This is a genomic window from Mesorhizobium sp. M6A.T.Ce.TU.002.03.1.1, from assembly GCF_003997275.1.
Lineage (GTDB): Bacteria > Pseudomonadota > Alphaproteobacteria > Rhizobiales > Rhizobiaceae > Mesorhizobium > Mesorhizobium mediterraneum.
Map to the genome: position 1 here is coordinate 1 of NZ_RZTI01000003.1, position 56,940 is coordinate 56,940.

The window sequence follows — 56,940 nt, forward strand, 5'->3', positions numbered from 1 at the left end:
GACTTCAGCACCTGGCGATCTGAGCCGATATCGTCACGGGTGCAGTGACCAGGTCCGTCACGACGAGGCTTTGACCCCGAGCTTGCGGGCCTTATCTTCGAAGTCATCTTTGATGTCCTCGATTGTCGGCAGATGCAGGCGCCGCAGCTGAGAGTGCACCTTCTTGGCGGCGTCGGAGCTCAGGTCGCGTTTGAAATTGACGACGACCTGCTGAGCGGAGTCGTAATTGCGATAGCGCTCGATCTCGGCCTTGGTCGCCTGCTGCACGTGCTCCAAGGTTTTGCGATCGGCATCGGATTTTCCACCCGGTTTCGCTCGCATGACCGGATTGAAGGCCTTGCTGATGACGAATTCGGCCAGTTCCTGCTGGGCGTTAGCCATGATCATTTCTCCCTCGAAATTGGCTGTTTGGCCTTAACCCACGCGGAAATTGAAAGTTCCCTCAGGGACGGTTTTGTCGCGGCCGGGCGCTACATTAATCGCAGGCTTGGAAGCGCTTGGTTCAGCCGATATCTGGTGGCTGTTAGTCCGCAGCAGGTTGGATGGAACCAAGCTGCAAATCTGCCGTTGGCCTCATCAACGAAACACGTGCAGAAGGCGAGACGCACTACGCAAGGTTTCGCGCAACCAAAATCGGGGAGCCGGAGTATGACCAACATGCCAGACGAAACAATTGGCGGAGATCGGATAGGCTCAAGCACAGACAATACCGAGCACGCCGATGAGCGCAGTCCCGATGGTCATCAGGGCAGAAAGGACAAGCGACAAGATCAAGCCGCCGAGCGGGACAACAACCGTCCGCAAGAGGATCCGGCAGAAGGTTCGCGCGACACGGTGGAGCACGAACTGGACAGACAGAAACAATCGGAGGCACCTCGCGGCGAGGTGAAGCGCGCGCGTGACGATCTGCAGCAGCAGGTCGAGGAAGAGATCGAGCTGCCTCAACGAGGCTCTGCCTGACGGCGCCGATCTAGATTTGTTCGCCGAGCAGGATTCTCGCATCCTTGGCCGCGACGATGAACGCCTGGCGCGCGACCCTCGGCGGCTTTTCGCCGCGAATAACGGCAAGGCAGGCTTCGATTGCAGCGAGTCGCGTCTTGGAGGCCGGCGCCGGCCAGTCCCTCAGCAGCACTTCAGCCGCGTCGGAGACCGACAAAACAACCCTGTCGCGATCGATCCGGCCAGGTTGAACAACAATCGGCTTTCTGAAACGTCTCGTACGCACGACACTCTCCAAAGTGGCAATATGTTAGCCGCGTCTGATCTTCTTGGCCACCTCAAATGTTGATTGCTGTCGGACTTGCTGCTGCCCTGTCCATGCGAGGCTTTGCGACCTCACCACGCCGCGCAGTTTGGCGTAATACAAGGTCACCCCGCGAAGGTGATCTCCCAGCCATATTGTCGGCTGGATTTGGCTATCAGTTGCCAGCTTAGGAGCAGACCCGACGCTGTGCTTCAAGGGGGCCAGGCAGTGTTATGAAATCATTGACTGCAATTGGGGGCTGCTTGGCTCTGTTCGTGTCGGCATGTACCTCATCCGATGAACAACAACTGGGTATCTCGAGCCCGCCGGTGAAATTGGCGGAGCCGCGGGTCGTGATCGAGGCCGACCCTGCGCCTCCGTTCACATATTGGGCACCGGAAGGCTCCACGATACGCAACCATCCGCGAAATCCCGCGATTTGGGTCGCGCAAGTCGCCGGCCAGCCGCAGCGATACTATTACGGAGATCAGTGTCAGGCGTCCCGTTACCAGCATCTTCTGGGTCGACCGCTCACTGAAATGCCGGATCCGCCGAAGGAAGCTGTCTGGCGCACCCACTGCTCGACATGCGCCCGCACCTCCGACCTCGGCTGGGCCCGGATGAACATCAGCTACGATGAGGACACTCGGATAATTGTCGAGATTGCCTGCGGGTGACCGACGATCTTTAGCTTGCCCATCGTCGCGTCGCGTTGGGGAAGACAGGCTTAAGCCATGAGCTGCTCGATGATCTATTTCACGGCCGACACACATTTCAGCGATCCCCGCATATTGCGTATCGATCGTCGCCCGTTCGGCTCGCTGGCAGAACACGATCGAACGCTGATCTCGCTCTGGAACGAAACCGTCAGCCCGGACGACGAGATCTGGCATCTCGGCGATTTCGCGAAGGGATCGGCCGAATTCGTTTCATCGCTCCTGTCGTCTCTTCATGGCCGGAAGCACTTGATCATAGGCAACAACGATGGCGCAGCGACTATCGGCGCCGCAGGTTGGGCCAGCACACAACATTATAAGGAGCTGACGATAGACGGCAGGTTGCTGATCCTTTGCCACTATCCTTTTCGCACCTGGAATCAGATCGGCAAGAAATCGATCGATCTGCATGGCCATTCCCACGGCAAATTGACCCCGGTTACACGCCAGTACGACGCCGGCGTCGACAGCTGGGATTTTCGACCGGTCACCCTTTCCGTCATCCTTGCCCGCAGGCGTCGGCGAACGGCCCGCCGCGATATTCAACGCAAGTGATCAAAAACGCGGATCATCCGGCTGTTGCTTACATGTTGGTATTCATTGTCCCCGAGTGAGGAATGCTTCCGGCGGCTAGATTTGCTGCGAACTCCGCATGCAGTTCATCTTCGTGTCCGAGATAACGAGGAGAAAAGTGCATCGGCACAGCATGTTCAACACCCGCAAGCCGGGCGATAGTGCCGGCTTCGGCCGCCGTGAGGTGCCGCTTCGCGGCGGCCAGCCGCCGATCTTCCTGCAGGAAGCCCGCTTCGATAAACAGTTGGTTCGCGCCGTGCGCAAGCGCAACGACACGCGCGAGATTTGCCTCGTTGAATGCGAGATCGGTCGCATAGACAATCCTCTGTCCGGGACCGGTTCTCAGGGCTCCGGCACCGAGGAGTTCGCCGACCGAGATATGCCGATCCGCGGTCGGGGCGAGTATCGTTTCGGGATCAGCTCCGCGCCGGACCGCACGCTTGGCTTCGTTCAACCAAGCTCCGACAGGCAAACCCAACGCTTCCAGTTGTGGTTTTTGCACATTGACCTGGATCTTTTCCTGAAACGCGAATGCAAGGCACGGAACGCCGTGGTCGAGCATTGCTGCTTCGACACGGAAATCGGGATCATCGAGCAGGATATTTCCCTCAGCTGGGGTTGAGGCCGTATCCTGCCGTGCGAAGCCCGATCGCGCCCGAAAGAGGCGGGAATGACGAAATCCGGCCGGCGTCCAGTCGCAGGCCGCTATCATGAAGTCGTGGGACTGTTCGTCGAGGAGATTCCACGTGTATGCGTTGAGCTTGGCTTGCACGGCCTCGGTCAACCCAGGCGGGCCGAAGAAATGCACTGTTCTATTCCTGTATAGAAATAACCGCAGGAGCCGATCGAAGCCGGCGAAGTGATCCATGTGCATGTGTGATACGAATACGTGGCTGACGCGCAGGATTTCGCGCGGCGAAAGTGGCGACAGATCACCAATGTCGAAGAGCATCGCCCGGTTGCCGAATCGGAAGTCCAGAAGAAGCCCCGCATCCGAGAAGGGATCGTTGACCAGGCGCGGCTGAACCAGCAACGTCACGGAATTCACCCGATACCGTTTTCGAATTTCGCCACTAGGCGCTCACCTTCAGACACGACCTGAACCTGAGGTCTATCCTCTCTAATCGTGCGCTCTGGGTAGCGGTTCCCATGGATATCGTTCGAAATGATGCAGAAGGCGGCGAGCCGGCCAAATCAGACTGAACGTTTTTGCCACCTTCTGCGTTGTCTCGGTTCGGAGCGAGGAGCAGACCGCAACGCGGGCAACCCGCGGTCACAACGAGGTAGCACCAAGAACGAGCGACATGACCGAGCACAAAGGCACTCAGCCGAGCGAGGCAAAGGGGACGGTGATCGCATTCTCAGCGCCGGGCTGCGAGCCCCTCTACGCTCACGAACGGGAAGCCGTGGCTGCCGTTGCCCGCACGATTGCGACCCTCAAGGGATTTGCCTTCCGGCGGGGCCTAGGCAACAGCATCCGCAATGGCGGCGGGTTGTATTTCGTGCCCGACGACAGCTTGCTTGTCACCGATGCGGCACGGCTGGGTATCGGCGGACCGCAAGACCTCTTCGGCGGCGTGGTGCCTTGGCGTTTCGCAATGACCAAGGCCATAACCCATGAACTGGTGGACGGCTTGGCCGAACGACCGAAAGAATGGTCAACCGGCTTCGGCAGAACTGTCAGCGCAGCAGTATTGCCTGGCTACACGGTGTTTTCGCGGCACGATGCGCTGCGGGCGGCCGAACGTCTGCTGAGGCTCGGGGTTGCCCGGCTTAAGCCGCCGCTTTCCTCGCGAGGCCAAGACCAACACATTGTTCTGACGGTTGCTGACGTCGAGAGGCTGCTTGAGCGGTACCGCTCCTCCGACTTGGACGAGTGCGGTCTGGTGCTCGAAGCGGACCTCCGCGACATCGTCACGCTGAGCGTCGGCAGAACGGAAATCGATGAGATCATTGTCGCCTATTACGGCACTCAAAGGACGACCACCGATAATGCGGGACAATCCGTTTATGGCGGATCCGATCTCATTGTAGTGCGCGGCGGATGGGAAGCGCTCGAAGACCTTCAGCTTCCTCGCGCACTGGCTTTGGCAACGGTGCAGGCGAGGGCCTATGACACGGCGATGGCTGACTATCCCCGATTTTTCGCCTCGCGGCGCAACTACGATATCGGCCAGGGCGTCGATTCGTCGGGCATCTGGCGATCCGGTGTGCTCGAAGCCAGCTGGCGCATTGGCGGCGGCAGTACTGCCGAGCTTGCAGCAATAAAGATCATGAAGCAGGACCCGGACATCCAACTCGTCCGTGCGTCCGCAGTTAAGGAGTTCGGCAACAACAGCCGGCCACCGGTGAACGCGGACGTTCACTTTCACGGAGAAGATCCCGATGAGGGCCCCATCACGCGCTATACTGTCATCACGCAAGCGATCCGGGAGCCGGCCAATTGCGCCGGCTCATGAGTGTCAAATTAGATCGCAAAACGCTTAAATCAGGGAACATCCATGGGCGGCTTGAGTTGTTCGGGATAATCCGTGAAGCCAATTCGAAAGGAGGAAAAAGTGATCGAGGTTATTTCTGCTCCTGAGAACGTCGCCGCATTTCGCGTTGCCGGTACCGTGACCGCGCAGGACTACGACAAAGTCATCCCGGCCATCGAGGAGAAGCTGAGCGAACATGAGGAGATCGGCGTCCTGGCGGACCTTACGGATTTGGAGGACATGACGGGCGACGCTTTGCGCCGCGATCTGCAGTACGGCTTGAGCAAACTTGGCGAATTCCACCGCTTCCAGCGTGCCGCAGTGGTGTCCGAAAAACAGTGGATCAAGGCAGCTACGGAGATGACGGGCGCGCTTTTCCCGCAGATCGAGGCGAGGGTGTTCCCGAAGGACGAAAAGGCCCAGGCTCTGGAGTGGGTAGCAGGTGTCCAATAGCAGCATCTAGCTGATCTTCAGACCGCCTTAGGGAGTCGCCATGCCAACCACCTACAACAAGCGGCAGGATTCGGAAGGCCTGTGGGAAGTCTATGACGGCGAGAGCGAGGAAGCCGTCATAGTTGACGGCATGCCGCTTTCCGGGCTGGATGAAGTTGAAGCCAACGAAGCCATTAGAAGGCTCAAGCGGGGCGAACTGACGTCCGACAATATTCCCCCGACGGCTCAGTCCGGGTGGCCTCCGGCTAAAGACGGCATATAATGGGTTCAGGTGTCTTGATCCCTCCGTCGTCTTCGAACAGAGAGCGGACCGATTCAGTGTTGCAAAATCGCGAACCGCGTAAGCCGTTGTCCAGAACCGCACTGGCAGCAATCGCACTTATCTGCGCGCTAATTCTTGCTGCGTTTTTCATAGGCTTTGAATATTCGGCTCCTAATGCAGGCGCGCTCGTTATTCCCGGAGGATCGCAACAATCGCCGTAATGCCCCCATCGCTGTACGTTGCTTGCCGAGTTCGTCGGGCCAGCACGAGCGAGGTTGCAGGGACCACATTTCCAGTGCATTCTCGCCATCGTCCATGACCAAGCAGTATCTCAACCATCAGTTGGAGTGCCCTTATTGCCTGACAATAAGGCTGAGGATTCCGGCCGACGCCGGTCCTGACGACCGGATCTTTTGCGACGACTGTGGCGAGTTCCTGGGAACCTGGGACGATCTGCTTACCGATTTTGAGAGGCAGGGCGGGCAGGATGGAGTATTCCGTCTCGACAAGGGCCGCATCAGGCGGATCGATTGAGCCGCAAGCGAGGCAACCATCGCCTCGGCGGCCTCTGCTCACCAGCGTAACGCTTGCAGCGCCTGACCATGCGACGCGAGTCGCCGGAAAATTTCCGGCGATGCTGAATTGATGTGGAACTTGTTGCTGGCCGGTGGGGTTATCGGACGCCTTCACGTTTAGGAAGGCTAGCTCCAACCCCAGCGGGAGAAGACCATGGCCACTGCGAAGAAATCCACGAAAGCGACAACCAAGGGTCTTGAGGACCTGTTCCTCGACGGGCTCAAAGATCTTTACTATGCCGAAAAGAAGATATTAAGGGCCCTGCCGAAAATGGCGAAAGGTGCTGAGTCGGAAAAGGTGACTGCCGCCTTCGAAAAACATCGCATGGAAACGGAAGGTCACGTCGACCGCCTCGAGGAAGTGTTCGAGAAATTCGGCAAGGCAGCACGCGGCAAGACCTGCCCGGCGATCGACGGCATCATTGAAGAGGGCTCCGAGATCCTCGAAGACTATGAAGGTGCTCCTGCGCTCGACGCCGGACTGGTCGCAGCGGCGCAAGCCGTCGAGCATTACGAGATCGCCCGGTACGGCACTCTGATCGCCTGGGCAGAACAGATGGGAAAGGCCGACGTTGCCGCCCTTCTCAAAGCGACGCTCAAGGAAGAGGTCGCAACGGACGAAGCGCTGACGGGTCTAGGCGAGGGGGGTGTCAACCAACGCGCTCTTCAAGCGGCCGCATAATTGCTTGTGCCATCGGGTTGCGGAGCCCCGGCAGGGATCGCCAGGGCTCCGCTCCGAAGAGGCGGGTATCGGGCTTGCCATCCGGAATTCTTGAACCGGCCTGACTGACCGTCAGTTGCAGGAAAGGCACTGCGCAGTTGTCAGGCGGAGAGAGCAGGATCATGGATCCCGTGTTGTGGATAGCTTTCCTGGGGACCGTAATCTCGATGCAGGCCCCGCCCGGCCCCGACAGCATGCTTGTGACAGCACGCGGAATTGCTCACGGACGAAGCACGGCGTTTTTCACGGTGCTGGGCATGACCGTCGGAGCGGGGCTTGTTCAATTGCCTCTCCTCGCGTTAGGCGTGTCTTCATTGGTTGGGGCGTCGCCCCTCGCATTCAGTCTGCTCCGATGGTCCGGCGCCGCTTACCTGTGTTGGCTCGGAATGAGCCTATTGCTCTCGTCAGCCACGGAAGTTGCCATCGAAGAGCATAGAAATCTTGGTCCGCTAGCGGCTGCACGAGAAGGAATGATCGCCAACCTCATAAATCCCTGGCCAATGATGTTCATGGTTGCGTTCCTGCCGCAATTCGTTGACCCGGCTCGAGGATCGGTGACGCTGCAATTGCTGTTGCTGGGTGGGACACAGAAAATCACAGGTGTATTGGTGCTGGGCGCGTACGCGCTCGCGTCCGGTGCGGTTGGCGAGTGGATCCTGAAGCAGCCAAAGATACGGCTCTGGCAGCAGCGCATCGCCGGCTGTTTTATCATTGGCCTGGGCATTCGCATGGCCGTGAGTGGCGGAGCGACCCGTTAAACTAGCCGACCCCGCGGCTATCGTATCCCTCTTGCCTTCACAGTCGCTAACCAAAAGGCGGGCGATTGCCCGCCTTCCCATGGTTCAGTTCTTCGACTCGCCGCCGAGCTTTTTGACATTGCTGCAGAATTCAGGGTGGGTGTTGGCGGCGTTGGGGTTTGCCATCTCCTCATCGCAGACTTTTGTCATTGCCATGCGGTCCTCGTCCGTCAGCGCTTTCCACGCCGTCGTGAACGCGTCGTCCGACCGCAGAGTCTTCATGCTGGAGTCCGTGTAGAACGGCTCCATCTTTGCAGGGTCGTCCAAGGCAGACGTGCCTGTGTCGGCGCCTGCCGCGAGAGAAACGCCGCTTACCAAAGAAAGCGCCATCGCGCCTAAACAGATCATCTTGTAGTTCATGGCAAGACCCTTTCCGTTGTTCAAAGGTTGCTAATGCAACCGCCTGCTGGCAAACGGCGTGTTTCAGAAAAGGTTCCTATCCCGCTTGCCGGCAGGCCGCCCGATCGGCGCTTTCTACAGTCCGCGTGGCGTCCTGTGCATCCGGCACTGCCCGCCGCCATTAATGCGGCATGGCCTGCCGACGGAACAAAGCGCCTGCTTGGCTGTTCGATTCCGAACACGAGAGCCGTCCGATGATCGCCTGCTGCAGCTTGTTTCCATAGAGGATGATTAATCCGATGGATGTCTCCATTGGCCTCCACGTCACGCCAGCGGCAGTGCGTGCCCAATGAGCGAACTGGCTCGCAAGGACCCCGGCCGAAAAAAGCCGCGACGGGAGGGTAGCGGCATCGGCCGGGCCCTTGGGCTCGGGCTGATCACCGGCGCGGCCGACGACGACTGCTCGGCCATCGGAACCTACGCCAGCGCCGGGGCCAGGTTCGGTCCCGACCTGCTCTGGACCGCGCCACTTACCCTGCCGATGATGTACACTGTCGTGTATCTCTCATCGAAGCTGGGCCAGGTCTCCGGACGCGGGCTCTTCCAGGTCATTTCCGACTTTTACCCGCGATGGCTCTTGTGGTCGGTGTTGGTGGGCGTGCTGATCGGCAACACCATCGAGGCTGCCGCGGATCTCGGGGCGATGTCTGCGGCTCTCAATCTGTTCGTCCCGCTGCCGGTTCCGTTGATCGTGGTTGGCGTCGCCGCCATTATTTTCGCTCTGCAGGTTTTCGGCTCCTACAAACTGATCCGAAACGCCTTCCGGTGGCTGGCGCTGACGCTGCTTGCCTATGTGGTTTCCGCCGTCCTCGCGAAACCGGACGCATTGTCTGTTCTGTACGGCACTCTGATCCCAAAAATCGAGTTCAGCCGTGAGTACCTGTCCATCCTCGTTGCCATCATCGGCACGACGCTCTCGGCATATCTCTATACCTGGCAGTCCAACCAGGAGGTCGAGGAAGAGATTGCAGAGGGCAGGACGACTCTCAAAGAGCGGAAGGGAGCGACGGAAGGCGAACTTCGCCGGTCTCGCCGCGACATCTTGATCGGTATGACGTTTTCCAATTTGATCATGTATTTCATCATTCTTTCGACGGGATCAACCCTCTATGAGGCAGGTCAGACCCAGATTGAGACAGCCGCCCAGGCAGCCGAAGCGCTGCGGCCGCTTGCCGGTGATGCGGCAGGAATTGTCTTCGCAGCCGGCGTGATCGGCGTCGGCTTTCTGGCCGTTCCAGTCATGACGACCGGCGCCGCCTTTGATCTTGCGCAGGCGATGGGTTGGAAGCACGGCATGAACGACAAACCTCGCCAGGCTCCCAAATTCTACATCGCGACCGGAGTGATCACACTGTTGGCGGTGGGGCTCAATTTCATCGGCTTCAACCCGATGAAAGCCCTGGTCTGGTCCGGTATTGTGCAGGGTTTTTCTACTCCGCCTCTGCTGCTGCTGATCCTCATCATGACCAACAACCGCAAGATCATGGGCGACAAGGTGAACAGCCCCGGCACAAACGTCCTTGGCGGCGTGACGACATTGGCGACCTTTGCTGCGTCAGTCGGGCTAGTGGCGACCTGGTTCATCTAGCAATACGCCGGCATCGCGCGATCTGTTGAAGAAGCGCTCGACCAAGTTTCGCAATCAGCAAACCCAACGGCTGAAGCAGATCGGCTGGGCGCAGCGGAACTCGCGCTGCTCTCGCCCGTTAGCTTTTTTCAGTCGACATCCTTCGCACAGGAGCCCGCCATGCTTATCGAGCACCAGAGCAAGCGGCCGAACATCGATCCAACCGCCTATGTGGCTCCGACAGCGGTGATCTGCGGAGACGTGGCGATCGGTCCACACACGCACGTCTCGTTCGGGGCGGTGATCGAGGCGCATGGCGCGCCGGTACGGATCGGCGCCCAGTGCGTCGTCCGCGAGAACCTCAACATCCGCAGCACGAGTCGGAACGCCGTCGAGATCGGCGATAATGTCCTGATCGGGCCGCTCTGTTCACTCAAGGGCTGTATCGTCGCGGACGAGTGCTTCCTGGCAACGGGCGTCAAAATCTATCAGGGCGCGGTCATTGGGCGACGCACAGAGGTTCGCATCGACGGCGTGGTCCACGTGCGCAACGTCCTGCCGCCGAACTCGCTCGTCCCGATCAAATGGGTGGCGGTCGGCGATCCCGCTGAGATGTTCCCGCCCGACAAGCACGAGAAGATCGACGCCGTCCTCGCCAAGATGAACTTTGCCGAAGAGGTCTACGGGCTGCAGCGACAGTCCGGCATCGGCGTCGACATGGACATGAAGAAGGTCACCCAGCGCGAGGCGAGCGGGCTCGCCGATCATCGCGACGACCGGGAGCTATAGCCAGGAGCAAGGATCACGACGGAGCTTCCGCCGTTCCTTCACCTCGGCTCCGCCGCCCTGCCAGCAACGGCAACAGCCCGGCCAGCGCCGACCCAGACGATCGGAAGAAGGAGTCCGAGTATGCGCCGGGCTTGGATCGCAATAGGCCCCGGCGATAGCCTTCTGGTCGCATCCAACCCGGAAAAACGAGGCGGCTGCGGTCGCTTACCCCCAGCAGCCCTGGTTTTCTGAACGAGAGCGATGCATCCGGCCGGATGAATGGAACATCTGCCGACAATTGCCGTTGATATGCTCATCAGGCGAAAGGGGCGCACATGTCAAAACTTCAGGCGGCAACTCCAGAGGATTTGCAACGGCTCAAGCTCGAAGCGTCGGCTTACTTTGGCCCGAAAATGCTCAAAGAATCACTATTGCGACTTTGCCAGGTGTGCGGAAGCGATAGCCTTGAGCGGTTCGAGAAAAACATGGTCGATCAGATCGAGGCAATGCAAGATGATGATAGGGCCAACTTCGAAACACTGAAGGAATTTGCCATCGAACAGCTTTACGCCTGCGTTCGAGAGGTCAAGTCTTCACCTGACATGAAACAGCCGCTGGAGGAGACAGAAACCCGAAGGACACCTGGTCGGTCGCAAAAGCCGGAAACCTTGGAAGACCAGTTGCAGGCCGGCCTTGAGGATTCCTTCCCCGCGAGCGACCCGCCTGCCGTGGTGTCCACAGCGATTCCCGGCGGGTCGAAAAAGCTGGTCGGGACCGACGAAGTCCTGAAAAAGCAGCGAGAGGAGGCGGCTAAGAATAGCGACCGGTCATAGACGGCCCGGTCAGAGCGAAGGGATGCTTCCGCCCGCTTGATTCTACGGCTCCAGTCAACCATGCGAACAGACGGCCAGCATGCACCGGCGTCAGAGCTTGACGGCCGCCTCCCGCGCCCACAGCCGCAACTTCCGGCAGGCTTGGACGAACTTCTCAGCCGTCTTGTTTGATTCCAGCCTTATCAGCCCTTCATCCGCATCCGCATCGACGCCTGCCTTGGCCAGCAGCGCCTCGGCTCCCGACGTGAAACCGATGAATTTGCAATGAGCGAACGCATCGGAAACGAAGTCCTTTGCGGCGGCTTCCTTGGCCAGCAGTTCGGCGCCCGGCTCCGAGAGCATAAGCACGACCGCGTCGAACAGGACCGACGGACCGCCGTCGATCATGTGTCTCGCTTCGATCTGCGTGCCATCGGCCGCATCTACGCCGCCGACCTTTGCGGCGACGACCTCCATCACCGCGCCTTCCTTTTCGACCGCGGTTCGGAGTTGCTCGAACAGCGCAGCATCCACGCCGTCGCTGACCAGCACGCCGACCTTACGGCCTCCGAAGCTCTCCGGCCCGTTATTGATGATGCTGAGCGCCGGCGAGGGCTCCAGGTCGTCTCGCGGCGGCACCGCAGCGTCCGCCGGACTTGGCATCTTTCGAATGCCAAGCTTGTCGGCAACGGTGGCCGCCAGCGCCTCGTCGATGTTCAGCAGATGGGAAACCATTCGCTCGCGGATTGCCGGTGTCTGGACCTTGCTCAATTCGAATGTCAAAGCCATGACGATGTGGCGTTGTTCCGGAGGCGTCTGGCTGTTGAAGAACAGCCGCGCCTGGCTGTAGTGGTCGGCGAAGCTTTCCGCCCGCAGCCGCACTTTCTGGCCCTGCTCGGCATCGGCAAAGGAACGGTAGCCGCGCTGGGGATCCTCGCGCGGACCCATGCCCCACGAATTTGGCTCATAATTTGCACGGCCTACCGGATTGCGCATAGCCATGTGTCCGTCCTGCTGAAAATGAGCAAACGGGCACTTCGGTGCGTTGATTGGAAGGTGGGTAAAATTCGGGCTGCCGAGCCGCTTCAGCTGGGTGTCGAGATAGGAAAAGTTGCGTCCCTGCAGCAGCGGGTCATTGGAAAAATCAATGCCGGGCGGCACGTTTTGCGTCATGAACGCCACTTGTTCGGTCTCGGCGAAGAAATTGTCGGGCATACGATCCAGGACCAATCGTCCCACCGGGATCGGCTTGAGGATTTCTTCGGGAATGATCTTCGTGGCGTCGAGGACATCGAAATCGAAGCTGTCCGCAAAGTCCTGATCGAAGAGCTGCACGGTAAGTTCCCATTCCGGGAAGTTGCCGGACTGGATCGCCTCCCACAGGTCGCGGCGATGAAAATCCGGATCGGCACCATTGATCTTGACTGCCTCGTTCCATACCACCGACTGCATGCCGAGCTTTGGTTTCCAGATGAATTTGACGAAGGTGGATTCGTCGTCGGCGCTGACGAAGCGGAAGGTGTGGACGCCGAAGCCCTGCATGAAGCGGAAGGAGCGCGGGATCGCACGATCCGACATGATCCACATGATCATGTGCATCGATTCCGGCATCAGGCTGATGAAATCCCAGAAATTGTCATGCGCGGTCTGGGCCTGCGGGAAGTCGCGGTCCGGTTCCTGCTTGGCGGCATGGATCAGATCGGGAAACTTGATCGCGTCCTGGATGAAGAAAACCGGGATGTTGTTGCCGACCAGATCCCAATTGCCTTCCTTGGTGTAAAGCTTGACGGCGAAACCGCGCACGTCGCGGGCCAGGTCGAACGAGCCCTTGTTGCCGGCGACTGTCGAGAAGCGCACGAAAACCGGCGTCTTTTCGCCAGCACGCTGGAAAATGTCGGCGCGCGTGTATTTGGCTAGCGATTCATAGGTTTCGAAATAGCCGTGTGCGCCGTAGCCGCGAGCATGAACGACCCGTTCGGGAATCCGCTCGTGATCGAAATGGAAAATCTTGTCACGAAAGTGGGAATCCTCGATCAGCGACGGGCCACGCTCGCCGATCTTCAGAGTGTTCTGATCGTCAGAGACAGGCGTACCGAGCGCAGTGGTGAGGACAGGCGTCTCGCCTTCCGCCAGTTGGTGAAGCTCACCGCCGTTTCCCCGCTCGACATTCTGGTTGCGACCGCTTGCGGGCCGTCTTTCTGAACGCTGCCGGGACTGCGCCATGATATTGCTCCTCGATGAATGAAGGCCGGAACCACCGGCTCAGGGCGTCGAACTTCCGGCACGCCGCTTTGTTCCAGCAAAAGGACTGGCGCCTTTGCTTGCGGAACAATGGCGAATTGACGTCGCTGTCTGTCAATGGAGCGAACCCCTGGCCGTGTTCCGGGCGGGCGGCACTCACCCGCAACAGGAGTTCAGCCGCGCAGTTTCGCGATGTGCGTCCGCGCAATCCGAGATTTTCTAGCGACTTATTTCGATGTCCGGAACGATCCAAACCTTCATGCATTTAGCTAGGTCTGCGTTCATCAACTCGTTCTTGCTGGGAGCTGGACCATTGTCCTCCAGGGGCTATGCCTTGGCCAACCAGGAAACGGATGAAGTTTCCATCGTTGACCTGATACCTGCCTTGCGAGCCTTCGCCCGCACCTTCTGCCGTGTTCCTGACGATGCCGATGACCTGGTCCAGGAGACGTTGACCAAAGGGCTCGCCAACATCGACAAGTTCGAGCCTGGGACACGCATGAAGTCATGGCTCTTCACCATCATGCGCAACACCCACTACACGCGCGTCAAGGCCGCCGACAGGGAAAAACCCGGCCTGCTCGACTGTGCCTCTCTGATCCCGATTTCGGAAGCTACACAGGAGTGGTCCGTTCAGAGCAAGGAAGTCTATGGCGCGGTCCAGAAACTGCCGGAACATCAGCGCGAGGTCCTGATGCTGATCGGGGTTCTTGGCGTCAGCTATGAAGAAACTGCCGAAATATGCGGTTGCGCGGTGGGGACGGTAAAGAGCCGCCTTAACCGAGCGCGCGCCAGCGCGCTGGAATATCTCGGCGAAAGTTCGTTGCAGACATTGGTAGAAAGACGCAATCACCTGTCCGAGGTACAAGGAAACTTGGCAGTCGACAGGCGTCGATAGCTAGTCCTCTTTCTTTGCTTTGCATCGACGCTTCTCGACAAGCGCGTTCTGCAATTGAACCGCAAGGTTGGTCAACCGCTCGGGGACCTTCTCCTGCTCGATGGCAATCAGCAGAGATGCGATCTTCCGGTCTATTGCCAGCCGGAGTCGCGGGCTGATCGTATCGTCGCTCGAGCGAGACATCATGTTCTCTTAACGAATTGATCCCTTCACCAGTGTGGTGTCAGCAATCAGAGTTTGCAAGGATTCACGCGCCGTTCTCACAGTCAGCGCTGACCCTTGCACAGCATTGTTTCGAAGCCGCTGGTATCGTCGGGAAAGCCTGTGCGTTCCCTTCGATCCTCCCCGGCAATAAGCCCAGGCGCGCTCGACAAATTCGACTCTCGCGACCTCAGCTGGTCGCTGGTCATAATCGCGTCTGCGATTGCAACATTCGGCCTTACGCGAGCCGATCCGCGGCATGATACTGATCGGAGTTGATCCGATTGCCATCGAGCCTGCGTTGCTCGGTGTGCTGCTTCTAGGCTCTGGTGGATGCAACCGCTTTCCTCGGCCTAGTCTTGAGCAAACTGGTCATCGCGCCGTCGCCGGAGCCTTTGTTCTGACGGCCGAGGTGATGTCCCTTGCCGCCGTATGCCACCTAGTCCTCCTTAGGATTGTGGGCACTTACAGGCGCCTTTTCTATGTGACGCCCGAACAGTTATTGAGCCGTAATGTTCCCTCGGATGCAGCAAGAAGAAAGGCATTGCCATCCCACAGCCGGAACGGCTTCTCGCTGTCAACGACGACCTGCATGCCGTGGGCTCCGGCGAGGCGGTGAACATCGGCACGATCCAGCGCCGGCGATCCGCGATAGGAGTAATTCAGAAGTGCTGCCATGCCCGACGTCTTCAGAACACGCGCGATTTCCTTGAAATACCGCTCCGCCAAGCCTGCTAGCGCCAGGTAGGGGAAGCTGTCGACAGCCAGCACGCAATCGAAGCTTGCATTGCCGAAGTCCGCAAGATCGAGACCGGAGGTCGGCCGCACTTCCACATTGCGCAGGCTGGCACATCGCTGACGAGCGATCGAAATCATCTTTGAGGATATGTCGATGCCGACGATCCGGTGCGCCGCGCTGGAAAGCGCGCTTTCGAAACGCCCGATGCCACAACCAATGTCCAATATGTCCCGGTCGGCGCCAGTGAAGCCTTGTGTTTCCAGCCATGCGACGATCTCGTCGGTAGTGGCGGTGAGCTTCTCCTCGTCACCCAACGAAGACAGCTGAACGCTCGCCGCCAGGGAAATCGCCGCCGCGGCATCGAAGCCGGCGGCCAGCCGCCTGACGACAGCGGCATCCGTTTCCCATTCACCGCGTTCGTGGCGAACGGCCGCGCCTGTTTCGCGCAGCATGGCAAAGATGTCAGGCCTGCGACGAAGCAGCTCGGCGATCCGCTCCAGTCTGTCCCCGTTCCGCAGGTCGGCTGAACACATATCCAGCGCCACATCAGCGAGTTCCGCAGCATCGAGCCCGGTTTCAAAGCGAAGCGCCAGTCTGGCAACGACGGCTTCGACGCAGGCGCCGTCGGCCATGCACTCTTCGAACACCATTCTTGCCGTCGACGCCTGTAACGACGGTTTTCGTCCAGTCGTGCTCATTGAGCCATGCTCCGCGTCCAGACCTTTCGCATCGTCCATTGGTCGACGGCACCCCAGCCATATTTGTAGGTCTCCTGGCCGCGCAGGAAATCGAACTCCCGCGCCCCTTCGCGGGCCGCCTCGGAAATCGCGTGACCGATCAGGATTGCGCCGGGACTTTCCTCGGCATAGGCCGGATCAAAACCGCCAAGGTAGGCGTAGGCGCGGTGGCGATGGTGAAATCCATAGTAGGCGCCGACGACCGCGTCATCGATAGCAACAAGCCAGCATCGCACAAGACCCTGTGCGGCAAGCAGGGCAAGCGCCTGCCGATGGAATTCTTCCGCAGCCGGATCGGCCAGCACGCCGTCACCATGCCCGGCCCAACGTGCGCCATGAAGGCGGATCAGGTGCTCGAAGAATGCTTTGGGACTATCTTGCACCGGCATGACGGAGACGCAGCCGCGCCTGCCTGCGGCTCTATGCGCGCGGCGCAGCTGGCGCCTTCGCCGCGCCGGAACGCAGACCGCAAGCGCATCGGCTCCAATGATCGAGAGCACGGGACAAGCGGCGTGATCGACGAGTTGACCCGCCTCCAGCGCAGGGTGCGTAATAGTGAGACCCGCAGCACCCGCCGGCAAATCCGGCAAAATCCATTGCGACCAATTGATCGCGAGAGCCTGGTCGGCGATTTCGGCGGCGACAGTCGCTTCGATGCCGGGGAAACACAGGACATCCAGATAATCGCTCAACGAAATCCCGACCGGAAGCAGTCTCGGCCCGGAAGGTGTGTGTTCCAGATAAAACGGCGCCAATCCCACCAGATCGTCGCCACGCCAGACGGCGATCGTAGCCAGCTCTCCGGGCGCAAACGTGCGCCACCACGGCACGAGCCAGGCGGGGCATTGGAACGGCGTCGCCGTCCGGCTATGCGCCCAGAGTTCCCACCAGCGCGGCGCCAGGGCCTCAAGGGCGGCCGCATCGTCGATGATCTCCGAGCGGAGCATGGATGCACTCACTGCGCCGCCGCGAGGCGCCTGCGGCCGCCACCAAGCCCCGCCAGCGCATGGTAGGCGTCCATGTAAGACGAAATCATGCGGTCGAGCGAAAAGCGCCGCCGCGCCTCGGCCCGGCATGTCTCGGCATCCAGGCCGGATGCTGCGATAATGGCCTCCGCCATCTCGTCGACGTCATTCACCAGAAAGCCCGTCTTGCCGTGCTCGACCACGTCCGGCAGCGCGCCGTTTGGAAAGGCGACAACCGGTGTGCCGCAGGCGAGGGCCTCCATCGCGACAAGCGAGCTGGTCTCCGCGGCAAGGCTGGGAATGACCAGGCAACGGGCGGCGTTGAGAAAGCGCCGTTTGGCGGTGAAGCCGAGCGGACCGAGGAAGCGGCGGTGCTTGTCAAGGCGAGGCTGGACTTCGTGACGAAGGTACAGCGTATGCGTTTCATAGGGGTAGACCTTGCCGCCGATGACCAGCGGCACGCCAGCCTGCTTGGCGGCGTCCAGCGCCAGATGGATGCCCTTTTCCGGGCAGATGCGGCTGAGAACCAATGCAAAGTTGCGCTTGGACTGCGGGCCGCTCAGCGCATCGATATCGACGCCGTTTGGAATGGGTGCAACGAGCTTGGTGCCCGGCGGTGCTGTCTTCTGCTGCGCCACTGAGACGGCGTGGAGCCATAGATCGTTGCGCACCGGGCGCAGAGCATCGGCCGGATACCAATCCAGCGGCAGGTGCAGGCTTACCAGTGTCGGGCCATGGTCAGGCAGATAGGCATGAAAATCGATGCCGTGCAGATGAATCACGTCGATCGACCAACGGGAGCGTGCCGCGTCTATCGCGGCGCGGTGGGAGCGCTGTGCCCGTGTTTTCGCCGCATCGTCGAGCACACCTGGTTCAGCAGGTGTCTCGATGAGGACGCCCGACGCTCTGGAGCCCTGGCAGCCGATCACGATGGAAATGTGCCCCGCGCGCACCAGTGCCTGGTCGAGCATCGATAGCACCTGCTCGGCACCGCCAACCGCATCCAGGCCGACTGGCGCGAGAGGGTAGGCGACGTTCAGGACGGTGAGGGTCATGGCCGGTCGAGCCGAAGCTCCTCATACGCAGCCGCCGCGGCGTGAAGCCAAACCGCCGGCTCGAAGCCGAGCGGCAGCGCCTCGTAATAGAGCTTGCCGTTGTTCGGCAGGGCCAGGAAATCATAGGCGGGCGCCACCCGGAAACGTTCGGCGCGCGCCGTAAACGGCGCCAGCGTCCGTTGCTGTGTCCGGTGGCAGGCCAGCATGCACTGCTTTCGTTCGAAAGCCGCTTCCGTAAGGTGCAGTTCGATGCACTCACTGCCGGGTCGGCTGTTGAAATCCTGAAGGACCACGCCCTCAGGTCCGGCGCAATAGAACGCCATTTCGACGATGGCCGGCGCCTGGCGTCCGTCGCGGCGCAGCAAATGGCAGGCCGCATGGACGGCAAAGGCGGTCGCGTCGTGATCGGGGTGACCGCCTTCATAAGGATGCGTGCAGACGAAGCTGATGTCGCAATCGGCCAGCAGGCAGGTCAGTTCCCGTGCGAGCGAGCTAAGGTTTCCGGCGGCTTGCTTGTCGGGATAACCGAGGCTGATCAATCCGGTCGGCGGAAAACCCGCCGCCGAGAGCGCCGTCTCCAACTCCCTGTGGCGAGCTGCGGCGTAGTCCTGCCAAGTCTCGAAGCCGTACGCCCGCGCGTCGTCAAGATCTCGCGGCGCCCCGTCGGTGACATGAACGATGCGAGACCCGCGCAATCCGGCAAGATGCCCCCCGATGCCGATGCTCTCGTCGTCAGGATGCGCGACGACGATCATGATTTCAGCACCGTCCGATGAGTATGGTGCGGTACCTAGCAACAGGGCCGCGAATTCGGCAAGCGTTCCGGACCCGTCAGGTTGGTGTTGCATGACACACTCATGCTGCCGAAGCTCGCACGGACCTGACCGGCGAGACGGCCATGCCGGGAGCATAGCGACGGATCATCGTCGCACAAAACTCCGCGAACTCCTCCGGCACCAGCGGCGGACTGGTGTGATGCGGCATAACTCCGCGATGCTCTGGAGTGAAGCAGAAGGTGACGGTCACGTCGAAATCGGCCAGTGCTTCCATCTGCCGGTCGTACCAATCCAGCGCATTCGGCCTGAAACTGTCGGCCCAGGAAAGCCCGGTGCGCAGACTGGTGACGCGCAGCCGCTTCATCCAGGCGACGGCGTCGTCCAGCCGGGGATCTTCAAAATGGAACCACTGCGCCAGTCCCATGGCCGGGGCATAACGCAGGAATTCCTCGAGCGCTGGTTTGGGCGTACCGTCTTCGCGCAGCAGGCCCATGTAGAAATGGCGATAGTAGGAGGAGCCTTCCGCTTCGCGGTGACGCGTCGTTGCCCCCCATTCGCGCGGAAGGTCGTAGAGGCTGTACCATTGTATGCGCGGCGCATTGCCGAGCAGCAGTTCGGCGGTCCGGCGCAAGCCCCAGCGCTGCACCTCCTCGGCACCGAAGCTCGACACACCGACTTCGCTGACCCATACGGGCAGATCGGTGACGGTCGAAATCTCGCCGATCTTCTGCGGCCATTCCTGAATCTGCCAAAGGTTCCAGTCGAGCGGGAAACCATGCACGCCGACGGCATCGACGTGATCGAGCACACCATACTGCTTCATGAGCGCCATGAAATCGGCATCGATCGGCGAAATGCCGCCGAGGATCTTGGTCACGGCGGGGTTTTCAGCTGCGATCGCATCGGCGGCCAGTATTGCCATATTGGCGAAGCGGCTCCAGTCGGGGTCGAGTTCGGGATCCCAATGGGACTTGTTGTTTGGCTCGTTCCAGATCATTGCAGCTTCAATCATGAAGTTGTCCTCTCGACGGGTAAACGGCGCCGCCGCCGGCCGGCTCACCGGCGGTGCGGCAGAAATAGACCTCCTGCTCCGGGTGCAGCACGATCTCGAAGCCGGCGCTGCGCAGCATCGCTTCGGTGCAGGCGCGATTGGGAATCCACCAGTTGGTCGGGTCGTCGGCATAGCGATGCTCGACGAAATGCAGCTTCGGAAACTCCGGTCGGTCGAACAGATCGTGGGTCCAGAAAGGATAATTCTCATCGAGTGCAGGCAGGTCGGCGCTGCCGCGCTGCATGGACTGGAAGATCATCAGGTCGCCGGCAACGTGCTCACGGATCAGATCGAGAGCGAGCAGGGGGTGGCGCAGGTGATACAGCACGCCCATGAACAGGACGATGTCGAATTTCTCCCGCAGGACGCCCACCTCGTAGACCGACAGCTGCTGGAATTCGATGTCGCAGTCCGCGATTTCGGCGGCGAAGCGCGCCTGCGCCAGATAGGCTTCATCGAAATCGATGCCGAGGACACGGCGGGCGCCGCGGCGCTTCATCTCGATCGAGTAGAAGCCGGCGTTGCAGCCTATGTCGAGCACGGCCTTGCCGGACAGATCGGCAGGAATGGCGTCGGCGAACTTGCGCCATTTGATCAGCGGGTAGTTGCCGAGGAAATGGTCTGGGGCGGTTTCGACCCCCGCCAACTCCATATTGTGGAACCACGGGCCTAGGGCATCGATGCGGCGGCGGATTTCGGCGTTGGAATGCAGCATGGCTAGCCTCCTTCGCCTGGATGGCTTGGTATTTGCGACTCCCCTGGCAGCACGAATATGAGGTTTTTCGGGTCCTCCGACGTAGCGTCGTTGTTCTCAAGCAGCCGAAGTGCCGTGCGGTAGCCGTTGAACGTGCCGACATCGACATAGGCTGTGCCTGCCTTGACGCCGTAAGCCTCGCCGCCGGCCGCCAGGTAGGCGTTGATTAGCGTGCCGACGTATTCGTCATGGCGATTCCGCTCGCGCCAGAGCGTCGCAAGCTGATGAAAGATGCGGCCGGGCATCTTGAATGCACCCCAAATCCAATTCGATCCGGCGTCTTGTTGCTTGACCTGGATTTCCTTCACCCGGCTGTCGTTGTCGAGAATGACGGCATCGAAAAATTCCGGACGGTCGACGGGGAACAGCAGGAAAGACAGGCAATCGTTCCGCAGGGCGCAGAAACCGTCTTCGGGAAGCCAGATCGTATCGGGCAGGCCGATCAGGACTGTCTCGTCCGGCGCGACGAGCGGCGCAGCGCGGAAGATCGCATCGCAAAGACCGACAGGGGTGGGCTGCACGACAAACAGTGCTGCGGCATCGCCATAGCCGGCGGCATAATATTCGAGGATGTCCGATTTTCCCGATCCGATGACGAAGCAGATCTTGTCGACGCCGTTGCGCACCATGCGACGCACCAGATATTCGCTCACCGCGCAGGGACGCTCGGTTTGGCCGTCGATGCGGCTGCCGACCGGCAGGAGTTCCTTCGAGAAGCCGAGTGGCTGAATGCGGCTGCCGCGGCCGGCAGCAGGCACGATGCCCAACATCAGATTGCTTCCTTCAACGGCTCGCCCGCCGTCTGCAATGAATCTGACAGGAGGCGGTCCAGCTCCCTGGCGCGTTGCGCAGAGGTATGCTCGTCCAACACCCGCTCGCGCGCACGGCGCCGAATTGCGTCAATTTCGCTGTCCGACAAGCAGACTGCGGCAACCACGTCGTCGGTGGTGTCCGCCAGGAGGATCTCGCTGCCAGGTTGGAAAAAACTGCTCAGCCCGGGCCAGGTGTCGCTCACGATAGCTGCGCCGCAGGCTGCCGCCTCGAACAGCCTGCCCGAAGGACACCAGCCCCTCTTGGCCATTGCCTCGCGGGTCACGTTCAGCGTCAGACGCGAGGAGGAGAAGAAAGCCGGATGATCCGCAGGCGGAAGGTGCCTGACAAAAAAGATGTTCTCGCCCCACGGAAATTCGTGCGGGTATTGGGCGCCGCCGATGACGAAGCGATGGTCCGGCAGGCGCGCTGCCGTGCGCACCAGCAGCTTTTCGACGCCGGCCTGGCGATCTGCGGCATAAGTTCCGAGATAGGACAGGTCCCCGGCAAATTCGGCCCGGGGCTGTGCCGGTCGGTGTCGCTCGGGATCGACATGGCCGTAGAGAGGCAGGACACGCCGGGCACCCAACAACGTTTTGAGCGCGTCGATTGCGGTTCCCCCGGTATAGCTCAGGACAAGATCGAAATCGCGAAGGCCTTCGGGCCCGTAATATGCCGGCCGTTGACCTTGCTCGATCCGGGCGAGTGTGACCGGCGTGTCCAGATCGTAGAAAACCCTCAGTCCGCGAGAGGCCTGCTGCGCCAGGCGCGATGCCTCCACGGCGTCGGGGCAATAAGATGTGACGATGACGACGTCCGTTTGCCCGATCGCCTGTTCCGCGACATGGCGGATGTCTTCCCAGTCCGGATAGAGAACGACATTGCCGCCATCGAGATGGTCAAGGTCGCGCGCCCCGGCATAATAGGGAGTGTTGCGTTCGAAGAAGGTGACGGACCAGCCCAGCCCGCCGAGCGCCCGGATAAGCCCACGCCACAGAGTCGCGTGTCCGTTTCCCCACGAGGAGGTGACGGTGAGACCGAAAATGACCATTCGCATCCGGCAGTCCTCGTCAGGCGGCTTCGTTTAATCGGATCAGCTTGGAGCCCCAGTCACCGGATACGATCGTGGTGATCGAAGCGGGGTCGATGTCGAAGCGAAAACAATCTCCCAGCGGCAAGCCGAGCACCTTGCAGACGGCGGCCTTGATCACGTCGGCATGGCTGACCAGCGCCACGGACTGGTTCTGATAGCGTTTGCGAAGCTGCTGCATCAGCGAGATGACACGTTGCTGGACGTCCAGCATGGTCTCGCCGCCCGGCGTCCTCGCCTGCTGACGTTGACTGTTCCACACCCGCCAGTCGGCGTCCTGGTTCAACTCTTCGAACGTCTTTCCCGACCACGCGCCGAAGTCGATCTCATCGAGCTCTTGGCAGATTGTGATCTTGTCGGGACTGCAGGCGATTGCGATCGGTTTTGCGGTTTCCAGTGTTCGTTCGCGCGGGCTGCAACAGATGGCTGCGAGTGGCTCTGACGCCATATGGCTGGCCAGGCGCGAGGCTTGTGCCTTGCCGGTTTCGCCAAGGCAAATTCCGGCCATACGTCCGGCAAGATAGTCGCCGACATTGTCGTGCGCCGCATGGCGGATCAAGAAGAACGTCGTCGTCATTCCGCGGCATCGAGCATCGGCTCGTCCCTTCCGGCGATGAAAGAGAGCGTGCGCAGGCGTGCCTCGGCATCGGTGAATTGCTCGGGCGGCGACTTCATGAAATAGCTGCAGGGGCCGGTCAGCGCTCCCGCGATGCCGCGGTCAAGCGCCAGCTTGGCGCAGCGCACAGCGTCGATCACGACTCCGGCCGAGTTGGGCGAATCCCACACTTCCAGCTTGAGCTCTGCATTCAGCGGCACGCCGCCGAACGTCGTGCCTTCGACGCGGATGTAGGCCCATTTTCGATCGGTGAGCCAAGGCACATGGTCGCTGGGGCCGACATGGATGTTGCCGGCCTCCAGGGGAACGTCGAGCTGGCTGGTTACGGATTGTGTCTTCGAGATCTTCTTCGATTCCAGCCGCTCGCGTTCCAGCATGTTGAGGAAGTCGGTGTTGCCGCCGAAATTCAGCTGATAGGTGCGGTCGATGCGGACGCCGCGCTCGCGGAACAGATTGGCGAGCAACCGGTGCACGATTGTCGCGCCGACCTGGCTTTTGATGTCGTCGCCGATCAATGGCAGGCCACGCTGTTCGAAGAGTTGGCGCCATTCCGGCCGCGACGCAATAAAAACCGGTATGCAGTTGACGAAGGCGCAGCCGGCCTCGAGCGCGCACTCGGCATAAAAACGCGTAGCCTCTTCCGAGCCGACCGGCAGATATGAGACCAATACGTCAGCGCCGCTTTCCCGAAGCAGCGCGCTGATATTCGCGACCGGCTCTTCTGCCTCCTCGATCTCATCGCGCAGATACTTGCCGATGCCGTCGAGCGTTGGTCCGCGCTCGACGCGAACGCCGGTTGCTGCGACATCGGCAAAGCGGAAGGTATTATTGGGTGGATTGTATATGGCTTCCGCCACATCTCGCCCAACTTTGCCCTTAGCGACGTCGAAAGCACAGACCACTTCGATGTCATCGACGTGATAGCCGCCGAGATCGGCATGCATAAGGCCGGGTATCCGCTCATTACCTCTGGCGTCCCGATAATATGAGAGGCCCTGGACAAGGGAAGACGCGCAATTGCCGACGCCGGCTATTCCAATCCGTACCTTTTTCGATCCCACGAAACTGCCGCCATCGCTGTTGAAGGTAAGTTCCTCGCGCCGAACTGCCAGTTGCCAGGAATGTTCCTTGCGACCTGGAAAAATCACGAACGTTACGGCGAGATGACAACTGCGCGCTGTGTTTGAGGCTGAGCCGATCGATGCCTGGGCGCCGCAAGCCTCAGTCGAGCCTTCGCAGCATATCCGCTTCTTTTTCCAGGATGGTGACCACCTCCTCGCGTTCAAGATGCGTCATCATCAGGCTCACACAGCATTCAAGGTAGGTGATTGAGGCACGTCTCAGAAAGGCAGCCGTTTCCCTTGCGGCCATTTGCTCGATGTCCTTGGCGGATCGTTTTCGATGCACGGGTCCGTTCTCCATGCCGGTATCATCGCCCAACGGCGAGCTCGGCTGGATGTTCCCCCAATGAGAAAAAATGAAGCCCGTGTTGGTCGCGGTATCACCACGACCATACCCGAGCGCACAGCCCTTCCTGACTTCAGGCGGGCAGGTTTTGCAGTCGGCCCGAAGCGGACCTCACGCTTGTTGCAATCGGGGAAATTCGATCCTCGCTCCGGCTGGCTTCAAGCTCCGTAAAGTAGCTGATCGTCTGCATCAGGCCTTGCCTGAGCGGCACCTTTGGCGACCAATTGAGAAGGGTTTCTGCTCGGGAAATGTCCGGTTGCCGCCGGCGAGGGTCGTCTTGCGGCAGTGGCAGGAATTTGAAGGCCGACTTGCTATGGGTCATATCTCTCACCAATCCGGCCAGTTGAAGGACGGTGAATTCCCCGGGATTGCCCAAATTGACCGGTTGGCGCGGATTCGAATCGATATTCATAAGGCGGACCAGACCGTCAACCAGATCGGAGACGTAGCAGAACGATCTGGTCTGCAGCCCGTCGCCGAATATCGTCAGTGGTCTCCTCTCGAGGGCCTGCATCACCAGGTTCGAGACGATCCGGCCGTCGGCAGGATCCATCCGCGGACCATAGGTGTTGAAGATGCGGGCGACCCGGATGTCGGCCATTTCGGTTCTCAAATAGTCGAAGCACAAGGTTTCTGCGGTTCGTTTGCCCTCATCATAACAGGCGCGCGGACCGGTGCAGTTCACGTGACCGACATAGTCTTCCCTTTGCGGGTGCTGTTCGGGATCGCCATACACTTCGCTTGTCGATGCCTGCAGAAAGCGCGCACTGTTTTGGGCGGCGAGCTCAAGCAGATTTAGCGTTCCGATCACGCAGGTTCGCGTGGTGTGAACCGGATCGGCTTGGTAGCGCGGCGGTGACGCGGCGCACGCAAGGTTGAAAATGCGGTCCACAGGCTCAGTAAGATCCAATGGTCGGCAGATATCCTGCTCGATCAAGCGGAAACGAGGACGGTCCACGATCGAGATGATGTTTTCCATCCGACCGGTAAGGAAATTGTCCACACAGATCACACGATACCCGGCCTGAAGCAGTGTTTCGCAAAGATGCGAACCGAGGAAACCCGCGCCGCCGGCGACAAGCGCCGTCCTGGTCCGTTGCGTCCTTCTTGATTGCCGCATCTCTATTTTCTCCTGTCTGCCAGTCATGCTGCACTTTCAATGTCCAGATCGAGGGCCGGACGTGCCGATCTTGGCCGCGCCAGCAGCGAAACGAATTCACGGGCTCTCGCGGCGCCGGTATGTGCTGCCAGGATCGTTTCGCGTGCCCGCTTGGCCATAGCCAGCCTGGCGCGGTCGGACTGCCTGGATAGGATGTCGATCACGTCTTCGGCTTGGCTGGCCGTGTTGATCGTGGCTGTCGGAAAGAAGCTATCCAGACCTGTCCAGCGATCGCTGATGATGGCCGTGCCACAGGCAGCCGCCTCGAAGAGACGTACGCTGGGAGACCATCCAGCCGCTATCATGGAGCTGCGCGTGACGTTCAACGTGTAGCGCTGGCGGCTGTAGAAGGCGGCGTGGTCCGCCGGCGGCAAGTGCTCGATGCGATCGACATTGCTCGGCCAGACGGTCTCGGACGGGAATTGCGAGCCGGCCACGACGAAGTGGCGGTCCGGCATGCGTCTTGCCGGTTCAAGCAGGAGTGCATCCAGGGTCGCCTGCCGGTCCGAGCTGTAGGTGCCGAGATAACCAAGGTCCCAGCAGATCGGATCGGCCGTTCGGCGATGCCGCTCCGGGTCGACGGAGCAGTAGAGCGGCTCGGCGCGCCGTGCACCGAAGTCCGCCGCCAAACGGGCGAGCGTTGGCCCGCCGGCGAATGAGAAATAGACGTCGAAATACGGAATCTGCCGTCGGCATATGTAGTCGCAATCATCCGCGGCGAGCTTTGCCAACGTGACTGGCGTGTCGATGTCGTAAAAGCAGAACTGGCCCGTGCACAGGGACGCAACGATGTCGACGACTGCGCGCCCCTCCGGGACGAAGGACCCAACCACCACGATATCGGCCTGCTGCAGGCAGCGAGCATAGGTGCGACGAAGATCGTTCGTCGTTTCGTAGTAGCGCAACGTGCAGAAGTCCGGGTCGCGCAGATCGCGATGGCTTGCGTACCACGGTACGTCGCGCTCGAGGAAGGTGACGCGATGGCCGAGCTCGTGCAGGCCCTTCAGCAACCCGCGAAAGGTCGTGGCGTGGCCGTTTCCCCATGAAGAGGACAAAGACAGGCCAAGAAAGACGATATCGAGCCGCTTGGTCATTCCGCTGCCTCCACGGTGGGGCGCTCGAAATGGCGCCTGAAGACAGCGTCGGCCACAGCTGCCCTTAACGCGTAGGTATGCTCGGCGAGAACACGCCGAAGCGCAGCTGCGCCGATCGCCTTTGCCCGCCGGGGTGTGAGGGTCCGCATGATTTCGGCGACATCGTCGCCGTCGCGCGCCACCAGGATCTCTTCGCCAGGGACCAGGAACAATTCGACGCCGAGCCAGGCGTCGGTGATGAGGCATGCGCCGGCACCCGCAGCCTCGAAGACGCGTGTGGCAGGTGAAAAACCATTGGCGGCCATGCTGTCGCGGCTGATGTTCAGCACCGCCTTGGATGTGACGTTGAACGCATTGTGATCGCGCGTGCCGACGTGGCCGAGCCATGCAACATTTGCCGGAAGCTGCTTGTCACCCCAACCCGATCCGCCGAGCAGGAAACGCTGATCGCGCGAACGGCTGGCCGGATCGAGGAAGAAGGCTTCGACGCGCGCTTCACGGTCCGGCAGGCGGTTGCCGAGAAAGGCGAGGTCACAAGCGAACCGCGCATCCTTCGCGACAGGATGATGCGTTTCGGGATCGAGCGCATTGTAGATCGGCACGCACTCGGCCGCCCCCAGCGCACGATAGGCCCATACGACCGGATCTCCGCCGCCATAGGTGAGGACAAGGTCGATCTCCCGCAACGCGCGGTGCAGGGGATGGTCCGGCTCGTCGCGCAACTGGCCCAGAGTGGCCGGTGCGTCGACATCCCAGAACACTGTCAGCGCATCGGAGCGGGCATGGTCGAGCACCGCGCGCAGCAGCGCCTCGTCCTCGAAGCCTACCCCGCTCGCCTTGACGACGATGTCGGCTTCGCCGGCGCTTGCTGCCACCTGCATCAGCGCATGCGGGGTCGCCTCGTAGATGACGACATGGCACCAGTCCGGTGCCTCGATATCGCGGTTCTTCTGCCTGTCGTAGACGTCCGGTTCATAGAAGGTGATCTCGTAACCGAGCTGGGAAAGAGCCTTGAGCAATCCGCGATAATAGGTCGCCGCGCCGTTCCAATAGGACGACAGCAGGCTCGATCCATAAAATGCAATCTTCATACGACTGTCTCCTCTACGGCGATGGAATCGATGGCTTGGCGGCTGCCGCATTCGGCGAGTACGTCGAACAACTCGTCCGCCCGGTGCCGGCACGTGTGTCGCGTCCGGATGGTTTCGAGGCCGGATTTCACGAGGGAGGCGGCCAGGTCAGCATCGTCCAGCACGTCGCGAAGATGACGGCCCATCTCGGCTCCGTCGCGCGCGAAAAGGAAGTCGATACCTGGCCTGAAGAGTTGTTCGACGTCGGCCCAAGGCGCCGAAACGAGCGGGATGCCGCAGGCGAGCGCTTCGAACATGCGGATCGTCGGGATTCCGGGCAGGCTCTCCCGATAGGGACGCCGCGGAATATGGACGGTAACGCGATGCGCCGCGAATGCCTTGGGCACGTCGGCATTGGCAATCCAGCCTTCGTAACCCAGGCCGGCGGCGGCAAGATCGGCGAGCGCTTCGCGTGGATAGCGCACGCCATGGACAGTGCCGCTCAGGCCAAGTTGTTCCACCGGATCGATCAGGAATTCCTTGATTTCGGCACTGCGCTCGTCGTCGCCCCAGTTGCCGATCCAGATCACGTCGGATGTAGGGTCGATCTCCGGGTGCGGTTTGAACAGGCATGCATCCGCCGCTTCGTGCCAGGTGAAGGCACGTTTGCCCCAGCCGGCGCGAAGATAGCTTTCCCGCAACGCTTCGCCGAAGGCGAGCACGCCGTCATAATGCTCCAGCCGCAGAGCCGAGATCGCCTGCGTCGCCGAGACGGCGCGATGGTGGGTGTCATGGAACAGAAGCGTGAAGCCGCCTCCGTTGGCCTTGGCCCTGCCGATGCGCGCGACGAGCGCCGGGTCCGTCCATTCGTGCACGATCACCACATCGGCGTCGGCAATCCAGGTTTCATGATCGAAGGAGGCGTCGTAGGTTACCGGCATCAGCTCCGGAAAATCCTTCCTGAAGCGCTCGATCGCGAAGGGCCCTTTCTCTGCCAGCAGGTTCGAACGGCTCCAGCCGTCCGCCGGCTCCAGCGCGATCGCCTGGTGCCCGCGTGCAACGAGCTCCCGCATGATGCCGCGCAGGAAATGTGCGTTGCCGTGGTTCCAGTCGGAAACGACGGAATGGGTATAGAACACAAACCGCATCATCAGCGTTCCGCAACGGCCAGGGCGGCCCGATCGTAGATGTCGTGCATGGCGGCCGCTTGTCTTGCCGGTGAAAACTTGCGCGCCCGGCGTGCGGCGGCTTCGCCGAGCCGGCGCCTATACTGGGCGTCGTATGAGAGATAATCGATGCATCTGGCGAGATCGCGTGGATCGTGGGCGTCGTAGAACATGGCCACGCCGTCCCACAATTCGCGATAGGTTGGGATGTCGGCAAGCACCAGAGGTGTAGCCGATGTGGATGCCTCCAGCGCGGCAAGGCCGAAGGGTTCGTAGACGGACGGCGACACGAAGATGCCGGCCCGCGCCATCAACAGACGCACCTCATCGTGGCAGACAGAGCCCAGAGGGATGACGCTGCTGAAATTGGCGCGTTGCCCATCGGCGCTCTGCAGCGGCCCGGCAGCGAAGACCGGCCATTTCGTCAGCGATGCCGCTTGGTCCAGCGTAGCTGCGTTCTTTCCTTCATCCCACCAGCGCGCGGCGGCGAGAACCACCGCTTCCCGCCTCTCTGCTTTTGGACCCTGCCGCGTGCCATTGCTGACAACGCTCAGGCCGGCGATCGGCCCGTAGCAGGCTTCGAGCATGTTGGCATGGCTGCGGCTGGGGGCGATTACCGCATTTGCCCAATCGAAACCGCGTCTGTTGCGATCCTTCTGCCAGCCCCATGCGCCGTCCACAGTCTGTCCCCTGACGGCGTGGAGCCACGTCACAACGCATGAATGCGAGACCGCTACGACCGGGCACGGCACATCAAGTCCCACGGCCTGCGTCGGCGCATTGACATGGACGAGGTCGATTGCGTAATCACGAACAAGTGCGCGCAGTTCCTGCGGCAACATTTCCAGATCGTGCTCATTCCGGGTCATCCAGTCCGGCGGTGTCTTGAGCCACGCCAGGGCCGCGAAAGCCTGCGCCTCCTTCGCCTGCTCCTCGGACGGCTCCGGGCCTAATCCGGCGAGCACGATGCTGTCGCCGCCGTGGGCCAGCTCCCGCGCCAGATCAAGCGCGTAGCGCCAGACACCGCCGACAGCGTCGACGGTCATCAGGATTCGCCGCGAGCGCCGGATCAGTGACTGCAACATGTAGCCTCCAACTCGGCCAGTGCACGAGGACGCTTCTCCTGGATGTCGCTGAATGTCCGGAACGAGGCCAGGTAATGCTCATGGGCGCGCTCCCAGGCGAGATCGTCGGGCTCGCCCCAGATCTCGCGATAGCTGGGCGAACTGGGGTAGGGATAGAGCGGCACCGGTTCATTGGCCCACACACCGCGGTCGATGAGGTGCTTGCGCCAGTGATCGACCAGAGCGGGATCATCCTCGACCACGCCGATCAGATTGGCCTGGACGAACGGAACGTGACGTCGTGCGTTGACCAGCAGCGCAGCCAGTTCCTCGGTGCCCAGCCGGCAACGCTTCGCCAGCATGGCCCGGCCCTCCACGGTCAGGCTTTCGAGGCCGGCCTCGATCGAAACACAGCCGGCGGCACCCAGCAATTCGAGGAGCTCCGGCTTCCAAAGATCGATGCGGGTCTGCACGCCGAACTTGACGTTGCGGTCGACCAATGCCTCCAGCAGTGCCTTCTGCGGCAGGAAGATCTCGTCGATGAAGTAGATGTAGCCGACGCCCTGTCCGATCAGGCGGTCGATCTCCGCCATGACCGCATCGTGGTTCCTGCGGCGGTAGGCGTCGCGGAAATCGATCTTGGCGCAGAAGCTGCAATTGTAGGGGCAGCCGCGCGAGGCCTCGACCTCCGCTCCGAAACCCACCTGGTTGTCGTCGAACCGGTGATGGTGGTGCGAATGGGCGGCAATCCAGTCGGACGGCCATTTGAGAGCCGGATGACCGACAAAGGAACTGGCGTGGACGCCGCCATTGCCGACGAGTTTTCCCTCGTGGAGATGAGCGGTGTGGGGCACCGCGCTCCAATCGTCACGGCGGGCGAGTTCCGCGACGATTTCTTCGCATTCGCCGCGCACGACGACGTCGACACCGAGCTTGCGCAGCGTCGGCGCCGGCGTCGCCGAGCCGTGCGGTCCGACAGCGACGGTGCGGCCGCCGCGCCCCGCGAGGCAGTTGAGGAATTCGGCAGGCACGCGCAGCTCGGGCGGCGCGCAACGCCAGAACAGATAGGTCGGCGCCGTGCTGACGACGGTCATGGCCGGTGCGAAGGCGGCGACGCGATCGGCAAGTGCCGCGTTGTCCAGCTTCTGGATTTGCCCGTCCAGCATCAGCACCTTATGGCCGTCGGCCTCCAGCAGGGCTTTCGAGTAGCCCAGTTCCAGCGGCAGATGCGGCTGGCGGCAGCCGAAATAGATACTGTCCTCATATGTCCAGAACGGATTGACCAGGGCGACTTTCATGCCACGTACCTCGCTGCTTCAGGTTCGAGGCGATGATGCTGCAGCCAATCGGCGAGGTCACGGATACCGTCGCGCCACGAGACATGCGCTTTCCAGCCGAGCGTCGCTTCTATCTTGCGGGTATCGGCGACAAAGAAGGGCTGGTCGCCGGTACGTTCCCGGTCGTAGAGGATCGAAAGCTTGCGACCGGTCAGTTCGCCGATCTCCTTGAGCAGCATGCGCAGGCTGACGGCGTTGTTCGGTCCGCCGCCGAGATTGAATGCTTTGCCCCTGATGTCCTCGATCCGGGCAAGTGCCCCGCGATAGGCCGCAACCGCATCGGAGACATGAAGGATGTCGCGCACTTGCTTGCCGTTGCCGTAGATCGTGATCGGCTGGCCGGAAAGCGCGCTGAGCAGAAAATGCGCGACCCAGCCCTGGTCTTCCGTGCCGAACTGGCGCGGTCCATAGATGCAGCTCATGCGCAGGACCGCCGTAGGCAGGTCGTACGACCTGGCATAGTCGAGCACATATTGATCCGCCGCGCCTTTGGAGCAACCATAGGGCGTGCAGAAATCGAGGCCGCAGGTCTCGTCTATGCCGTTGGCTCGGATGCCGGCATCGCAGGGCACGCACCGGTCGTCTTCTTCGCGCACGGCGACGTCGGGCAGGCCGCCATAGACCTTGTTGGTGCTGGCGAAGATCACAGGGATGCGCTTGCCGCTCCGGCGGGCCGCTTCCAGGATGTTGAATGTCCCGCGAAGATTGATGTCGAAATCTTCGCTTGGCTGGACGAGGCTCGTGGTGACGGCGGTCTGGGCGGCTAGATGGAATATCGCCCTGGAATGCGCCACAAGCGGCGCCAGAACGTCCGCATTCCGGACATCGGCGGTTTCCACGGCAAGTTGATTCCCGTGCTTCTGGGCCAGCCAAGCCAGATTCTGCTCAACGCCTGGACGGCTGAGATTGTCGATGACCAGTACCGGCATTCCATCCGACAACAGGCTGTCGGCGAGGTTCGAACCGATGAAGCCACTGCCGCCGACGATGGTAACCGGCGCTTCGCGAAAACCATCGGGTCTCATGACACCAGTCCCCGCTCTTCGAGTTCCCGTCTCATGTCGGCGCCGCGGTCGATGGCGACCGTATTGCGCACCCACGCGACGAACTCATCGAGTGAATGCTCCAACAGCTGCCGCGGCTCAAATCCAAGCAATTCACGCGCCTTGGAGATGTCGGCGAAGCAGTTGCGGATATCGCCGGCACGCGCTTTGCCTAGGATTTCAGGCTGACGGTCCGGCACACCCATTGCGTCGGCGAGCAGCCGCGCGACCTCGCTGATGGCATAGGCACGCCCGCTGCCGATGTTGATGACGTGGCCGCGCGCCTGGCGTTGTTCCAATGCCAGGCGGAAGGCGTGGGCAATGTCGCGCACATGGACGAAATCCCGTTTCTGCTCGCCATCTTCGAAGATCATCGGCCTCTGGCCGTTGGCGAGCCGTGAGGCGAAGTTCGCCAAAACGCCGGTATACGGGTTTGAAAGCGCCTGTCCGGCGCCGAAGACGTTGAACAGGCGCAGCGCCACTGCGTCGACGCCATAGGCCTCGCCGAAGATCAGCACGGCGCGCTCCTGGGCATATTTCGTCAGCGCATAGATCGAGGCGAGATCGACCGGCTTTTCCTCGTCCGTCGGCAGCGGCGACAGGCTTTCATTCGCCGCCGACAGCGGGTTCCATTGGCCGCTCTTGATGTCGCTCGGCTGGCGCCGTGCATTGTCGACGCGCCGACCGTCCGGCGTGCCGTAGAGGCCCTCGCCATAGACGCTCATCGATGAGGCGACAACGATCCGCTCAACCGGATGTTTGATCAGTGCTTCAAGCAGTGTGGCGGTGCCGAGGTCGTTTGCGCCGACATAGCGGGCGATCTCGTACATGGACTGGCCGACGCCGACCTCGGCCGCCAGATGGATGACGGCGTCGACGCCCTGGAGCGCCTCGGCGACAGCGTCGCGATCGCGAACATCGCCCTTGATCAGTTCGGCTCCCGCCGGCAGGCTGATCGCCTCGCCGCCGTGCACCTGTTCCAGCAGCGCATCGAGAATGCAGACGGCATAACCATGTTCGACGAGTTCCTGGACGACGTGGCGGCCGATGAAACCGCAGCCCCCGGTAACCAGTATGCGTTCCACGACAACTCCTTGTGCAGATGGCCTTGGCGCCCCGAACTGTTTGACAAAAGGTTTGTTCCCTCTCCTTCAACAAAGATGGTTTGGGGTCCCTCACACCGAGGTGAACGCATCGCGAACAGGCCTTGGGCCTGCGCTGGAACATTGCAGCTCGTTTGGGGTTAGGCGCTCATCTGGCCGTAATCGGAAGCAGCAGACAGGTAGTTAGTTGTCATCGAGCGAGACGCGCACACCAAGCTAGGCCTGGCCGGGACGCCCACAGGATCGAAAGGAGATTTCAATGTCTGAATCGAAGACAACCACCAATCACGACGAGATCCGCCAGTGGGCCCAAGATCGGGGTGGCCGACCTGCGGTTGTACGAACCAGAGGCGAGGGCGGCATCCTGCGGATCGATTTTGGCGAGCCCGAGGAGGAGTTCGAAGCCATCGAATGGGACGAGTTCTTCCGGATTTTCGACCAGAACGATCTGGCCTTCCTCTACCAGGACGAAACCGGCGGCGGAAAAACAAGCCGGTTCAACAAATTCATCGAGCGTAACCAGAGCGGCTGATAGGGCTTCTACGTCAATGGTCCCTCGGTAGCTCTTAGGTCACCTTGCGTTTTGATGGAGAGGTTCACTCCAGATCATTGTGTTTGCATGCTTTTTCGGAGCCGTTTGTCAAATATGGAGCGGTCTTATTCGGACTCAACAGTACAAATCAGAGAGATCAGGGCCTCGGTCGTTGCCGATCGGTCGCGCTTCAGTGCAACAGGCTCGTTCCGCTCGATCTTGCGACACTTCGCATAATACCGTTCAGCCAATCTTCGGTCGACACGCCGACCCGCCTTCTGTCGATCTCGCCGATGGCGCTCTCCAGCGTTCGCTCGACCAGCCGGTCGGAAGCGCCCACGTCGCCAAGAAGCAGACGCGCCGCGAGCCTGAGCTTCGGCAGAAGTGAAAATACATTGTCGGACAAGTTCACGGGAGGGCGACCCGCCAAGGCGGATCGTTCCGGAGGAAACAAGGCGTCAAAGATTGCGTAGCTATCCGACGATTTTCGAAGATTGCTGGCGTGACGCAGACGTTCCGGAATGACGATGTCCTCGTCACCGCTGAAAAAGACGAAAGGCACGCCGCGGCGCATCAGTTCGTCGGCGATCGGAAACACCCGCCGGCCGTTGAGATTGACGTCAAGGATCGCGGCCTCAGCCGTATCGGTATGCGTAGACGCCTGCTCGACTGTCGCCGCAGGGCCGAGGACGACCGCGCCCATATTGCCGAAGTATCTCGCAAGATCGCCGGCCAATAGCCAATCGTCTTCGACGATCAGGATGTGCAAACCTTGCAGGTCGCGCACCTCATCGACCTTTCTTCGAGCGAGATTTCCGATTGTCAGTGGGGGCTTGTTCAGAATGTTGCTGCAAGGCTGCCTGCAATCGTTTGGCCAAAACCAGCATGCGCGGCGGAATGGATTCATTTCCCGGCAAACCCAGCAAATCCGAAGAGTGCAACAGCGTTTGTTTTGTCAGCTTTAGGTCAGGTGTGCGTTTTGACATTGAAGTTTCCACAAAAGTCCCGACGTTAACGCCGTCTGCACGGACTTGTTCCGGCCCTCTTGCACGTTGTATGCTGGCGTTCAGCCCGGTTGCGGGTTTTGGGTCGATTGGCGGCTTTGTCGTCTAGGCTGTTCAACCGAGGGCTTGCGGTGACATCCCAGATGAAGAGATTTCCCATTGTGGGCGTCGGCGCGTCAGCCGGCGGCATTCCCGCAATGGAGGGTCTGTTCAAAGGCATCAGCGGCCAGCCCGGCATGGCGTTCGTCATCGTGACCCATCTCAGTCCCGGGCGCGAAAGCCTGCTTCACGAGGTGGTCGGGCGTTATACGCGGCTGCCGGTTGTCGTCGTAGAGGATGGCACCACCGTCCTATCCGACCACATTTACGTGATGCCGCAAAACGTCGTTCTCACGATCGAGAAGGGGGTGCTGCATCTGCGGCCGTCGAACGTGTTCAACCGCGAGCGCAAGCCGATCGACATCTTCTTCAGCGCGCTTGCCGAGGACCAGGGCGAATATGCGGTCGGGGTCATTTTGTCGGGCGGCGATTCGGACGGCACGCTGGGCGCAAAGGCGATCAAGGAACGCGGCGGACTGACGGTCGCCCAGGCCCCCAACGGCTACGGTCCGCGCAACCCCGACATGCCGAAAAGTGCGATTTCCAGCGGACTGATCGATATAGCGGCGCCCGCGGAGCGCATCGGTGCGAAGCTGGAGGGATTCGCCCGCAGCTTCGATCTGCTGAACGGGATTGCCGACGACGGCGGCGAGCACGGCACGGGAGACATCGGTCGGCTGCGCGAGGAAATCTACGGCATTCTGCGCGGTCATTCCGGCCACGACTTCTCCGGGTACAAGTCCAAGACATTCCTGCGTCGCGTAAAACGGCGCATGCAGATCGCACAGCTTCAGTCAATTGCTGACTATGTCGAATGGCTGAAGAAAGACCCTCGCGAGGTGACGGACCTCTTCCGCGATCTTTTGATCAACGTCACCGATTTTTTCCGTGACCCCGACGCTTTCAAGCTGCTTGAGGAGAAGATCGTACCGCAGCTTTTCGAGGGCAAGACTGCCAGCGATGCGGTCAGGATCTGGGTGCCTGGCTGCGCCACCGGCGAGGAGGTGTTCTCCATCGGCATGCTGATGCGCGAACACATGGAGACACTTTCGGTTGTGCCGCGCGTCCAGATATTTGCGACTGATATCGATGAGCCGGCGCTCGCGGTGGCGCGCGCAGCGCGTTACCCGGCGGCATTGCTGCAGGGGCTCTCGCCCGAACGCAAGCAGCGTTTTTTCAGCAGCGACGGCGACAGTTATGTGCTTACCAACGAGGTACGGGAGCTGTGCGTCTTTTCGCCTCACAGCGTCGTCCGCGACCCGCCCTTTTCGCGCATGGACATGGTTTCATGCCGCAACCTCCTGATCTATTTCGGCTCGAACATCCAGAACCGGGTCATTCCGATCTTTCACTACGCGCTGAAGCCGGGCGGTTACCTTTTCCTCGGCACGTCCGAAAGCGTGGGTCAGCACGACAACCTCTTCGCCACGGTCGACAAGAAGCAGCGCATTTTTCAGGCGCGGGAACATGCCTCGCCCCATATAACGCTGCCGACGCTGATCGGCGACGCCCGTTCGGGCGCCTTCCTGGCCGAAGGCACGGGGTCCAAGAAGGGAACCGCCGGCTACCCGCTTCGGCAGGCGGTCGAGGCACAGGTGCTGGAGCGTTTCGCGCCGCCGCACGTCCTGGTCAATGGCGATGGCGACGTCGTCTACTATTCGGCCCGGACAGGCAGATATCTCGAAGCGCCGCAGGGCATTCCGAGCCGGCAAGTGCTGACTTTGGCTCGCCGCGGGCTGAGGCTCGACCTGCGTGCGGCCTTGCGGGAAGCGGCCGCGACTCGCCGCACCGTGGTGCGTGAGAATGTCGTCGTCGATGAGGACGACGAACCGGTCCAGTCGATCAAACTCACTGTCGAGCCCCTGGCGGAACTCGGCAAGCGTGAACAGCTTTATCTTGTCCTGTTCGAACCGTTCGGGCCAGCACAGGCGCGGTCGGATGTGGGGCGCGAAGACCGTGATATCGAAGGTGCTGCCGATCTCGAGCGGGAGCTGCGCGAGACGCGCGAGCGACTGCAATCGACGATCGAGGAGTACGAAACCGCGCTGGAAGAGGTGAAATCGTCGAACGAGGAACTCGTCTCCGTCAATGAGGAGGCGCAGTCGACCAACGAGGAGCTTGAGGCTTCGAAGGAGGAGATGCAGTCGCTCAACGAGGAGCTCAACACCATCAATTCAGAGCTGACCAGCAAGATAGAGGAACTCGATCGCGCCAACAGCGATTTGCGGAATCTGTTCGAGAGCACGCAGATCGCAACCATTTTCCTCGACCGCAATCTGGTGGTGCGGACCTTTACTCCGGCGGCCTCACCTTTCTTCAGCCTACGTCCCTCCGACGTCGGCCGGCCACTGACCGAGCTTTCGAGCCAGCTCGACTATCCCGAGCTAAAACAGCACATCGATGCCGTGTTCGAAACCGGAGAGACCCTGAAACATCATCTGGCGCGTGACGACCAGGGCCGGTTTCACATGGTTCGTATCAATCCGTATCGCGACAAGGACAATAGAATCCAGGGCGTCGTGGTCACATTGGTCGACGTCACCACCTTGGCCGAGGCGGAAACGCAAAACCAGGTGCTCATTTCGGAGCTGAATCACCGCGTCAAGAACATGCTGGCGGTCGTCGCCAGCATCGCCAACCGCACCCGCGAAAATTCGGAATCGAAGGAAGAGTTCGCCGAAGCGCTGATCGGTCGCTTGCACGCCATGTCGCGGGCTTACGGTCTGCTGTCGAAGGAGCGCTGGAAAGAAGCCTCGATCAGCGAACTGCTGCGGCAGGAACTCGAACCTTTCGGCAGTGACCGGTTCGAGCTTGACGGCGCTGAAGAGAAACTTAGCCCGCAACAGGGCCTTTCCCTCAGCATGGCCATTCATGAGCTGGCAACCAACGCCGCCAAATATGGCGCGCTGTCGAAGCAGCAGGGCAGGGTGGCGCTGAAGTGGTCGGCAGACGGCGACGTTTTCAGGCTTGCCTGGCGCGAGAAGAACGGGCCGCCCGTCAGAAAGCCAGAAGTAAACGGCTTCGGGCTTTCCCTGTTGCAGGGCGAGATCGGCTACAGGCTAGGCGGAAACGTCGAGACCGCCTTCAATCGTGACGGCCTTGAGGTCCAGATCACATTTCCGATGATGGGCAAAGAGACGCCGTGAGCGATCCGCTGCGCGTTCTGGTGGTCGAGGATGAATGGCTCATCGCCGAGGACATCGCTGCGTGTCTGCGCGCTTCGGGACATCAGGTGATCGGCCCGGCCCCTTCGGTGGCGGCGGCCCTGCGTCTTATCGGCCAAAATCATGTCGACGTGGCGCTGCTGGATGTTCAGCTGCATGGCGAAACAAGCCTGGCGATCGCAGAAGAACTGCAAACCCGCCACATCCCGTTCGCGTGTCTGACCGGATTTGGGCCGCGCGATGTTCCATCAGCCTTCGCCAACTTCAAATTTGTTCGCAAGCCGGCAGATCAGGCTGCCATTCTGGGCGCCTTGGCTGAATTGGTCAGGGTGGCCTAGCTTGTTTCAGGAGACTCGTCATGGATCGAAGGGCGGAAAGCGATCACCGGCAAATTGCTCCGCCCAAGGCAATGCCATGAGCCAGTTCTCACGGCGCGGTACCCACAGTTCGTAGTCGGGAATGAGGTTGCTGGGAGCCATATCGAGCGAGCCGAGCATGATCTCGGCCTCGTTGTCCCGCAGCCAGGCGATGTGCGAACCGCATTGCGGGCAGAAACTGCGTCTGGCGAACGTGTTCATTTGTCCGCTGCCTTCATAGGCTGACATGGGCCAGACGCCAAACGGCGTGAAAAAGCTGCCGCTGGCGCGGCGGCAATCCTGGCAGTGGCAAATTCCGACCCGCAACGGTGGGCCGCTCACCTTGAAGCGAACGGCGCCGCACAGACAACCGCCGTCCCGTTCGACCCCTGCCATCGCCTTCAGTCCAGCGGTTTGTCTGTCGGCCGCGGCGTGGTGCCCGACTGGCGCGGCCCGCCGGCATTGCGGTTCACCACCGGATTATCCAGCGGAGCGGTCGATGGCTTCGATGTTCCCGCGGTTTTTGGCGTCGGCGGTTTCGCTCCCGCGTCCGTTTCGTTGGCATCGCGTCTTGGATGCCGCAAGCCGTCGGCATTCACTTGCCGGATTGCCGGCTTCGATGTGGTGTTTGCCATGGGATCTCCTTCCTGCTGCGGCGGAAAGAACGGATGGTTTCGTTCTTAGCCCACAGCTCGTACATCTCAACCGCCGGCAAGGTGCGAAGTTCCACGGCCTGGAGCTTCAGGTGTCCTCTTCGGTGCCAACGTATGCTGCAGGGTAAGCGGTGTACCGCTCGCACGTTTACAGTAAATCTTAAATTGGATGCTGGCGAGGAATCGCAGCCTTGATGGCACGGCAACTATGCGCCAGACGTGGCGGCCCAAAGCGGCGGCTGACGATCTGCCGGCCTCTCGCCGCCATCAGTCATTTGCTGTGGTGATTTCATAATCGCCCCCGGCAATCCCGCCATCCCCGCGCAGGATTAAGCCTTGTGCACGGCAATGAGTCCAGCACCGCCGATTTCCACCTGACTGGCCGGAACCATTTTCGCTACTGGCTGTTCGGCTCGCAGGAAGGAGCCGGACATGGAGCGACGTAACGCTATACTTTCGCTGGTGATAGCAGCGGTCATTATCGTCGGCTTTCTCATTGGCTTTCTGTACGCTGATATGGGCTGGCGCACCTCGCCACTCAAAAGAGCGCCTGAGCAAAACCAAGGTGGAAACGCACCAGCCGATACCTCGCCTGCAGCGGGCATCAAGAAGAATCCTCAAGAGAATACCGAGATGCCGGATCAGAAATAACGGGGATCCTTTGGGCGCAGGCAGCGCCGGTTCGATGCGGACTTGAGGTCACTCTCGAACAATCGATCTCAGAACCTGCAGTGTCGGCTCCTTGTCCGCGCGTCCGATCCATACTTTCCGCACCGCGCCTGCAAGGTCACCGAAATAGGATGGCAGATCTCGACGAGCGAACGCTCGGCTGACGCCTGATTTTCCCTTTGGAGAAGGAGCCCGCCAACCGGCGACGCTTTTGCCTGTCAGCCATCCGCCTTCAGCGCTTCATCTTGCGGATAGTGCGACCTCAGCGTATCCCTCAAGGAACTGTCAACTGGCCTTGGGAGCGGTGCTCGGGACCAGGAATCCACTCTTTAGCAACTCCAGGGCGTCGAGCGCGTCCTCATCCAGCAAATTTGTCAGAGCCACCCCATCTGAGAAGACAACGTTGTGGTCGTCTATGTCGTAGACTTCCCAAAGCCCATCCTTGATTCTTCGAATGGCGTGCCGGTGCTCCATAAGCGCACGCTAATTGAGTCTCGGAAATGGTAGGTAGAAAAAATCAGCGGTAGGCCAACATTAGTAGTGGAAAACTCAGGCGCGCTCTGCCGCGTGGTGTGTGGACTGAAGGGTGCAGGGCCGCCGTCGGGCCTGGCAGGCGGCAGTAGACATTCGTCGCTAGGGCAAAATGTAGGTGTCCCAGCACGAGCTATTTTGTCGGGGCATCGCCGACCAGAACTCAGCCCAACCTGCTAAGATCAGAATGCCGGCCGCGCCCGGTCCGGGGAGGCCAAAGCGACCACGGCCGAATAGCCAGGTTGAGAAAGCGTCTGACAATCATTGCGGACACTCGGCCTCTGATGTAATTTAGAATTTGATCACGTGAGGAATATGCCCGCTGTCGCGACGGCTTTTCTCTCTTTTCTGTCTTGGCAGATAGCATGCTCTCCAACGGACCTTGACACTGCAAGCTGGTTCTTGTGGTCGCCAGGTAACAGCGGTTAAGGGATTTGCCATGCTCCGACGTTGCGGATTCGTTGCAGCCTTCATGCTCGCAAGCTTCACGACTTTCGAGGCTTCTGCCGTCGAACGAAGGGTCGCTTTTGTAATCGGCAACTCCGATTACCAAGAAATCTCGGCCCTCAAGAACCCAGCCAAAGATGTGGTGGACGTATCCGACACCTTTCGGCAGGCTGGTTTTGATGTTTTCGTCGCGAGCAATCTTACAAAGCTGCAGTTTGAAGATCAGTTCCGCAATTATCTTGCCGCCGTGGACGGCGCGGATGTCGCTGTCGTCTACTATTCCGGTCACGGCTTTCAGATCGGCGGCGAAAATTTCCTGATCCCTGTCGATGCCTCGTTGAAAGATGCGGCGGACGTCGAGGTCCAGGCAATCAAGTTGAACGACGTGCTGCAGCAGATGCGTTCGAAATCGAAGATCCAGGTGATCATCCTCGATGCCTGCCGCAACAATCCATTCCCTCGCAAGGACTATTGGCTCAGAGACCAGCTTCTTACCGCCAGCGGCACCGGCCTTGCGCAAGTAAGAAGCTCGCTGAACACGCTGATCGCTTTTGCCACCGAACCCGGCGCGGTTGCCTATGACGGCGCCGGCGACCTCAGTCCTTTTTCATTGGCGTTTTCTCGTCGCGCGCTCGCCCCGAACCAGGAGATCCGTACGGTCATGTCGGCCGTCCGCCGAGATGTGGTTGAGGCTACAAATGGCTTGCAAGTTCCCTGGGAGAACTCGTCGCTGATCGACGAAGTCGTTCTGATGCGTCGCAGCAGTCGTCCATCGCTGCCGCCGGTGCTGGAGAAGGTCGTGCTGTCGGGGGCCGGCCCAGTTGATCTGGATCTCCCGGAACCGGTGGAGGTCGACGGCGGGACAATCACCGTCAGCATCGATAGACCGCCCACCCTGGGACGCCTGATGCTGGACGGCAAAGTTGTCGAGGCGGGAGAACTGATCCAGGGCAAGGATCTGCCGCGCTTGCAGATGGATGTCCCCAAGGGAATTGGCGAGCCAGAAGAGATGGATATGCTGGCCTACGCCGCACGCGACAATTGGGGCGGCGAAGCCAAGGGCATGCTGGTGTTCCGGGTCAAGAGCGGCGAAGGAACCCAGGGCGAACAGGTGATGGCCTCGCTCGAAGCCGAGCAGAAACAACAGGTACTGCAGCGCGGCATTCATGTCACCGGTGCCGCCGAGGCGATCGAGAGCCGCGAGATCGACGTTCCGGTCGGCGTGGGCGCGGTTGCCCTGAGCCTGGATCTTCCGACAGACGATTCGGCGGTCAGCTTGAGAGTAGCGAATTATCCGGCAACTGGAACGCTTTCCCTGCCGGATCGAGCCCTGTCGCCCGAATCGAGCTTGACGGTCGGTGAAGTCGAAGTGCTGCGCTATGAACCCCAGATCGGAGCCAGCGCACCGGTCGAGGTCGCCTTCGAAATTCGGGCGGACAGCGGAGCATCCAAACCCGCCAAAATGACACTGTCGCCAAGCGTCGATCCGTGCGACTCGGCTGCCGGCGAACCTCTCGACCTTCAAGGCGTTGTCCCCGGCCTGCTGCCAAATGAAATCGGCGCCGACGCGGTGAAGCTCTGCGAGGCTGCGGTGAAGGCGTATCCCGATGTCGCCCGCTTCCGCTACGAACTGGGGCGCGCGCTGCTTGCGGCCGGCAAGGTGGACCAGGCCAGGAAAGCCATACAGCAGGCTGCCGATAGGGGGCACGTGCGCGCCGTATTTGAACTCGGCTACCTCTATGCGACCGGAACGGGCGTGGCTCTCGACCGCAAGCAGGCCAACACCTTCTACGCGGCTGCGGCCGACAAGGGCGATCCCTACGGGATGACGTCGTGGGGCCGTGCCTTGTTCCATGGCTACGGAGTCGAGCGCGACACTGGCAAGGGGCTGGACCTGCTGCTCAAAGCGGCATCGATGGGGCACACATATGCCATGAACGATCTCGGCGCGATCTTCACGGAAGGCCGCAACGGCGTGACCGCCGATCAGGCCCGCGCCGTTGCCTTCCTGGAAGCTGGCGTCGAGCGGCAGGACATGTATTCGATGAACCTGCTTGGCCGGAACTATCTGTTCGGCGCGGGCGTCGAGAAAAATCCGAAAACGGCGCTGGCCCTTTTTCAGAAAGCCACCGAACTCGGCCAGCCCTACGCTCCAAGCAACCTAGCGCGCATGTATCGCGACGGCGTGGGCGTGGAGCGCAACCCGGCAGAAGCGCAAAGGCTGTTCGAGATGGCGACCATGCGGGGCGACCCCTCCGGTGCATTCGAGCGCGCGGTTCTCGAAATGGAAAAGGGCGAAAAGGCCGATCAAGCCACCGCCGTCCGTTTTCTAGCGTTCGCGGCCGCACTGGACACCCGCGACCAGCTGCCGGAGGCCCAGAAGAACCTCGCGAATTTCGGCACGAAGGTGAAAACGACGGCGTTGAAGCAACTGCGCCAGGAGCTCAGGTCGAAGGTGCCCGCATCCGGTTCGCTGGACAGTCAACTGGTCGGCGCGGCCAGGCGGGTTTGGGAAGAAGCCAATCCGCGTCGGGACGTGTTTTAATCAATCAGGAGGCAAATGGTGCACAGGATATTCAAGCAAGCAATCGTCGGAACAACCCTGTCCGGCATCCTGGCGGGGCTCACAGGTTGCACGTCCTTGATACCACCCGAACCGACGCCGCTGGTGGAGACGTCGCCGCCGAAGGTCGTTCGCAGGGTACCAGTTGAGCAAAAGGTCGTTCGCAAGACACCTGTGGCGCAAAAGGCCGCTCCCAAACGGGTGGTCAAGAAAAAAGTGATCACGCCGGTTGAGGAACAGCCTGTTACCGCACCTCCCGTGATCGTTCCTCCTTTGGGAGGCGGCGGGAGCGGCGGGAGCGGCGGAGGCGGCTGGGGATAGGATCCAGACCACGGTCTAATTTGCATCGGCTGATTGGCGCAGCGCCTCGATCTCTGCCATCTGGATGCCCATTTCGACAAACGCGGAAAGAACTGAAAAGCGGTCCTCTAATGCAACACGTGCCAGTCCGGCCAGAACGCCCGCACTCACAGCCTGGGCGGCAGGCGATTGCTGCAAGGCCGATACCGCTGATGCGTCCATAGCCGAACCGCTGCCATGCCGTCCTGCAGCCAGGGCAATCCAGGCAGCCGGCGTTGTTGGCGGCATCGCCGCAGCCTTGCTCACTTCTGGGCGATGGTGAGGGCTATCCGGTTCGCTGACCCAGTCACGAACAAGCGCGAGCAACTCCTGATCCCTGTGGTCGAGCAGAACGGTGAGATGGCTCAGGCACTCATGGGCCCACCACACCGCAGCCCGCGCGGGAAGGAGATAGGCACAGAACGTAATCGCCTCCTCGGGCACGCGCCCGGCAAGGAGGGCGCGGCAAAATTCGATTGAAGGCTGTTCGGTCGGACGTGCCACCATGTCGCTGGCAACAGCGGGGTAGGCCATGAAAAGGTCCCGTGCCGTTTTGAATCGAAGCTCATTGGCCATGGCCGCCACGCTTTCACTTAGGGAATAATCGACAGTGAAGCCCCGGATAGGGCGCGGGTCAAGTCTCAGTCCGTAGCAAGATGGGACTGCCGTCCACTCCCCGTATGCTTGACGTTTATTGACAGACAATCGCTTCGGAATCTGGTATACTCCGCAGCCGAAGAAATCGGATGTTCAAGACAGGAGTAACCGTTATGCAGTTGGGCAGTTTAGCCTTGGTGTTGACGGTCGCGCTTTTTTCGACCCACGCTTCCGCTGATCCGCTTCAGAAGTCAGAAGACATCGTGAAGTTTTTTTCCGGGGCGAGCGAGTTCGGCCCGGCGCGTGGAATCTGCGTCGGCACCGAAGACGAGTGCAAGAGCAACAAGAAAGAAGCGCCGGCCGAAAAAACCAGCCTTGATATGCTGATCAATTTCGGCCTGGATTCTGCCGAACTCGACGCGACTGCGCGTGCGGAACTCGACGAGTTCGCCAAGGCGCTGAAGGACAGCCGACTGAGCGCCCTCGACTTCGTTGTTGAAGGTTACACCGATGCATCCGGCTCAGCTCACTACAACGAGGGGCTGTCGGAACGAAGAGCCCGATCAGTAACAACCTTCCTGACCTCTAACGGCATCGACGCTGCCCGCATCAAAGCGACAGGCTTGGGCGAAACGAACCCGCGCAATCCCAACCCATACGATCCGGTAAACCGCCGGGTGGAGATGCGGATAAGGACTGAGTAGGGCTGGTACGCCAAGGCACGGCTCACGTCGACAGACTTGAAACGCTGGCTCGTCAGTTGTTGTTGAGCACGCCGCCCACAGCCACACCGGTGCCGAAAATCAGCGCCTTGGTCAGGAAGTCGTTGTTGTCCGGCGGCGGTGGGTTGTCCTGTCGAACCACCTCGCGGTTGCGCCTCTTCTGAACGACCTGCTGCTTGCGGGGCATCTTTGCCACCACCGACTTTTTTGTGCGGGTCTTCTGTGCCACCGGCTTTTGTGTGCGGACCTGCTGCACCTGTTTTTTCGGCTGTGCTGCACGAGCCTGATCGGCAGCGTATCTGGCGCGCACCGACTCCATCATTGGATCCGTCTGGATCACCAGGAACGTCAGTTGCTCGCGTGTCAAAAAATTGGTCTGCGGTAGACCATTCTTCGCTTGCCAGATGCCGATCGCCTGCCGGGTCTTTGGACCTATGTTTCCATCGATGCGGCCAAGCTCGTTGCCCAAGGCTTCGATGCGCAACTGCAAATCGATACGGCCCTGGCGATCGAGACCGATCGCACTTTCCGTCAACTCGGTGCCCGGGGCCTGCTTCACCTCATCCGAAACGCCAACCGAGGTGCGAACGGCTGAGCCGGAATTTGCGTTCGCCTCGTCCTCATCGATTGCCGCAATCTGCCGATCTTCGGCTTTCGGTTCGTTCAACTGATCGATGTTCAGCCGTGCCACCGTGGCGAAGCGGCCATTTGGAAACTGTTCGAGATAGGCTTCGTAGAACGGAATGGTATTGCGCTTGGAAGCTTCATCCCACAGACGCTGCTCCACCTCCCAGGAAGGAGGCTCACTGGTCACCGGGGCAGGAGCCGGTGTCGCTGCGGTGCCGGATGCGCCAGCGACAGGTTTTGTGGCAGGCGCCGCTTCCGCTACGGACTGTCCCAGGAAGACCTCGCGTCCCAGTGATGCGTTGTGCCAAGGTCTCTGGCGACCTTGTGTCGTTTCGGTCACCTGGCCGCGCACACGCGTCAGCGCGCTCTGGATTTCAACGCCGGGTTCAGTCAGGTGCCTGGCGAGTGCAGTGGAGTAAGGACTGTTGACACCGTTGCCGTCGAAAGCGATGGCGCCTGGATCGGTTGCATACGCAATCAGGATTCCGCCGGTTCCAACGCCGTCCGATTTTGCGTCGATCGGCGCCAGACCGGAGCCAAACGAGGCGGAACGGCTCTTCGGCATAGAGGCGGCCAGCGTCCTTGCCAGTGGATTGTCGCGGCAGGCATCGAGGATAATGACGCCGATCGCCGGCTCGGGCGGTAACGCCGCCATGAAGTCATCGATCTGGATTGTGCGGGTCTTGAGATAAGCGGGCGATGTCAGCTCGGCGTCTACCGGAATCAGAAAATTCCTGCCGTCGACCTGCATGCCGTGCCCGGCATAAAAAATGACGGCGAGGTCGGCGTCGTAGGATTGCTCAGTAAACCGGCTGATGAGGCCGTGCATGCCTGCATTGTCTTGATCGACCCCCTCGATCACTTGGAAGCCGGCATTGCGCAGCGTGGAAGCGATGAGATGCGCATCGTTGGCGGGATTGGGCAATGCAACGGCATGCACGTATTTGCTGTTGCCGATGACCAGCGCCACGCGTTTGGCATCAGGCGCAGCAGCCTCGGCGCCAAGCGACGCGATGATAAACAGGATAAACCCGCTCAGAAAGACGGCAAATGCTTTCATCGACCAGCCCTCCGCCCCGCATGGGCGCACTATTGATGTCTGCGCATGCTAAATTCATCAGCGACATAATCTGCCAAATGGCTCTTGGGCGTATGTGATCTCGACCACAGTTTTGGTTCACAAAGGGCCCTAAAAAAGTTGGCCATAGTAACACTTGGCAACAGGAACACCAATGGTCTAACGGCGAACTCGCACGCCGCGAGAAGCAGGTTCAAAGGGTATTCTGCGTCGGGCTTAGGAGGGCTGTGATCGCCTGCTTGTACTTTTCGAACTCCGGCGATGTCTGCCGGACTTCCGTCGTTGTCGTTGTCTGTTGACTCACCTCGGTCGTCGCCGGGCTCAGCTTCCTGCCCATTTTCCTTTCGGCCCAGCCCACGACATAGCTGGCAGTCTTGCCAGTGAGGAACCGATTGGCTTGAATGACGGCCGACCCGAGCACCGCGCTCAATTGCGCCGAACCCGGCGACGACAACACTTGATGGGCGCCTTCCATTCCCAGGAAATGACAGAGATAGAGCCGGCCGGCTGTGATCTGGTGGCCGCGCGCGCGAAGATAGGCTTCGCCCTCGCGCGCAAGATTGCTGACCATCTCGCGCGAGATGGTGGCGTCGAAACGCAGAGCGAGCAGGTCGGCGGTTGACAGTGTCCGCGCAAGTTCGGGGCGATAGGTGTTCATCATCCTGATCCAGGTCTTCGTTATGAACTGACCGGCGCCGGTTGCCGAAGAATTTGGATTCTTGGCGCGGGCGCTGCCGCCACTTTCGACTTGAACGATACGGTCGGTCAGTGTTTCGACAGCAGAAGCGTCCGTCGCGATTGCCGTAACCGTACCCAAGGGATTGATCGCCTCGCCATTGCGATAGAGTTCGAAATGCAGGTGCGGCCCAGTCGAAAGACCAGTCGTGCCGATGTAACCAATGATATCGCCTGCCTTCACCTTCGCGCCGACACCGCCCTTGACCGCGAATTTCTGCATATGCGCATAGCGCGTCTCGCGCGCGCTTCCGTGCGAAATCTTCACCAGATTGCCGTAACCTCCGCCATCGCCTTGAAAGACGATTTCGCCGTCGAAGGCGGCTGCAATAGGCGTACCCAGAGGCGCCGCCCAATCCACACCTTTGTGGATGCGAACAGTGCCGAGGATCGGGTGCTTGCGTGGGCCGAAGGTGGACGTCATGACCCCGTTGACCGGGGTGACCATGCCGTTGGTGACTGTCAGCGAGCGAACCTGATCGTCGCCGCTAACGCATGCAAACTGGCCATCGGTCTGCTGGAACACGAAACAGTCGAGGCTTTTTTCGTTGCCTTGGACGCCAACATATAGCACCCGTCCGGCCGTCTCTTCCTTGCCACGCGGCCTTTGCGAATAGATCAGGACCAGACGCTGGTCTTCGCTGGCGAAGGCATCCAGATCCTGTCCTCTCGAGAGGTACATGATCGCTTCTCCGATCACGCCGGTGGGGACTTTATTGCGTGCTGCTGTCGAGTAGATTGCGTCGAGTAGTCGGTATTGCCTTTTGTGGGTGCCTTGTGCCTGTGCGCCCGAGTAGTTGAACAGATCTTCGCGGACCCAGGGGTCGACACCAGACACAAACGCACCAGCGGCATTGCGCGTCAGCGTACCGACAAATACGTTCTTGGCGTAGATCGAAACCTGCATGAGGGACATGGTTGTCGTCTCGCGCGTCGGCCTGAAACCGCGCATCGCGACGACATGACCTGGCTCAAGGCTTTCCCGATTGAAAAGCGCCTTCAAGGCTTCGCCTGCCAGCTTGGCGTCCTCGGCGGAGAAATGTGCATCCAGGGCAACGCTGTCCAAGCTGCGGTCGTTGAGAATCTTTACGAACGTGTCCTCGGTAGCCTCATATCGCTGATATTCGCTGGTGACATTTGCAACGCTTGTGTTGTTTTCGATCTGGGTTTTCTGGAACGCGGGAAGGGCTGCCTCGCCTGCATCGATTGTTTCGCCCCAACCTGCTTCGGGGTCATCGGCGTCCACCTGCGGGTCCGAAGCAACCGGAGCCTCGTTTAGAACGGGCGGTGGCTGAAGGTCGTTTTGCAGATCGTTGGATGGCGCCGCCGCAGTCTGTCGCTGTGCCTGGAAGAATGCGAAATCTTCTTGCGTGGAGGGTATCGTTGTCATGAATTTTTCGCTGGCGCTAAGCATCACGTCGGACAGAATTTCAATCTGGGGAGAAACTCCAGCCTGATCGAGTTCTGCGGGGCGCGGGATCACATGGCTTTTTGTGGCGGCGCCGGTGTCGGGCGCAAGGGTGATCCACATCGGATCGCCTGCGAGATCGATGATGGCAGGCACATAGACCGATGCATCGGCTGGCACATCGTCGGTTCCCTCGACCGCGTGCAACTCCTCGTCTTCATCGCCGAACGACCAATGGTCCGCGGTGAGATAGAAGCCGGCAGCGATCGACAACAGGACAATCACAGCAAGACCAGCAAGGAGTCTGCGCCAGAGCCTGCGTCTGCGCAGGGCGGCGCGCGCCTGCCTTTTCAACCTGAAACTTGTGTCGATACTGTGCGTCACGGATTGCTTCCGGTCAGGAAAAAGGTCCACCGCACCTGTTCGAGCGTATCGACTTCGAGAAATCGTGCGGCGATATGGCCGCGCTGCCAGCATTCATCGATGCCGCGTATCGAGAAGCGCCGCCGGTCGATGCACATTTCGGTCGACCCGGTCAGGGTCGCATGACCAAAGACGTCCGTCGCATAGATGTAAATGTAGCGGTTCGTGAGCTCCTCGCGGATGACGTTCACGCACTGATTTGCACCGATGGTCCACCAGCCGTCGGTCTGGTCCGCATTGTCGACCTTTTGGCCGACGGCGAGATTGACGACGTCGAGCGTCTGATTGCAGACGGTGAATTCGGCGCGCGCTTCGTGGGACGAGAGGACAGCAAGCAATATCGCCCCCGACACGACCGTGAGTTTGGTACGGCTTCTCAGGGCAAGCAGGCCGCGAAGCCAGTCACGCTGATTGTTGGGCGGGACAGCGGTCAGGAAGGAAAAACGCGAGCGGCGGAGGTCCATCGGCGTCCATGCTACCCGCCGAGCCGGAAGTACTTTGCAGTCGCGGAGAACTCAGATCGGTTAGTCTCGATCTCTTCGAGAATCTTGGGCAACAGCAGCGCGGCTGGTGTTGGCGCGGAGAACGCCGCAGCCTGGATATCCTGTGGACCGGTGATGACCATTATGATCTGCGGCACGACCTTGCCGGCCGCCTTGTCGGCTGCGCCGAGATCGATCGGAATGTTGAAGGTGGCCTTGTCCGCTTGCGCCAAGATACGATCGTCGAGGCTGAATGCCATGCCCCTGTGGTCGATCAGCAGCACGCTGGACATGAGGCCGCCATGCGTCACCAGCGTGCCGCCGATCGGCGAACCGCTCGGCACCCTCGTCCGATCGAGAACAAGCTGCGGCTTGTCAGCCGCCATCTGGTCCAGAAAGCGCAGAAAGTTGGTGACTTCGCATTGAGCCGGTTCAATGAGGCGGACGCTGATGTCCGGTTCGACATGGAATCTCGCCTGGAAATCGGACATCATTTGCTCGAATGGCGGGACCCCAGTGCCCAATCCTTCGATCTCGACGGCGGTTTCGGTTGCCGATGTCAACGTCGCATAGAAACAGTCGCCGCCGTTGAAGTCGCGCACCCAGGAGACCCGTTGCGCAGCGTTGTCGAGGACATTTTTCGGCGGTCGTCCTAGTTCCGGTTTCGGGACATTCAAGGCGACGGTGGATTCGGGCACCCGCGCGGCCGCCTTGGACTCGGCCGGCTGGTTGGCCGGTTGCTCGGGCTTCCGGCTCTCCATCACGTCGGGCTGGACCGCGGGGGGCGGCGAGGCTTTCTCGGCCAGCGGCACTGGCGCGATCTGGGCTAGCGGCGGAGCCGCTTGCTGGCTGTCGCTGATCACGGTGTCCGGCTGAATTGCCGGCGGTGGCTTTTCGGCTGCCGCTTGTGCCTCGGCTGCCGACGGCTCCAGGGTTTCCTCGGTTGGTGAGGGGACTTCGGCGGGCCGTGTCGGCTCCAACCTTTGATCCGCTGCGGCATCTGTCTGATTTTCAGCTGACGGCCGCGTGTCGGCTGCCGACGGCTCCAAGGTTTCCTCGGTTGGCGAGGGGACTTCGGCGTGCTGTGTCGGCTCCGGCATTTGATCCGCTGCGGTATCTGCTTGATTTTCAGTTGGCGGCGCAGCGGCCTCGGTTTGCGACTGCTGAGGTGGAGCTACTTTTGCCGGCTCATCGCCCGGCGGATTCGCAGCTTCTTCCGATGGGGCCGGAACTTTTGGTGCCAAAAGCAATGTATCGGCGGCGGTCGGTGTGGAAGGCGTCATCAAGCCAGTCAGATAAATGCCTGCACCGGACGCTACAGCTAACGTCGCCAAGGCAGCGATCGCGATGGATCGGGTCTTGGCGGACTTTCCAGGGACATTAGGCAAAACCGCCCGAGGAGGACCGGCAACTGCCGAAGGCCTCGGTTCGGACAGATGCGCCGGCCGGACATGCGGAACGAAGACCCGCTCGCCGGGAGCCGCCGGAGGCTGACTTTGGAGCTTGGGGCCAGGCGCGACGGTTCCCCCCCTTCGCGGCAAACCCGTCCGGTCTCGGGGTGTGATCGACGCTGGCGGCGTTGTCTCCTCATCCGTGTCGTCGCGTGTCATCCTGGCGATGTCCGCCATGCTGATCGGCCGGTCTTGTGGATCCGGCTGCAGCATGGCTTCAACAATTCCACGAAAATCGGCGTCGATGTCGGATAGGTCCGGGACAGTTCGGCGTTTTTCCACGATCTCGAACTGGGAGCCGCCCATGTCGATCGGTTTGCCGCGTAGAGCAGCAGCCAGCACCAACCCCAGGCTGTAGATGTCGGATTGCTCGCTGACATCGCCACTGTAGAGCCCGAGTTGTTCGGGAGAAACGTAGTTGTACTTTCCCGCGAATTTTCCGCCGATCAGGGTCTCGCCGCCGACGGTCGCCGATCGCGCGATGCCAAAATCGATGATCTTTGCGCGTTCGACCCGGCCTCCTGGCAGGATGATGTTATCCGGGGAGAGGTCGCGGTGTATTGCTCCCGCCTGGTGCACGGCGCTCAAGCCGGAAGCCAGACGATGGCAGAGCTTGCGCACGTCTTCCGTCGGCATCGGGCCACGTCGCATAACATCGAACAGCGATTGGCCGTCGACGAATTCCATAGCGAGGTAGGGGCGACCGATGCCGGGATCGATCGTGAAGACGTGATACCGAACGACTGCGTCGTGCGACAGGTGATTGAGGATCGACGCTTCCTTGCGGAACAGGGACAGGATCGTCTGATCACGGGCGAACTCGGGCAAGACGATCTTGATCGCGACGTGGTCGCCGGTCTGGATGTTGTGGCCACGATAAACTTCGCCCATGCCACCGAATGCGATCCGCTCGTCTAGTTCATAGATGCCGCTGAGTTGCGTGCCTACGGCTGTGTTGGCCACGTTAGGCGATATCCGCGTCTTGTCGTCGGCGCTCATCAGCCTCAACCTTCCGCTCTGGACGGATCAGGATGGGTCCAACTGCGCCCGTCTCCGATCTTCACGAGCACGATGGTGACATTGTCTGTCCCCCCGCGCGCCAGCACCGTTTGCAGTAGGTTTTCGCATGCCGCCTGAGGTGTCGCCGACACCGCCGCTGCCTCGATCTCGGCGTCTGTGACATGCGCTGTCAGCCCGTCGGTGCTCAACACAAATATGTCCCCGGGCATGATTTCGCCTTGCTGGAAGTCAATGACGATCTCGTCGCTGACACCGACCGCATGCGTGATAACATTGCGGCGCGGCCAGGTGAGCGCTTCGGCTGCGCTGATCATGCCCCTGTCGAGAAGTTCCTGGACTTCGGTGTGGTCCTTCGAAATCTGCGAGATCGAGGCGTTGCGGATCAGATAGACGCGGCTGTCGCCCGCCCACAGGCAGGCAAACCGCCCACCCATCGCCAGCAAGGCGGCGACGGTGGAGCCAATGGTTATTCCGCGAGATTCCGATATCCTGCGGATTTCGGCGTTGGCCCGGCTCAGCCTGTCCTCGAAGCGCGCGCGAAGATCCGGTGCCGAGCTTGCAATGCCGATCGTTGCCAGATGATCGACGATGCTGGCCGAAGCGACTTCCCCGGCATCATGTCCACCCATTCCATCGGCCACCACCCACAGGCCCGTTTCGGGCTCGACCAGATAGCTGTCTTCATTGAGCTCACGGACACAGCCTCTGTGGCTAACGCCGAAGCTTTCAAAGGGAAGGGCGACATTGTTCAATTTGCCACCAAGCGCTTCTCAGGCGTCCTCTGCGGCGCACTGTCAGGCGCTCGCTCGCGCCAGTTTGCCACAGGCTCGAACATTAGAGTATCGAAATCAACGTCCGCGCCTCTGTTGCCGAAGGACAGCGTCACCCTGTCGGGAAGCTCAATGGTCATCTCAAAACGCCTTTGGACAGCTGAACCCAGTAAGCGCGGCAAGGAAGAGAGGGTTGGGGTCCGAATTGGTCTGGATCGTATAGGCAACATCGCGCCCGCCTATCACGAAGCGGGCTTCCGTGTTGCCGCCGGTGCTGGTGATATCAGCCTTGTCCAGCAGACGCTTCAGTGCCCACGGACCGTCGAACTTGATCGCGGACTCACGGCCCGGCATTTCCGGGGCAAGGCTCAGGCTCGCTGACGCGGAAGCCATGCCGCTTGGCCAGGTCACTGTGCTTGGCGCGTTACCCGCCTGGTTGCTTTGGACAATCTGGCCATCGACGTCGAGGACCGCCGTATCGGCGTCGCCATGCAGTGAAAACGGCGTAAAGGTGATGTTGACCAACGGCACCGAACCACCTGAAGGAAAAAAGGCGTTGCGGATTTCCGCGGCCAGCTGGAAGTTTTTCAAGGTCGACTTCGACAGGTCGCGCCCAAACCGCGCATCCTGTTTCCAGCTCCAGTCCTGGCCGGTCATGTCGATCAACGATGCGAGATTCTGTGCAAAGAACCGGTCCATCAGCCCGCCTGGACCGAACAGTTTCGCGAAATCCGCCATCGCAATATCCTCTGGGCCATTGCTGGCGAAAGGATAACGGCCCGCGACCACCTCCTCGCAGGTGCGCGTGACCGTCTGGCCGAGCATCTGGTTCAAATTCGCTAGCGAGGTTTCTGCGACGTTGCCGTCAAACTCGTCGGCGGTCGCAGTGACCATTCGGGCGAGTTGCTTGGGCAGACGCGAGACATTGGCGCGAAGGGTGGATATCTGCAGCTGCAGATTCATGTTGACGCGTTCCGTCTGCGAAGGGACATCGGCCGCTAGTTGCAGGCTTTGGTAGATGTCGCGGAAATTCTGGGTCAACGCATCGATTGGGCGGCGTCCGGCGGGACCGTTCACCAAAGCCTGGAATGATCTGAATTGCGCTTCGATATTCGCCCCAGGATTCTGGTTTTGCGCGCTAGCTGTCCCTGTGCCGGCCCGGCTTTGCGATTTGCCGCTGGCGATTTGAAGGCCGATGCGGGCCAATCCCCTGGCGACATCTGCAGCGTTCTGTGGCTGGTTTTGAAGCACGCCAGCTTCGGCCTCGGAGCCAAAGCCGTTGCCGGAACCAGCTTCTCGGGTCAGAGCTGTTTCGTCGGCGATCGCTGTAAAAAGCTGGTCGATTGGCGAGGTCGGTGACGCGGCGGCGGACAGCGCGATATAGCGCGGCTTGTCCTTCAGCATCGCCTTGAACTTCAATTTGTCGAGAACGCCGTTCCACGCCGCGGCGAACTCCCTCCCATAGCGCTCGACAAGTTCGGGACCGAGCTTGAGCAACTCCTGATCGATGCCGCCTTGCTCGCCGCCGCCGCCGAGTACCCACTGGTCGTCGACCAGCATCTGCGCAATGCGCGAGAGTTGTTCGAGATAGAAGTTGTTGAAGCCGCCATAGGTGTAGATACCGGGAACGCGAAGCCCTGACAGATCGCCACCATCGACACGCTCGAACAACAACTGCGCTTCCGGGCCGCCTTTCACGGAGACAGAAAAATCGTCCAGCGCTGCCGCGTATACCGCCGACTTGACCAAAGCCGAGGCACGATCGGCAAGGCTCATGCGTCCGAGCGAGCGTTGAGCGGATTCGACAAGTGGCTGGTTGCGTTCGAAAACCGGATCATAGGCGTCGTCCAAGGCAAGCATGGCCCGCAGATGCTTTTCGAGTTGCGCCCGTCCCTCGCGGTTGTTTTCGCCCGGATACCGGTTCTGCTCCCAATCCTGCCTCATCCAGGAAACGATCAACTCGTCGTCGACCTTCGGCGCCTTGCCGCCCAGCATCAGGTAGATCTTCAGCGGTTCATAGAGCGCGGCGGGATCGGCCATCTTGGCCTGGATCGTCCGTTCGGCCTGAAGCAGCAGGCGCGAGCGGAACATACGTTCCAGCGCCTGCCGGTAAGCTGTTTTTGATGCCGAAAGAAGTCGTTCCCGCTGACTGAGGCCGAATGTCTCCTCGATCGGTGTCGGCAAGCCAATGGTGTCGAACCCAGCCGGCAGATCGCGCAACTGGTCGAGCGGGCCAATGACGTTTTCGAGGTCGATATCGGCGACCGTCGTGCTTTTGAGTAGCGGGTCCGCCGTCTCGCGATACCGGCTTACGGCTTGTGTTGTAGAGGCGATCAGCGACCTGTTGGCCGTAAAGCTCAGGGCCAAGGTGCCCAGAGCCGCGGCAGCGATCAATGCTATTGCGCCAAAGCCACCATATCTGGCGATCGCTGCACGCCTTTCAGCCGATTTGTCGTATGAAACCCACCCGGCTTCCGCGAAAATGACGCCGGTCAGAAGATCATGCAAAAAGAAGCTTTTACCGGTGCCGGAAAGATGGGCTTGAGAAGCGCTGCCGAAACTGCGGCCGATTGCGCCCAGCACCTGATCGATCGGCGTACCCTCCTGCGTGCCTGACGAGAAATAGAGTCCACGCAGGCTGACGTTCACCTGGCTGCGGGCCGGATCGAATATGCTGGCGATGAAACTGGCAATACGGCCTTTCAGCGCGCCAAACTGGGCTGGAAAGCCAAAGATGGCTATGCGCACGACCGGATCAGCCTCTTCCTGCAGACGGTCGGCCATTTCCTCCGCCAGGTGTTTTGCCAATGCGTCGAATTCGGCCGGTGCCTCACCGACCATGTTCTTGCTGCGATCGGCGGTCTGGAATGTCGCGCCCCACACTTTGCGGCGGCGCTGCTCGTCGAAATCGCCAAAATAATCCATGAAACCGGAGACAAGGTCGGCTTTGGTGAAGAGCAGGTACACCGGGAACTGGATTTTCAGTGTTTCGTGAATTTCGCGCAGACGGCTGCGTATCTCAACGACATGGACGTCAAGCTGCTGATCATCGAGGCTCATGAGATCGGCAAGGCTGATGGCCAGAATAACGCCGTTTATCGGTTGCCTGGCGCGGTATCTCTTTAGCACCGACAAGAAGGCGAGCCAGCTCTTCTTGTCGCTCTGCGCGTTGGAATCCTGCGTCGTGTAGCGTCCGGCGGTGTCGATCAGCACCGCCTGGTCGGTGAACCACCAGTCGCAGGATCGCGTGCCGCCAACGCCGGCGACCGGCTGGGCGTCCCCCGAACCGGCAAGCGGAAAATTCAGACCCGAATTGACCAACGCCGTTGTTTTGCCGGCACCAGGCGGGCCGATGACGATGTACCAAGGGACCTCGTAGAGGAAATTGCGCTTGCCGCTCGACCGCTTGAGCGCAGCGATGGCCTCATTCATACGAGCCTCGAGCACCTGCGAGTCGTCATCCTTGTCGTC

Annotated in this window: 53 protein-coding genes (1 of these 53 only partly in view); 18 read left to right on the forward strand and 35 right to left on the reverse strand. The window is 60.6% G+C overall.

What is annotated here, in order from left to right; all coding sequences use genetic code 11:
- Positions 1-57: 57 nt before the first annotated feature.
- Positions 58-381 carry a hypothetical protein gene (locus EOC93_RS01605; RefSeq protein WP_095486598.1) on the reverse strand — a complete coding sequence of 108 codons (324 nt, stop codon included), beginning with the start codon at positions 379-381 and terminating at the stop codon, positions 58-60.
- 267 nt (positions 382-648) lie between these two features.
- On the opposite strand from EOC93_RS01605, the gene EOC93_RS01610 reads away from it, so the two are divergent.
- Positions 649-960 (forward strand): hypothetical protein, encoded by a 312-nt coding sequence (locus EOC93_RS01610; RefSeq protein ID WP_126103046.1) that lies wholly within the window; start codon positions 649-651, stop codon positions 958-960.
- A 10-nt stretch (positions 961-970) separates the two neighbouring features.
- On the opposite strand, the gene EOC93_RS01615 is transcribed toward EOC93_RS01610, so the two are convergent.
- Entirely contained in the window at positions 971-1,225 is a 255-nt protein-coding gene (locus EOC93_RS01615) for a DUF982 domain-containing protein (protein WP_095486599.1), read from the reverse strand.
- Between the two features lie 764 nt (positions 1,226-1,989).
- Between EOC93_RS01615 and EOC93_RS01620 the strand changes: the two genes are divergently transcribed.
- Positions 1,990-2,514: a metallophosphoesterase gene (locus tag EOC93_RS01620; protein ID WP_095486600.1), complete on the forward strand. Its 525-nt coding sequence runs from the start codon at positions 1,990-1,992 to the stop codon at positions 2,512-2,514.
- A gap of 28 nt (positions 2,515-2,542) precedes the next feature.
- Here EOC93_RS01620 and EOC93_RS01625 read toward each other — a convergent pair whose 3' ends face one another.
- A complete protein-coding gene (locus tag EOC93_RS01625) occupies positions 2,543-3,571 on the reverse strand; it encodes an MBL fold metallo-hydrolase (RefSeq protein WP_206437526.1) in 1,029 nt (342 codons plus the stop codon).
- A gap of 265 nt (positions 3,572-3,836) precedes the next feature.
- Here EOC93_RS01625 and EOC93_RS01630 point away from each other — a divergent pair, with 265 nt between their 5' ends.
- The 6 genes from EOC93_RS01630 to EOC93_RS01655 all read left to right on the forward strand — a co-directional run bounded on the left by EOC93_RS01630 (position 3,837) and on the right by EOC93_RS01655 (position 7,778).
- Complete coding sequence (locus EOC93_RS01630) at positions 3,837-4,991, forward strand: DUF3182 family protein (RefSeq protein WP_127203689.1); 1,155 nt, start codon at positions 3,837-3,839, stop codon at positions 4,989-4,991.
- 99 nt (positions 4,992-5,090) lie between these two features.
- On the forward strand, positions 5,091-5,462 hold the full coding sequence (locus EOC93_RS01635; RefSeq protein WP_158302615.1) for an STAS/SEC14 domain-containing protein: 372 nt from the start codon (positions 5,091-5,093) through the stop codon (positions 5,460-5,462).
- A 40-nt stretch (positions 5,463-5,502) separates the two neighbouring features.
- Positions 5,503-5,724: a hypothetical protein gene (locus tag EOC93_RS01640; RefSeq protein WP_095486377.1), complete on the forward strand. Its 222-nt coding sequence runs from the start codon at positions 5,503-5,505 to the stop codon at positions 5,722-5,724.
- Between the two features lie 315 nt (positions 5,725-6,039).
- Positions 6,040-6,258, forward strand: a complete 219-nt coding sequence (locus EOC93_RS01645; protein ID WP_095486378.1) for a hypothetical protein — start codon at positions 6,040-6,042, stop codon at positions 6,256-6,258.
- 195 nt (positions 6,259-6,453) lie between these two features.
- On the forward strand, positions 6,454-6,981 hold the full coding sequence (locus tag EOC93_RS01650; protein WP_095486379.1) for a ferritin-like domain-containing protein: 528 nt from the start codon (positions 6,454-6,456) through the stop codon (positions 6,979-6,981).
- Between the two features lie 206 nt (positions 6,982-7,187).
- Positions 7,188-7,778 carry a LysE family translocator gene (locus EOC93_RS01655; protein WP_127203743.1) on the forward strand — a complete coding sequence of 197 codons (591 nt, stop codon included), beginning with the start codon at positions 7,188-7,190 and terminating at the stop codon, positions 7,776-7,778.
- An 84-nt stretch (positions 7,779-7,862) separates the two neighbouring features.
- Here EOC93_RS01655 and EOC93_RS01660 read toward each other — a convergent pair whose 3' ends face one another.
- Positions 7,863-8,177: a hypothetical protein gene (locus EOC93_RS01660; RefSeq protein WP_095486380.1), complete on the reverse strand. Its 315-nt coding sequence runs from the start codon at positions 8,175-8,177 to the stop codon at positions 7,863-7,865.
- 328 nt (positions 8,178-8,505) lie between these two features.
- On the opposite strand from EOC93_RS01660, the gene EOC93_RS01665 reads away from it, so the two are divergent.
- From EOC93_RS01665 to EOC93_RS01675, 3 genes are all read left to right on the forward strand, one after another.
- Entirely contained in the window at positions 8,506-9,804 is a 1,299-nt protein-coding gene (locus EOC93_RS01665; RefSeq protein WP_126103042.1) for an Nramp family divalent metal transporter, read from the forward strand.
- 159 nt (positions 9,805-9,963) lie between these two features.
- Positions 9,964-10,572, forward strand: a complete 609-nt coding sequence (locus EOC93_RS01670) for a gamma carbonic anhydrase family protein (RefSeq protein ID WP_127203690.1) — start codon at positions 9,964-9,966, stop codon at positions 10,570-10,572.
- A 314-nt stretch (positions 10,573-10,886) separates the two neighbouring features.
- On the forward strand, positions 10,887-11,384 hold the full coding sequence (locus EOC93_RS01675) for a hypothetical protein (protein WP_095486383.1): 498 nt from the start codon (positions 10,887-10,889) through the stop codon (positions 11,382-11,384).
- 90 nt (positions 11,385-11,474) lie between these two features.
- Here EOC93_RS01675 and EOC93_RS01680 read toward each other — a convergent pair whose 3' ends face one another.
- Positions 11,475-13,586, reverse strand: coding sequence for a catalase (locus EOC93_RS01680; RefSeq protein ID WP_095486384.1), 2,112 nt, complete (start codon positions 13,584-13,586; stop codon positions 11,475-11,477).
- Between the two features lie 352 nt (positions 13,587-13,938).
- On the opposite strand from EOC93_RS01680, the gene EOC93_RS01685 reads away from it, so the two are divergent.
- On the forward strand, positions 13,939-14,502 hold the full coding sequence (locus EOC93_RS01685) for a sigma-70 family RNA polymerase sigma factor (protein WP_095486602.1): 564 nt from the start codon (positions 13,939-13,941) through the stop codon (positions 14,500-14,502).
- Between the two features lie 681 nt (positions 14,503-15,183).
- Here EOC93_RS01685 and EOC93_RS01695 read toward each other — a convergent pair.
- The 19 genes from EOC93_RS01695 to EOC93_RS01785 all read right to left on the reverse strand — a co-directional run bounded on the left by EOC93_RS01695 (position 15,184) and on the right by EOC93_RS01785 (position 33,781).
- Complete coding sequence (locus tag EOC93_RS01695; RefSeq protein WP_095486604.1) at positions 15,184-16,140, reverse strand: class I SAM-dependent methyltransferase; 957 nt, start codon at positions 16,138-16,140, stop codon at positions 15,184-15,186.
- A complete protein-coding gene (locus EOC93_RS01700) occupies positions 16,137-17,126 on the reverse strand; it encodes a GNAT family N-acetyltransferase (RefSeq protein ID WP_095486385.1) in 990 nt (329 codons plus the stop codon). The genes EOC93_RS01695 and EOC93_RS01700 overlap by 4 nt, the downstream gene beginning before the upstream one ends.
- Positions 17,127-17,134: 8 nt before the next feature.
- Positions 17,135-18,199 (reverse strand): glycosyltransferase, encoded by a 1,065-nt coding sequence (locus tag EOC93_RS01705; protein WP_095486386.1) that lies wholly within the window; start codon positions 18,197-18,199, stop codon positions 17,135-17,137.
- Positions 18,196-19,047 carry a PIG-L family deacetylase gene (locus EOC93_RS01710; protein ID WP_158302616.1) on the reverse strand — a complete coding sequence of 284 codons (852 nt, stop codon included), beginning with the start codon at positions 19,045-19,047 and terminating at the stop codon, positions 18,196-18,198. The genes EOC93_RS01705 and EOC93_RS01710 overlap by 4 nt, the downstream gene beginning before the upstream one ends.
- Positions 19,048-19,054: 7 nt before the next feature.
- Positions 19,055-19,987: a beta-xylosidase gene (locus tag EOC93_RS01715; RefSeq protein WP_095486388.1), complete on the reverse strand. Its 933-nt coding sequence runs from the start codon at positions 19,985-19,987 to the stop codon at positions 19,055-19,057.
- Entirely contained in the window at positions 19,980-20,741 is a 762-nt protein-coding gene (locus EOC93_RS01720) for a TIGR04290 family methyltransferase (RefSeq protein ID WP_095486389.1), read from the reverse strand. Before EOC93_RS01720 ends, EOC93_RS01715 begins: the two co-directional genes overlap by 8 nt.
- A gap of 2 nt (positions 20,742-20,743) precedes the next feature.
- Positions 20,744-21,550: a sugar phosphate nucleotidyltransferase gene (locus EOC93_RS01725; RefSeq protein ID WP_095486390.1), complete on the reverse strand. Its 807-nt coding sequence runs from the start codon at positions 21,548-21,550 to the stop codon at positions 20,744-20,746.
- Positions 21,550-22,647, reverse strand: coding sequence for a glycosyltransferase (locus EOC93_RS01730; protein WP_095486391.1), 1,098 nt, complete (start codon positions 22,645-22,647; stop codon positions 21,550-21,552). The genes EOC93_RS01725 and EOC93_RS01730 overlap by 1 nt, the downstream gene beginning before the upstream one ends.
- Before the next feature lie 13 nt (positions 22,648-22,660).
- Complete coding sequence (locus EOC93_RS01735) at positions 22,661-23,257, reverse strand: histidine phosphatase family protein (RefSeq protein ID WP_095486392.1); 597 nt, start codon at positions 23,255-23,257, stop codon at positions 22,661-22,663.
- The gene (locus EOC93_RS01740) at positions 23,254-24,357 is read right to left on the reverse strand and encodes an inositol-3-phosphate synthase (RefSeq protein ID WP_095486605.1); all 1,104 of its coding nucleotides are present in this window, start codon (positions 24,355-24,357) and stop codon (positions 23,254-23,256) included. Before EOC93_RS01740 ends, EOC93_RS01735 begins: the two co-directional genes overlap by 4 nt.
- Before the next feature lie 160 nt (positions 24,358-24,517).
- Positions 24,518-24,736, reverse strand: a complete 219-nt coding sequence (locus EOC93_RS01745) for a hypothetical protein (RefSeq protein WP_164759012.1) — start codon at positions 24,734-24,736, stop codon at positions 24,518-24,520.
- A gap of 100 nt (positions 24,737-24,836) precedes the next feature.
- Positions 24,837-25,883, reverse strand: coding sequence for a UDP-glucuronic acid decarboxylase family protein (locus tag EOC93_RS01750; protein WP_095486606.1), 1,047 nt, complete (start codon positions 25,881-25,883; stop codon positions 24,837-24,839).
- Between the two features lie 23 nt (positions 25,884-25,906).
- Positions 25,907-27,016: a glycosyltransferase gene (locus EOC93_RS01755; protein ID WP_127203691.1), complete on the reverse strand. Its 1,110-nt coding sequence runs from the start codon at positions 27,014-27,016 to the stop codon at positions 25,907-25,909.
- Complete coding sequence (locus EOC93_RS01760; protein ID WP_095486394.1) at positions 27,013-28,107, reverse strand: glycosyltransferase; 1,095 nt, start codon at positions 28,105-28,107, stop codon at positions 27,013-27,015. The genes EOC93_RS01755 and EOC93_RS01760 overlap by 4 nt, the downstream gene beginning before the upstream one ends.
- On the reverse strand, positions 28,104-29,234 hold the full coding sequence (locus EOC93_RS01765; RefSeq protein WP_095486608.1) for a glycosyltransferase: 1,131 nt from the start codon (positions 29,232-29,234) through the stop codon (positions 28,104-28,106). The genes EOC93_RS01760 and EOC93_RS01765 overlap by 4 nt, the downstream gene beginning before the upstream one ends.
- A 2-nt stretch (positions 29,235-29,236) precedes the next feature.
- Positions 29,237-30,298, reverse strand: a complete 1,062-nt coding sequence (locus EOC93_RS01770) for a glycosyltransferase family 4 protein (protein WP_164759013.1) — start codon at positions 30,296-30,298, stop codon at positions 29,237-29,239.
- A 23-nt stretch (positions 30,299-30,321) separates the two neighbouring features.
- Positions 30,322-31,614: a TIGR04295 family B12-binding domain-containing radical SAM protein gene (locus EOC93_RS01775; RefSeq protein WP_095486396.1), complete on the reverse strand. Its 1,293-nt coding sequence runs from the start codon at positions 31,612-31,614 to the stop codon at positions 30,322-30,324.
- Entirely contained in the window at positions 31,611-32,678 is a 1,068-nt protein-coding gene (locus tag EOC93_RS01780; RefSeq protein WP_095486397.1) for an NAD-dependent epimerase/dehydratase family protein, read from the reverse strand. The genes EOC93_RS01775 and EOC93_RS01780 overlap by 4 nt, the downstream gene beginning before the upstream one ends.
- On the reverse strand, positions 32,675-33,781 hold the full coding sequence (locus tag EOC93_RS01785; protein ID WP_095486398.1) for an NAD-dependent epimerase/dehydratase family protein: 1,107 nt from the start codon (positions 33,779-33,781) through the stop codon (positions 32,675-32,677). The genes EOC93_RS01780 and EOC93_RS01785 overlap by 4 nt, the downstream gene beginning before the upstream one ends.
- A 277-nt stretch (positions 33,782-34,058) precedes the next feature.
- Here EOC93_RS01785 and EOC93_RS01790 point away from each other — a divergent pair, with 277 nt between their 5' ends.
- Positions 34,059-34,331, forward strand: a complete 273-nt coding sequence (locus tag EOC93_RS01790; RefSeq protein ID WP_095486399.1) for a hypothetical protein — start codon at positions 34,059-34,061, stop codon at positions 34,329-34,331.
- A 190-nt stretch (positions 34,332-34,521) separates the two neighbouring features.
- On the opposite strand, the gene EOC93_RS01795 is transcribed toward EOC93_RS01790, so the two are convergent.
- Together EOC93_RS01795 and EOC93_RS33945 are read right to left on the reverse strand one after the other, a co-directional pair.
- Positions 34,522-35,118 (reverse strand): response regulator, encoded by a 597-nt coding sequence (locus tag EOC93_RS01795; protein ID WP_164759014.1) that lies wholly within the window; start codon positions 35,116-35,118, stop codon positions 34,522-34,524.
- Position 35,119: 1 nt separating this feature from the next.
- Positions 35,120-35,317 (reverse strand): hypothetical protein, encoded by a 198-nt coding sequence (locus tag EOC93_RS33945; protein WP_126103023.1) that lies wholly within the window; start codon positions 35,315-35,317, stop codon positions 35,120-35,122.
- Between the two features lie 161 nt (positions 35,318-35,478).
- Here EOC93_RS33945 and EOC93_RS01800 point away from each other — a divergent pair, with 161 nt between their 5' ends.
- A complete protein-coding gene (locus EOC93_RS01800; protein WP_206072973.1) occupies positions 35,479-38,580 on the forward strand; it encodes a CheR family methyltransferase in 3,102 nt (1,033 codons plus the stop codon).
- A complete protein-coding gene (locus tag EOC93_RS01805; protein WP_127203692.1) occupies positions 38,577-38,936 on the forward strand; it encodes a response regulator in 360 nt (119 codons plus the stop codon). Before EOC93_RS01800 ends, EOC93_RS01805 begins: the two co-directional genes overlap by 4 nt.
- An 18-nt stretch (positions 38,937-38,954) precedes the next feature.
- Here EOC93_RS01805 and EOC93_RS01810 read toward each other — a convergent pair whose 3' ends face one another.
- Together EOC93_RS01810 and EOC93_RS01815 are read right to left on the reverse strand one after the other, a co-directional pair.
- On the reverse strand, positions 38,955-39,350 hold the full coding sequence (locus EOC93_RS01810; protein ID WP_127203693.1) for a GFA family protein: 396 nt from the start codon (positions 39,348-39,350) through the stop codon (positions 38,955-38,957).
- Between the two features lie 5 nt (positions 39,351-39,355).
- Positions 39,356-39,589, reverse strand: a complete 234-nt coding sequence (locus EOC93_RS01815; RefSeq protein WP_095486403.1) for a hypothetical protein — start codon at positions 39,587-39,589, stop codon at positions 39,356-39,358.
- 450 nt (positions 39,590-40,039) lie between these two features.
- On the opposite strand from EOC93_RS01815, the gene EOC93_RS01820 reads away from it, so the two are divergent.
- Together EOC93_RS01820 and EOC93_RS01830 are read left to right on the forward strand one after the other, a co-directional pair.
- Positions 40,040-40,258, forward strand: coding sequence for a hypothetical protein (locus tag EOC93_RS01820; protein WP_095486404.1), 219 nt, complete (start codon positions 40,040-40,042; stop codon positions 40,256-40,258).
- 1,021 nt (positions 40,259-41,279) lie between these two features.
- Positions 41,280-43,799 carry a caspase family protein gene (locus tag EOC93_RS01830; RefSeq protein ID WP_245461344.1) on the forward strand — a complete coding sequence of 840 codons (2,520 nt, stop codon included), beginning with the start codon at positions 41,280-41,282 and terminating at the stop codon, positions 43,797-43,799.
- Between the two features lie 354 nt (positions 43,800-44,153).
- Here the strand turns inward: EOC93_RS01830 and EOC93_RS01840 are convergent, their stop codons facing one another.
- A complete protein-coding gene (locus EOC93_RS01840) occupies positions 44,154-44,732 on the reverse strand; it encodes a hypothetical protein (RefSeq protein WP_127203696.1) in 579 nt (192 codons plus the stop codon).
- 194 nt (positions 44,733-44,926) lie between these two features.
- On the opposite strand from EOC93_RS01840, the gene EOC93_RS01845 reads away from it, so the two are divergent.
- Complete coding sequence (locus EOC93_RS01845) at positions 44,927-45,457, forward strand: OmpA family protein (RefSeq protein WP_127203744.1); 531 nt, start codon at positions 44,927-44,929, stop codon at positions 45,455-45,457.
- 52 nt (positions 45,458-45,509) lie between these two features.
- Here the strand turns inward: EOC93_RS01845 and EOC93_RS01850 are convergent, their stop codons facing one another.
- The 6 genes from EOC93_RS01850 to tssM all read right to left on the reverse strand — a co-directional run.
- On the reverse strand, positions 45,510-47,162 hold the full coding sequence (locus EOC93_RS01850; RefSeq protein WP_126103020.1) for a caspase family protein: 1,653 nt from the start codon (positions 47,160-47,162) through the stop codon (positions 45,510-45,512).
- Positions 47,163-47,373: 211 nt separating this feature from the next.
- On the reverse strand, positions 47,374-49,707 hold the full coding sequence (locus EOC93_RS01855) for a M23 family metallopeptidase (RefSeq protein ID WP_127203697.1): 2,334 nt from the start codon (positions 49,705-49,707) through the stop codon (positions 47,374-47,376).
- Positions 49,704-50,210, reverse strand: a complete 507-nt coding sequence (locus EOC93_RS01860) for a DUF1036 domain-containing protein (protein ID WP_206072974.1) — start codon at positions 50,208-50,210, stop codon at positions 49,704-49,706. Before EOC93_RS01860 ends, EOC93_RS01855 begins: the two co-directional genes overlap by 4 nt.
- Before the next feature lie 11 nt (positions 50,211-50,221).
- On the reverse strand, positions 50,222-52,678 hold the full coding sequence (locus EOC93_RS01865; protein WP_127203698.1) for a serine/threonine-protein kinase: 2,457 nt from the start codon (positions 52,676-52,678) through the stop codon (positions 50,222-50,224).
- A gap of 5 nt (positions 52,679-52,683) precedes the next feature.
- A complete protein-coding gene (locus EOC93_RS01870) occupies positions 52,684-53,451 on the reverse strand; it encodes a protein phosphatase 2C domain-containing protein (RefSeq protein ID WP_126103018.1) in 768 nt (255 codons plus the stop codon).
- Positions 53,452-53,610: 159 nt separating this feature from the next.
- On the reverse strand, positions 53,611-56,940 hold the 3' portion of the coding sequence (gene tssM / locus EOC93_RS01875; protein ID WP_127203699.1) for a type VI secretion system membrane subunit TssM. 234 nt of this gene lie beyond the right edge of the window; the window shows 3,330 of its 3,564 coding nt (coding positions 235-3,564); its start codon lies off the right edge, out of view — the gene reads right to left on this strand; its stop codon occupies positions 53,611-53,613.

What these genes read in the sequence shown, in the direction of transcription:
- EOC93_RS01605 (WP_095486598.1), bottom strand. Translation starts at nt 381, where the DNA reads ATGGCTAACGCCCAGCAGGAACTGGCCGAATTCGTCATCAGCAAGGCC.
- EOC93_RS01705 (WP_095486386.1), bottom strand. Translation starts at nt 18,199, where the DNA reads ATGACCCTCACCGTCCTGAACGTCGCCTACCCTCTCGCGCCAGTCGGC.
- EOC93_RS01830 (WP_245461344.1), top strand. Translation starts at nt 41,280, where the DNA reads ATGCTCGCAAGCTTCACGACTTTCGAGGCTTCTGCCGTCGAACGAAGG.
- EOC93_RS01840 (WP_127203696.1), bottom strand. Translation starts at nt 44,732, where the DNA reads ATGGCCAATGAGCTTCGATTCAAAACGGCACGGGACCTTTTCATGGCC.
- EOC93_RS01810 (WP_127203693.1), bottom strand. Translation starts at nt 39,350, where the DNA reads ATGGCAGGGGTCGAACGGGACGGCGGTTGTCTGTGCGGCGCCGTTCGC.
- EOC93_RS01775 (WP_095486396.1), bottom strand. Translation starts at nt 31,614, where the DNA reads ATGAAAGTCGCCCTGGTCAATCCGTTCTGGACATATGAGGACAGTATC.
- EOC93_RS01715 (WP_095486388.1), bottom strand. Translation starts at nt 19,987, where the DNA reads ATGATTGAAGCTGCAATGATCTGGAACGAGCCAAACAACAAGTCCCAT.
- EOC93_RS01820 (WP_095486404.1), top strand. Translation starts at nt 40,040, where the DNA reads ATGGAGCGACGTAACGCTATACTTTCGCTGGTGATAGCAGCGGTCATT.
- EOC93_RS01780 (WP_095486397.1), bottom strand. Translation starts at nt 32,678, where the DNA reads ATGAGACCCGATGGTTTTCGCGAAGCGCCGGTTACCATCGTCGGCGGC.
- EOC93_RS01700 (WP_095486385.1), bottom strand. Translation starts at nt 17,126, where the DNA reads ATGCTCCGCTCGGAGATCATCGACGATGCGGCCGCCCTTGAGGCCCTG.
- EOC93_RS01755 (WP_127203691.1), bottom strand. Translation starts at nt 27,016, where the DNA reads ATGACCAAGCGGCTCGATATCGTCTTTCTTGGCCTGTCTTTGTCCTCT.
- EOC93_RS01695 (WP_095486604.1), bottom strand. Translation starts at nt 16,140, where the DNA reads ATGAGCACGACTGGACGAAAACCGTCGTTACAGGCGTCGACGGCAAGA.
- EOC93_RS01655 (WP_127203743.1), top strand. Translation starts at nt 7,188, where the DNA reads ATGCAGGCCCCGCCCGGCCCCGACAGCATGCTTGTGACAGCACGCGGA.
- EOC93_RS01750 (WP_095486606.1), bottom strand. Translation starts at nt 25,883, where the DNA reads ATGCGGCAATCAAGAAGGACGCAACGGACCAGGACGGCGCTTGTCGCC.
- EOC93_RS33945 (WP_126103023.1), bottom strand. Translation starts at nt 35,317, where the DNA reads ATGTCAAAACGCACACCTGACCTAAAGCTGACAAAACAAACGCTGTTG.
- EOC93_RS01710 (WP_158302616.1), bottom strand. Translation starts at nt 19,047, where the DNA reads ATGCAACACCAACCTGACGGGTCCGGAACGCTTGCCGAATTCGCGGCC.
- EOC93_RS01630 (WP_127203689.1), top strand. Translation starts at nt 3,837, where the DNA reads ATGACCGAGCACAAAGGCACTCAGCCGAGCGAGGCAAAGGGGACGGTG.
- EOC93_RS01650 (WP_095486379.1), top strand. Translation starts at nt 6,454, where the DNA reads ATGGCCACTGCGAAGAAATCCACGAAAGCGACAACCAAGGGTCTTGAG.
- EOC93_RS01735 (WP_095486392.1), bottom strand. Translation starts at nt 23,257, where the DNA reads ATGACGACGACGTTCTTCTTGATCCGCCATGCGGCGCACGACAATGTC.
- EOC93_RS01645 (WP_095486378.1), top strand. Translation starts at nt 6,040, where the DNA reads ATGACCAAGCAGTATCTCAACCATCAGTTGGAGTGCCCTTATTGCCTG.
- EOC93_RS01610 (WP_126103046.1), top strand. Translation starts at nt 649, where the DNA reads ATGACCAACATGCCAGACGAAACAATTGGCGGAGATCGGATAGGCTCA.
- EOC93_RS01800 (WP_206072973.1), top strand. Translation starts at nt 35,479, where the DNA reads ATGAAGAGATTTCCCATTGTGGGCGTCGGCGCGTCAGCCGGCGGCATT.
- EOC93_RS01865 (WP_127203698.1), bottom strand. Translation starts at nt 52,678, where the DNA reads ATGAGCGCCGACGACAAGACGCGGATATCGCCTAACGTGGCCAACACA.
- EOC93_RS01790 (WP_095486399.1), top strand. Translation starts at nt 34,059, where the DNA reads ATGTCTGAATCGAAGACAACCACCAATCACGACGAGATCCGCCAGTGG.
- EOC93_RS01850 (WP_126103020.1), bottom strand. Translation starts at nt 47,162, where the DNA reads ATGAAAGCATTTGCCGTCTTTCTGAGCGGGTTTATCCTGTTTATCATC.
- EOC93_RS01845 (WP_127203744.1), top strand. Translation starts at nt 44,927, where the DNA reads ATGCAGTTGGGCAGTTTAGCCTTGGTGTTGACGGTCGCGCTTTTTTCG.
- EOC93_RS01660 (WP_095486380.1), bottom strand. Translation starts at nt 8,177, where the DNA reads ATGAACTACAAGATGATCTGTTTAGGCGCGATGGCGCTTTCTTTGGTA.
- EOC93_RS01665 (WP_126103042.1), top strand. Translation starts at nt 8,506, where the DNA reads ATGAGCGAACTGGCTCGCAAGGACCCCGGCCGAAAAAAGCCGCGACGG.
- EOC93_RS01670 (WP_127203690.1), top strand. Translation starts at nt 9,964, where the DNA reads ATGCTTATCGAGCACCAGAGCAAGCGGCCGAACATCGATCCAACCGCC.
- EOC93_RS01725 (WP_095486390.1), bottom strand. Translation starts at nt 21,550, where the DNA reads ATGTTGGGCATCGTGCCTGCTGCCGGCCGCGGCAGCCGCATTCAGCCA.
- EOC93_RS01640 (WP_095486377.1), top strand. Translation starts at nt 5,503, where the DNA reads ATGCCAACCACCTACAACAAGCGGCAGGATTCGGAAGGCCTGTGGGAA.
- EOC93_RS01765 (WP_095486608.1), bottom strand. Translation starts at nt 29,234, where the DNA reads ATGCGGTTTGTGTTCTATACCCATTCCGTCGTTTCCGACTGGAACCAC.
- EOC93_RS01770 (WP_164759013.1), bottom strand. Translation starts at nt 30,298, where the DNA reads ATGACCGTCGACGCTGTCGGCGGTGTCTGGCGCTACGCGCTTGATCTG.
- EOC93_RS01620 (WP_095486600.1), top strand. Translation starts at nt 1,990, where the DNA reads ATGATCTATTTCACGGCCGACACACATTTCAGCGATCCCCGCATATTG.
- EOC93_RS01675 (WP_095486383.1), top strand. Translation starts at nt 10,887, where the DNA reads ATGTCAAAACTTCAGGCGGCAACTCCAGAGGATTTGCAACGGCTCAAG.
- EOC93_RS01760 (WP_095486394.1), bottom strand. Translation starts at nt 28,107, where the DNA reads ATGAAGATTGCATTTTATGGATCGAGCCTGCTGTCGTCCTATTGGAAC.
- EOC93_RS01680 (WP_095486384.1), bottom strand. Translation starts at nt 13,586, where the DNA reads ATGGCGCAGTCCCGGCAGCGTTCAGAAAGACGGCCCGCAAGCGGTCGC.
- EOC93_RS01720 (WP_095486389.1), bottom strand. Translation starts at nt 20,741, where the DNA reads ATGCTGCATTCCAACGCCGAAATCCGCCGCCGCATCGATGCCCTAGGC.
- EOC93_RS01730 (WP_095486391.1), bottom strand. Translation starts at nt 22,647, where the DNA reads ATGCGAATGGTCATTTTCGGTCTCACCGTCACCTCCTCGTGGGGAAAC.
- EOC93_RS01815 (WP_095486403.1), bottom strand. Translation starts at nt 39,589, where the DNA reads ATGGCAAACACCACATCGAAGCCGGCAATCCGGCAAGTGAATGCCGAC.
- EOC93_RS01860 (WP_206072974.1), bottom strand. Translation starts at nt 50,210, where the DNA reads ATGGACCTCCGCCGCTCGCGTTTTTCCTTCCTGACCGCTGTCCCGCCC.